General features: G+C 55.0%; 51 protein-coding genes (1 of these 51 running past the window's edge). 20 read left to right on the forward strand and 31 right to left on the reverse strand.

Annotated features, from left to right (window positions below; genetic code table 11):
* Positions 1-191: 191 nt before the first annotated feature.
* The 7 genes from DOU50_RS15665 to DOU50_RS15695 all read right to left on the reverse strand — a co-directional run bounded on the left by DOU50_RS15665 (position 192) and on the right by DOU50_RS15695 (position 9609).
* The gene (locus tag DOU50_RS15665) at positions 192-950 is read right to left on the reverse strand and encodes an amino acid ABC transporter ATP-binding protein (RefSeq protein WP_014171880.1); all 759 of its coding nucleotides are present in this window, start codon (positions 948-950) and stop codon (positions 192-194) included.
* A gap of 7 nt (positions 951-957) precedes the next feature.
* Complete coding sequence (locus tag DOU50_RS15670; RefSeq protein ID WP_032650459.1) at positions 958-2061, reverse strand: amino acid ABC transporter permease; 1104 nt, start codon at positions 2059-2061, stop codon at positions 958-960.
* A gap of 9 nt (positions 2062-2070) precedes the next feature.
* Positions 2071-3252, reverse strand: coding sequence for an amino acid ABC transporter permease (locus DOU50_RS15675; protein ID WP_090418923.1), 1182 nt, complete (start codon positions 3250-3252; stop codon positions 2071-2073).
* Between the two features lie 67 nt (positions 3253-3319).
* Positions 3320-4345: an amino acid ABC transporter substrate-binding protein gene (locus DOU50_RS15680; RefSeq protein WP_024906309.1), complete on the reverse strand. Its 1026-nt coding sequence runs from the start codon at positions 4343-4345 to the stop codon at positions 3320-3322.
* Between the two features lie 473 nt (positions 4346-4818).
* Complete coding sequence (locus DOU50_RS15685) at positions 4819-5040, reverse strand: lipoprotein (RefSeq protein WP_008502867.1); 222 nt, start codon at positions 5038-5040, stop codon at positions 4819-4821.
* 304 nt (positions 5041-5344) lie between these two features.
* Entirely contained in the window at positions 5345-8458 is a 3114-nt protein-coding gene (locus DOU50_RS15690; RefSeq protein ID WP_061716400.1) for an efflux RND transporter permease subunit, read from the reverse strand.
* Positions 8459-8469: 11 nt separating this feature from the next.
* Positions 8470-9609, reverse strand: a complete 1140-nt coding sequence (locus tag DOU50_RS15695) for an efflux RND transporter periplasmic adaptor subunit (RefSeq protein WP_032650451.1) — start codon at positions 9607-9609, stop codon at positions 8470-8472.
* A gap of 387 nt (positions 9610-9996) precedes the next feature.
* On the opposite strand from DOU50_RS15695, the gene envR reads away from it, so the two are divergent.
* Entirely contained in the window at positions 9997-10716 is a 720-nt protein-coding gene (gene envR / locus DOU50_RS15700) for an acrEF/envCD operon transcriptional regulator (RefSeq protein WP_148769718.1), read from the forward strand.
* Here the strand turns inward: envR and DOU50_RS15705 are convergent.
* From DOU50_RS15705 to DOU50_RS15775, 14 genes are all read right to left on the reverse strand, one after another.
* Positions 10632-12713 (reverse strand): putative bifunctional diguanylate cyclase/phosphodiesterase, encoded by a 2082-nt coding sequence (locus tag DOU50_RS15705; protein WP_148769719.1) that lies wholly within the window; start codon positions 12711-12713, stop codon positions 10632-10634. The two genes, envR and DOU50_RS15705, sit on opposite strands and share 85 nt — an antisense overlap.
* Before the next feature lie 139 nt (positions 12714-12852).
* Positions 12853-13017, reverse strand: coding sequence for a DUF2556 family protein (locus DOU50_RS15710; protein ID WP_024906314.1), 165 nt, complete (start codon positions 13015-13017; stop codon positions 12853-12855).
* Between the two features lie 178 nt (positions 13018-13195).
* Positions 13196-13492, reverse strand: a complete 297-nt coding sequence (gene fis / locus DOU50_RS15715) for a DNA-binding transcriptional regulator Fis (RefSeq protein ID WP_000462905.1) — start codon at positions 13490-13492, stop codon at positions 13196-13198.
* A gap of 23 nt (positions 13493-13515) precedes the next feature.
* On the reverse strand, positions 13516-14481 hold the full coding sequence (gene dusB / locus DOU50_RS15720) for a tRNA dihydrouridine synthase DusB (RefSeq protein ID WP_023309409.1): 966 nt from the start codon (positions 14479-14481) through the stop codon (positions 13516-13518).
* Positions 14482-14811: 330 nt separating this feature from the next.
* On the reverse strand, positions 14812-15552 hold the full coding sequence (locus DOU50_RS15725) for a carbonic anhydrase (RefSeq protein WP_148769732.1): 741 nt from the start codon (positions 15550-15552) through the stop codon (positions 14812-14814).
* Between the two features lie 128 nt (positions 15553-15680).
* Positions 15681-16562, reverse strand: coding sequence for a 50S ribosomal protein L11 methyltransferase (prmA, locus tag DOU50_RS15730; RefSeq protein WP_024906316.1), 882 nt, complete (start codon positions 16560-16562; stop codon positions 15681-15683).
* 11 nt (positions 16563-16573) lie between these two features.
* Positions 16574-18025: a sodium/pantothenate symporter gene (gene panF, locus DOU50_RS15735; RefSeq protein WP_032650448.1), complete on the reverse strand. Its 1452-nt coding sequence runs from the start codon at positions 18023-18025 to the stop codon at positions 16574-16576.
* Positions 18015-18257, reverse strand: coding sequence for a YhdT family protein (locus DOU50_RS15740; protein ID WP_148769720.1), 243 nt, complete (start codon positions 18255-18257; stop codon positions 18015-18017). Before DOU50_RS15740 ends, panF begins: the two co-directional genes overlap by 11 nt.
* Positions 18258-18365: 108 nt before the next feature.
* Positions 18366-19715: an acetyl-CoA carboxylase biotin carboxylase subunit gene (accC, locus tag DOU50_RS15745; protein WP_024906319.1), complete on the reverse strand. Its 1350-nt coding sequence runs from the start codon at positions 19713-19715 to the stop codon at positions 18366-18368.
* A gap of 10 nt (positions 19716-19725) precedes the next feature.
* The gene (gene accB / locus DOU50_RS15750) at positions 19726-20190 is read right to left on the reverse strand and encodes an acetyl-CoA carboxylase biotin carboxyl carrier protein (RefSeq protein ID WP_013098992.1); all 465 of its coding nucleotides are present in this window, start codon (positions 20188-20190) and stop codon (positions 19726-19728) included.
* A 21-nt stretch (positions 20191-20211) separates the two neighbouring features.
* Positions 20212-20664, reverse strand: coding sequence for a type II 3-dehydroquinate dehydratase (gene aroQ, locus DOU50_RS15755; RefSeq protein WP_024906320.1), 453 nt, complete (start codon positions 20662-20664; stop codon positions 20212-20214).
* 234 nt (positions 20665-20898) lie between these two features.
* Positions 20899-21498: a protein-methionine-sulfoxide reductase heme-binding subunit MsrQ gene (gene msrQ / locus DOU50_RS15765; RefSeq protein ID WP_148769721.1), complete on the reverse strand. Its 600-nt coding sequence runs from the start codon at positions 21496-21498 to the stop codon at positions 20899-20901.
* Positions 21499-22500, reverse strand: coding sequence for a protein-methionine-sulfoxide reductase catalytic subunit MsrP (gene msrP, locus DOU50_RS15770; protein WP_148769722.1), 1002 nt, complete (start codon positions 22498-22500; stop codon positions 21499-21501).
* Between the two features lie 77 nt (positions 22501-22577).
* Positions 22578-23552 carry an MDR family oxidoreductase gene (locus tag DOU50_RS15775; RefSeq protein ID WP_148769723.1) on the reverse strand — a complete coding sequence of 325 codons (975 nt, stop codon included), beginning with the start codon at positions 23550-23552 and terminating at the stop codon, positions 22578-22580.
* A 182-nt stretch (positions 23553-23734) separates the two neighbouring features.
* Between DOU50_RS15775 and csrD the strand changes: the two genes are divergently transcribed.
* From csrD to tldD, 8 genes are all read left to right on the forward strand, one after another.
* Complete coding sequence (csrD, locus tag DOU50_RS15780) at positions 23735-25675, forward strand: RNase E specificity factor CsrD (RefSeq protein WP_148769724.1); 1941 nt, start codon at positions 23735-23737, stop codon at positions 25673-25675.
* 282 nt (positions 25676-25957) lie between these two features.
* Positions 25958-27001, forward strand: coding sequence for a rod shape-determining protein MreB (gene mreB, locus DOU50_RS15785; protein ID WP_000913396.1), 1044 nt, complete (start codon positions 25958-25960; stop codon positions 26999-27001).
* Positions 27002-27063: 62 nt separating this feature from the next.
* The gene (gene mreC / locus DOU50_RS15790; RefSeq protein ID WP_023309400.1) at positions 27064-28080 is read left to right on the forward strand and encodes a rod shape-determining protein MreC; all 1017 of its coding nucleotides are present in this window, start codon (positions 27064-27066) and stop codon (positions 28078-28080) included.
* Entirely contained in the window at positions 28080-28568 is a 489-nt protein-coding gene (mreD, locus tag DOU50_RS15795) for a rod shape-determining protein MreD (protein ID WP_023309399.1), read from the forward strand. Before mreC ends, mreD begins: the two co-directional genes overlap by 1 nt.
* A 9-nt stretch (positions 28569-28577) precedes the next feature.
* The gene (locus tag DOU50_RS15800; RefSeq protein ID WP_032650440.1) at positions 28578-29171 is read left to right on the forward strand and encodes a Maf family protein; all 594 of its coding nucleotides are present in this window, start codon (positions 28578-28580) and stop codon (positions 29169-29171) included.
* Positions 29161-30630 (forward strand): ribonuclease G, encoded by a 1470-nt coding sequence (gene rng, locus DOU50_RS15805; RefSeq protein WP_032650437.1) that lies wholly within the window; start codon positions 29161-29163, stop codon positions 30628-30630. Before DOU50_RS15800 ends, rng begins: the two co-directional genes overlap by 11 nt.
* A gap of 41 nt (positions 30631-30671) precedes the next feature.
* Entirely contained in the window at positions 30672-34475 is a 3804-nt protein-coding gene (gene yhdP, locus DOU50_RS15810) for an AsmA2 domain-containing protein YhdP (RefSeq protein ID WP_148769725.1), read from the forward strand.
* 84 nt (positions 34476-34559) lie between these two features.
* Positions 34560-36005, forward strand: coding sequence for a metalloprotease TldD (gene tldD, locus DOU50_RS15815; protein ID WP_048989772.1), 1446 nt, complete (start codon positions 34560-34562; stop codon positions 36003-36005).
* A gap of 47 nt (positions 36006-36052) precedes the next feature.
* Here the strand turns inward: tldD and DOU50_RS15820 are convergent, their stop codons facing one another.
* Together DOU50_RS15820 and aaeR are read right to left on the reverse strand one after the other, a co-directional pair.
* Complete coding sequence (locus tag DOU50_RS15820) at positions 36053-36667, reverse strand: YagU family protein (RefSeq protein WP_024906328.1); 615 nt, start codon at positions 36665-36667, stop codon at positions 36053-36055.
* A gap of 219 nt (positions 36668-36886) precedes the next feature.
* Positions 36887-37813, reverse strand: a complete 927-nt coding sequence (gene aaeR / locus DOU50_RS15825) for an HTH-type transcriptional activator AaeR (RefSeq protein ID WP_023309395.1) — start codon at positions 37811-37813, stop codon at positions 36887-36889.
* A 179-nt stretch (positions 37814-37992) separates the two neighbouring features.
* Here aaeR and aaeX point away from each other — a divergent pair, with 179 nt between their 5' ends.
* The 5 genes from aaeX (at position 37993) to DOU50_RS15850 (ending at position 42972) form a co-directional block, all read left to right on the forward strand.
* On the forward strand, positions 37993-38196 hold the full coding sequence (aaeX, locus tag DOU50_RS15830; RefSeq protein ID WP_003860416.1) for a p-hydroxybenzoic acid efflux pump operon protein AaeX: 204 nt from the start codon (positions 37993-37995) through the stop codon (positions 38194-38196).
* Between the two features lie 7 nt (positions 38197-38203).
* Positions 38204-39136 carry a p-hydroxybenzoic acid efflux pump subunit AaeA gene (aaeA, locus tag DOU50_RS15835; protein ID WP_148769726.1) on the forward strand — a complete coding sequence of 311 codons (933 nt, stop codon included), beginning with the start codon at positions 38204-38206 and terminating at the stop codon, positions 39134-39136.
* A 5-nt stretch (positions 39137-39141) separates the two neighbouring features.
* Positions 39142-41109 carry a p-hydroxybenzoic acid efflux pump subunit AaeB gene (aaeB, locus tag DOU50_RS15840; protein ID WP_090418899.1) on the forward strand — a complete coding sequence of 656 codons (1968 nt, stop codon included), beginning with the start codon at positions 39142-39144 and terminating at the stop codon, positions 41107-41109.
* A gap of 90 nt (positions 41110-41199) precedes the next feature.
* Complete coding sequence (locus tag DOU50_RS15845; RefSeq protein WP_061716408.1) at positions 41200-42654, forward strand: NAD-dependent succinate-semialdehyde dehydrogenase; 1455 nt, start codon at positions 41200-41202, stop codon at positions 42652-42654.
* Between the two features lie 45 nt (positions 42655-42699).
* Entirely contained in the window at positions 42700-42972 is a 273-nt protein-coding gene (locus DOU50_RS15850; RefSeq protein ID WP_008502839.1) for a barstar family protein, read from the forward strand.
* Between the two features lie 64 nt (positions 42973-43036).
* Here DOU50_RS15850 and yhcN (DOU50_RS15855) read toward each other — a convergent pair whose 3' ends face one another.
* From yhcN (DOU50_RS15855) to argR, 3 genes are all read right to left on the reverse strand, one after another.
* Positions 43037-43303, reverse strand: coding sequence for a peroxide/acid stress response protein YhcN (yhcN, locus tag DOU50_RS15855; protein WP_024906332.1), 267 nt, complete (start codon positions 43301-43303; stop codon positions 43037-43039).
* 111 nt (positions 43304-43414) lie between these two features.
* Positions 43415-43678, reverse strand: a complete 264-nt coding sequence (gene yhcN, locus DOU50_RS15860; RefSeq protein WP_024906333.1) for a peroxide/acid stress response protein YhcN — start codon at positions 43676-43678, stop codon at positions 43415-43417.
* Positions 43679-44053: 375 nt separating this feature from the next.
* A complete protein-coding gene (gene argR / locus DOU50_RS15865; protein ID WP_023309388.1) occupies positions 44054-44524 on the reverse strand; it encodes a transcriptional regulator ArgR in 471 nt (156 codons plus the stop codon).
* Between the two features lie 397 nt (positions 44525-44921).
* Between argR and mdh the strand changes: the two genes are divergently transcribed.
* On the forward strand, positions 44922-45860 hold the full coding sequence (mdh, locus tag DOU50_RS15870) for a malate dehydrogenase (RefSeq protein WP_148769727.1): 939 nt from the start codon (positions 44922-44924) through the stop codon (positions 45858-45860).
* 57 nt (positions 45861-45917) lie between these two features.
* Here mdh and degS read toward each other — a convergent pair whose 3' ends face one another.
* The 3 genes from degS to zapG form a co-directional block, all read right to left on the reverse strand.
* Positions 45918-46985 (reverse strand): outer membrane-stress sensor serine endopeptidase DegS, encoded by a 1068-nt coding sequence (degS, locus tag DOU50_RS15875; protein ID WP_024906334.1) that lies wholly within the window; start codon positions 46983-46985, stop codon positions 45918-45920.
* Between the two features lie 91 nt (positions 46986-47076).
* The gene (degQ, locus tag DOU50_RS15880) at positions 47077-48444 is read right to left on the reverse strand and encodes a serine endoprotease DegQ (RefSeq protein ID WP_024906335.1); all 1368 of its coding nucleotides are present in this window, start codon (positions 48442-48444) and stop codon (positions 47077-47079) included.
* Positions 48445-48615: 171 nt separating this feature from the next.
* Entirely contained in the window at positions 48616-49014 is a 399-nt protein-coding gene (zapG, locus tag DOU50_RS15885; protein WP_008502832.1) for a Z-ring associated protein ZapG, read from the reverse strand.
* Between the two features lie 189 nt (positions 49015-49203).
* On the opposite strand from zapG, the gene zapE reads away from it, so the two are divergent.
* The 5 genes from zapE to sspB all read left to right on the forward strand — a co-directional run bounded on the left by zapE (position 49204) and on the right by sspB (position 52907).
* On the forward strand, positions 49204-50328 hold the full coding sequence (gene zapE / locus DOU50_RS15890) for a cell division protein ZapE (protein ID WP_024906336.1): 1125 nt from the start codon (positions 49204-49206) through the stop codon (positions 50326-50328).
* A gap of 292 nt (positions 50329-50620) precedes the next feature.
* The gene (gene rplM, locus DOU50_RS15895) at positions 50621-51049 is read left to right on the forward strand and encodes a 50S ribosomal protein L13 (RefSeq protein WP_006178824.1); all 429 of its coding nucleotides are present in this window, start codon (positions 50621-50623) and stop codon (positions 51047-51049) included.
* Positions 51050-51064: 15 nt separating this feature from the next.
* Complete coding sequence (rpsI, locus tag DOU50_RS15900; protein ID WP_003860436.1) at positions 51065-51457, forward strand: 30S ribosomal protein S9; 393 nt, start codon at positions 51065-51067, stop codon at positions 51455-51457.
* Between the two features lie 308 nt (positions 51458-51765).
* On the forward strand, positions 51766-52404 hold the full coding sequence (gene sspA / locus DOU50_RS15910; protein ID WP_023333624.1) for a stringent starvation protein SspA: 639 nt from the start codon (positions 51766-51768) through the stop codon (positions 52402-52404).
* A 5-nt stretch (positions 52405-52409) separates the two neighbouring features.
* Complete coding sequence (gene sspB, locus DOU50_RS15915; RefSeq protein WP_148769728.1) at positions 52410-52907, forward strand: ClpXP protease specificity-enhancing factor; 498 nt, start codon at positions 52410-52412, stop codon at positions 52905-52907.
* A gap of 29 nt (positions 52908-52936) precedes the next feature.
* Here the strand turns inward: sspB and gltD are convergent, their stop codons facing one another.
* Together gltD and gltB are read right to left on the reverse strand one after the other, a co-directional pair.
* A complete protein-coding gene (gene gltD, locus DOU50_RS15920; protein ID WP_023309377.1) occupies positions 52937-54355 on the reverse strand; it encodes a glutamate synthase subunit GltD in 1419 nt (472 codons plus the stop codon).
* Positions 54356-54364: 9 nt separating this feature from the next.
* Positions 54365-57671, reverse strand: the 3' portion of a protein-coding gene (gene gltB, locus DOU50_RS15925; RefSeq protein ID WP_148769729.1) for a glutamate synthase large subunit. It continues 1154 nt past the right edge of the window; the window shows 3307 of its 4461 coding nt (coding positions 1155-4461); its start codon lies beyond the right edge, outside the window; it ends in the stop codon at positions 54365-54367.

Below are 57671 nucleotides of genomic sequence, written 5' to 3' on the forward strand. Positions count from 1 at the left end.
ACCCCATGCCGAACTCAGAAGTGAAACGCCGTAGCGCCGATGGTAGTGTGGGGTCTCCCCATGTGAGAGTAGGGAACTGCCAGACATCAAATAAGTGAGAAGGCCATCCGAAAGGATGGCCTTTTTGCGTTTGTGCGCCGAAAAAACGGCAGGCCGGGTAAGGCGAAGCCGCCACCCGGCAGAGCAAACGACTAATGAATCACCTGCGACAGGAATGCTCGCGTACGTTCTGACTTCGGATGGGCAAAGAACTCATCCGGCGGCGCCTGCTCAACAATCTCCCCACGGTCCATAAAGATCACCCGGTCGGCCACGGTTCGCGCAAACCCCATCTCATGCGTCACGCACAGCATGGTCATGCCGGATTGTGCCAACCCAATCATGGTGTCCAGAACCTCTTTAACCATTTCAGGATCGAGGGCAGATGTCGGTTCATCAAACAGCATAATTTTCGGTTTCATACACAGAGAACGGGCGATAGCCACACGCTGCTGTTGGCCACCCGATATCTGGCCAGGGAACTTATTCGCATGTTCTGCGATACGTACGCGCTCCAGGTAGTGCATGGCTAATGCCTCCGCTTCCTTTTTCGGCATCTTTCGTACCCAAATCGGTGCAAGCGTACAGTTCTGCAGAACGGTCAGGTGCGGAAACAGATTAAAGTGCTGAAAGACCATTCCCACTTCCTGACGAACGCGTTCAATATTGCGGATATCTTCATTCAGCTCGATACCGTCAACCACGATGCGTCCTTGCTGATGCTCTTCAAGATGGTTAATGCAGCGAATAGTTGTGGATTTCCCGGATCCGGAAGGGCCGCACAGGACAATGCGCTCTCCCTGCTTGACCTTAAGATTAATGTCCTTCAGGACATGAAACTGTCCGTACCATTTATTCACGTTTTCCAGCGTAATCATCGCGTCGGCGGGTGTCATAGTTATTTGGCTCATAATTTCCTCAGTGCGGTGTACGCCCGGTGTTAAAGCGCTTTTCCAGATGCTGGCTGTAGCGCGACATGCTAAAACAAAAGATCCAGTAGATCAGAGCTGCAAAGACATATCCCTCGGTGGACATACCCAGCCAGACAGGGTCAACGGTTGCCTGCTGCACGCTGCTAAAGAGATCGAACAATCCAATGATGATCACCAGGCTGGTATCCTTGAAGAGGGCAATGATCGTGTTGACCAGCCCTGGAATGACCAGCTTGAGTGCTTGTGGAAGAATGACCAGTCCCTGCGTTTTCCAGTAACCGAGAGCCAGTGATTCCGCCGCTTCGTACTGGCCTTTAGGCAGCGCCTGCAGACCTCCGCGCACAACTTCAGCGACATAGGCGGACTGGAAGAGAATCACCCCCACCAGGGCACGGATCAGCTTGTCGATGGTGGTCCCTTCTGCCATAAACAGCGGCAGCATGACCGACGACATAAACAGAACGGTGATAAGCGGTACGCCGCGCCAGAACTCAATGAAGATAACGGAGAGCACGCGTACGATCGGCATTTTTGAACGCCGCCCCAGGGCCAGTAAAATCCCCCACGGCAGAGCACCGGCTATCCCCACTGAAGCGATAATCAACGTCAGCGTCAGACCGCCCCACTGGCGTGTTTCTACGCGTTCCAGCCCCAGAAAACCGCCATACAACAGTACCCAGACAATAATCGGATAAACCACTGCCCAGACGGCAATATAGCGTCCGCGATGAGGCAGCTTTTTCCAGAACATGGCTGCGACAGAGAGCAGGCCGATAACCAGCGCCAGATTAATCCGCCAGCGCTGTTCATGCGGATACAACCCATACATGAACTGACCGAATCGCTCGTGGATAAACACCCAGCAGGCACCGGCTTTTGTGCAGTCTGCTCGGGTTGAACCGACCCAGTTGGCCTGTAAAAACGCCCAGTTCAGCAGCGGAGGAATCAATTCCCACATGAGCCACAGGCAGACAATCGTCAGCAGGCTGTTACTCCAGCTGGAGAACAGATTCTTACGCGCCCAGAGAATGAAACGTCCACCTGTCGAGTTGGCAGGGCGCGAGGAGTGCGACAGTATCGCTTTTGTCATCATAGATCCTTAGCGCTCGACCAGTGCTATACGACGGTTATAAAGGTTCATCAGCAGTGAAATCACCAGGCTGATGATCAGATAGACAGACATCGTGATGGCGATGGTTTCAATGGCTTGTCCGGTCTGGTTAAGCACGGTTCCGGCGAAGAGTGACACCATATCCGGGTAACCAATGGCAGCGGCCAGCGACGAGTTTTTGACAATATTGAGATACTGGCTGGTCAGGGGCGGGATGATGACCCGTAAAGCCTGCGGAATGATGACCTGGCGAAGCGTCACGGTATGGGGTAATCCCAGCGAGCGTGCCGCCTCGTGCTGTCCGTAAGGTACGGCCTGGATCCCGGCACGGATAATCTCTGCGATAAACGCGGACGTATAAATCGACAGCGCCAATGTCAGCGCTGCCAGCTCGGGAATTAATACCATCCCACCCTGAAAGTTAAAGCCACGCAGATGGGGAATGTCCCAGTGCAGCGCAGCCCCAAACAGCCAGTGTGCCAATAGCGGGAGACTAACGATCAGAACCACAGCCGTTGGCCAGGTTCTACGAAGCTGACCGGTTTTGATCTGGTGCTTGCGATTAAAACGAAATACGCCAACTGAAAGAGCAAGCGCCATCACAATCGCGCCAATGAAAGCGTACAGCCCTTCACCCGTCTGAGGAGAAGGAATGGACAACCCACGGTTACTCAGGAAAAACAGCTCAAACGCGTCGACGGCCTGACGGGGGCCGGGTAGGTTACGCAATACGGCAAAATACCAGAAGAAGATCTGCAGGAGCGGGGGGATATTGCGAAACGTCTCGATATAAACAGTCGACAGTTTCCGCAGCAGCCAGTTTTCAGAAAGACGTGCCAGGCCAATAAAGAAGCCCAGTATCGACGCGAAGACGATACAAAGCGCCGATACCAACAGCGTATTCAGCAAACCGACCACGAACACGCGTCCATATGTGTCACCTTCCTGGTAATCAATAAGATGCTGGACAATGCCAAACCCCGCGCTGCGATCTAAAAACGCGAAACCGGAGGTAATGCCACGATTATTCAGGTTGGTAATGGTGTTATGGATGAGATACACGGCGATGAGAACAACCGCAACAATAGCAATAATCTGGAATAGCCAGGCGCGGACCGCGGGATGAGAAAAGGATAGCGATCCTTTTACGGCTGAGCGGCGATGGGACATAAAGAAACCTCAGTAACCATGACTCTGGAGAGGGCACTGCCTGAGCAGTGCCCGTTACAGCTATGACTTAACGTACCGGTGGCGCGTACTGAATACCGCCGTTGTTCCAGAGATTGTTCTGGCCGCGTTTGATCTTCAGCGGGCTTTCCGATCCCACGTTGCGCTCAAAGATCTCAGAGTAGTTGCCCACCTGTTTGATGATGTTGTAGGCCCACTTGTTATCCAGCTTCAGATCCTTGCCGAAATCACCTTCTGTACCGAGCAGGTGTGCCATATCCGGGTTGGATGGCTTAGCGGCTTTCTCATCAACGTTTTTCGAGTTGATGCCCATCTCTTCTGCGTTCAGCATGGCGAACAGCGTCCAGCGAACAATGGAGAACCAGTCTTCATCGCCACGACGTACGACCGGTCCGAGAGGTTCTTTGGAGATCACTTCAGGCAGAACAATCCATTCTGCCGGGTTGCTCAGCTTAATACGTAAGGCATACAGCTGTGACTGGTCAGAGGCCAGCGTGTCGCAACGGCCGGACTCCAGCGCTTTGGCCGACTCATCCGAGCGGTCGAATGTCACTGGCGTGTATTTCATGTTGTTTGCTTTGAAATAATCGGCGACGTTCAGCTCGGTATCGGTGCCCGCCTGAATACAAACGGTGGCGCCATCCAGCTCTTTGGCGCTTTTCAGGCCTGCTTTATTGTGGGTCAGGAAGCCGATGCCGTCATAATAGGTCACGCCCGTAAATGACATCCCCATGCCTGCATCACGTGAGGACGTCCAGGTGGTATTACGGGAGAGCATGTCGACCTCTCCGGACTGCAGCGCCGTAAAGCGTTCTTTCGCCGTCAGCGGGGTATATTTTACTTTGCTGTCATCACCGAAAACGGCGGCCGCAACGCCACGGCAGACGTCCACATCGATACCGGTAAATTTGCCGTTCGCATCGGCATAAGAGAAGCCAGGCAAACCGTCACTGATACCGCATTGAACAAAACCTTTCTTTTTAACGGCATCCAGTGTCGTTCCCGCATGGGCTTGACCGGCTACGGCAAACAACATGCCTGCAGCGGCCAGGCTGGCTATCATCGTCTTTTTCATAATGCATCCTGTGTGGCGAAATTTATCGTTATAGAGGCGTTTTTAAACGCTTAACCTGTCTGTGGCTTTGGCCAACGTTTATAAAGCAAACGTAATGCCAGTTTTGCGTTCGACAAAATAAGAGACGAGTGAACGCTTAATGCTGAGTGTAGACAGGCTTAAATAAAACGAGCGCCCTGAAATGGTGCGAAATTACAACCTGTGCCACAAATCGGAGCAAAAGTTATGCGTCGGGTCAGGAAAAAGGGGAGATAGTTTCCAGAGTGAATATTGGCATGGTATTCAATAATATTAATGTGTGAAAATCATCACGATAGAATAAGTAATTTGAATGAGTATGCGAAAAAGCTGTGACTGACTTCAGGCTTAGATTAATTACGTGAATAAATACGGGGCTATTTTTTTACTTATTTGAAAATACTGCACTCATTAAAAGCAAAAGCGCGGCCAGAGCCGCGCTTTCTCAACAGATGTTACTTCGTCAGGGCAACAATACCCAGCGTCAAACCCGCTACTGCGGCAGCACCGCCAGCGATAGCACCCGCAGTTTCCCAGTTATCCTGGGTGGTGCCTTTCATACAGGTATTGGTATGAACCAGTCGGCCCTGGTCATCGTAAACCGGTACACATGGAGAGTCGTGCGCGCAACCAGCCAGCAGCGCAGCGAGAAGTGCAACGGAAATGAATCTTTTCATGATGTTACCTCAGTATTATTTCTCATCCGCTATAAAGCCAGGAGGGCTATTAACGAACTGGAGGTTATTTTACCACCGGGATAAGTCCTCGTTACACGAGGAATAATCTCAAATTATGTAGTTTGTAAAAATCGTGGAGAAAAATCGGTTTCAGGAGGAATTAATGGAGACATTATGGAGCTGCAAGAGACTGTTTTTACTTAATGCAAATCATCATATTTTTAACACTGCCTTTATGTAAAGCGTAATTCATTGTTTATGTTAAAAATAAAAAAGGCACCAAAGGTGCCTTTTAGGGGGAATATTACTCTTTATGGTGGGTAAACCGTCGTCGAACAACCACAAAGAAGACGGGCACGAAGAAAATCGCCAGAAGCGTTGCGGAAAGCATTCCCCCCATAACGCCCGTACCGACGGCGTTTTGCGCGCCGCTCCCGGCCCCGGAGCTGATCACCAGCGGCATGACGCCAAGGATAAAGGCCAGAGACGTCATCAGGATCGGTCGAAGGCGCATCCTGGATGCTTCCAGCGTGGCTTCAATAATGCCTTTGCCTTCTTTCTCCATCAGGTCTTTAGCAAATTCGACGATCAGGATGGCGTTTTTCGCCGATAAACCAATCGTCGTCAGCAGGCCGACCTGGAAATAGACGTCATTGTTTAACCCGCGCAGCGACGCTGCGAGAAGCGCCCCAATGACCCCCAGCGGTACAACCAGCATAACGGAGAACGGAATGGACCAGCTTTCATACAGCGCTGCCAGACACAGGAACACCACGATCAGCGAAATGGCGTACAGTGCAGGCGCCTGGTTACCCGAGAGCCGCTCCTGATAGGACATTCCGGTCCAGTCATAGCCGATGCCGGAAGGCAGTTTTGCCGCGAGACTTTCCATCATAACCATGGCCTCACCGGTACTTTTACCCGGGGCTGATTCACCGAGGATCTCCATAGAGGGCATCCCGTTATAGCGCTCCAGGCGAGGTGAACCATAGACCCAATGAGCATTGCTAAAGGCAGAGAACGGGACCATTTCCCCATTCGCGCTGCGCACGTAGAGGTTGTTAATATCGCCTGGCAACATACGGAATTTGGCGTCGGCCTGTACGTAGACCTTTTTCACGCGCCCATGATCGATAAAGTCGTTCACATAGGTGCCACCTAATGCCGTCGAAATCGTCTGGTTGACGTCAGAAAGGCTGACGCCCAGCGCCTGGGCTTTCTCCTGATCGACATCCAGTTTGAACTGAGGCGTATCTTCAAGACCGTTAGGGCGCACGCGAACCAGCAGATCAGGGTGCTCTTTCACCATGCTGAGCAGTTTGTTACGCGCCTGAGTCAGTTGGGTATGCCCCAGGTTAGCCTGATCGATCAATTCAAAGTCGAAGCCCGTGGCGGTACCCAGCTCAATAATTGCAGGCAGGTTAAACGGGAAAACAAGGCCATCTTTAATCTGACTGAAGGCTTTCGTCGCGCGACCCACAATGGCTTCGACACCATTTTCCGACCCCGGGCGCTCCTCCCAGGGCTTCAGGCTGACGAATGCAATACCGGAGTTCTGACCCTGGCCGCTAAAGCTAAAGCCGTTTACGGTAAAGACGGATTCAACGTTCGCCTTCTCTTTGTTCAGGTAGTAGTCCTGAACCTGGTCGAGGACCTGCTGAGTACGCGTCTGGGTTGCACCTGCCGGGAGTTGAACCATCGTCATAAACACCCCCTGATCCTCTTCGGGCAGGAAGGAGGTGGGTAGGCGCAGGAAGAGTACCGCCATCCCACCGACAATAATGACGTACACCACCAGATAGCGCCCTGTCTTACGCAAAATACCGCTCACGCTGTTGCTGTAGTGCTCCACGCTTTTATCAAAGAGCGCGTTAAACCAGCCGAAGAAGCCCCCTTTTTTCTCATGATGGTCGCCGGATACGGGCTTAAGCAACGTTGCGCAGAGTGCGGGCGTCAGGATGAGCGCAACCAGTACGGACAACGCCATAGCGGAAACGATAGTCAGCGAGAACTGGCGATAGATCGCCCCCGTCGAGCCGCCAAAAAAGGCCATCGGAATAAAGACCGCCGAGAGCACCATGGCGATCCCGACCAGTGCGCCCTGGATCTGCTCCATCGACTTCTGCGTGGCCTCTTTCGGCGGCAGCTTATCCTCGACCATGACACGTTCGACGTTCTCAACGACCACGATAGCGTCATCGACCAGCAGACCTATCGCCAGCACCATGCCGAACATCGTCAGGGTATTGATGGAGAAACCAAACGCCGCCAGAACCGCAAAGGTGCCAAGCAGAACGACCGGCACCGCGATAGTCGGGATGAGCGTCGCCCGCAGGTTTTGCAGGAACAGGTACATGACCAGGAAAACGAGAACGATCGCTTCAAACAGGGTCTTCACCACTTCGTGAATGGAGATTTTCACAAAAGGCGTGGTGTCATAGGGATAGACAACTTTCAGCCCCTGTGGGAAGAACTGCTGCAGCTGCGCCAGCTTGCTTTTGATGGCTGCCGCAGTGTCCAGCGCATTTGCCCCGGTTGCCAGCTTAATCCCCAGACCGGTTGCCGCCTGCCCGTTGATTTTAGTGACCATGTTGTAGTTTTCGCCGCCCAGCTCAATACGAGCTACGTCCTTCAGATGAACCATCGAGCCGTCCTGGTTCACCTTGAGCGTCACGCGGCCAAACTCCTCCGGCGATTTCAGGCGGGTTTGCGCGATGATCGAGGCATTCAGCTGTTGCCCGGGAATGGACGGCGTTCCACCCAGCTGGCCTGCCGCTATCTGATCGTTCTGGGTTTTCAGCTGGTTGATAATATCCAGCGGCGTCAGCTGGTATTTATTCATCGCGTTGCTGTCGAGCCAGATGCGCATCGCATACTGAGCGCCAAACAGCTGAACGTCACCGACGCCAGACGTGCGGCTGATGGCATCTTTGACGTTTGAGGCGACATAGTCAGAGATGTCATCCTGCGTGAGATTTTTGTTGTCAGAAACAAAACCGGCGACCAGCAGGAAGCTGCTGCTGGATTTCTCCACGCCAATCCCTTGCTGCTGAACCTCTTGCGGCAGCAGCGGCATGGCGAGCTGCAGCTTGTTCTGTACCTGCACCTGAGCGATGTCCGGGTTGGTTCCTGACTCGAAGGTCAGGGTGATGGTGACGTTACCCGCTGAATCGCTGGTGGAGGACATATACATCAGGTTATCGATACCGTTCATGTTCTGTTCGATAACCTGGGTCACGGTATCCTGCACCGTTTGAGCGTCCGCTCCCGGGTAGGTCGCGGAAATCGCCACGGCGGGAGGGGCGATGGTCGGATACTGTGCGACCGGAAGTTTGAGAATGGCCAGCCCGCCTGCAATCATCAGGATGATGGCAAGTACCCAGGCGAAAACCGGTCTCTGAATAAAGAAGTTAGCCATGTCGTCGTCCCTTAACCGGCTGGAGTCGTGGTGGTATCCGGCGTGGCGACGACGGTTACCCCTGGTCTGACTTTCTGTAGCCCGCTGACAATCACGCGGTCACCGTTTTTCAGCCCTTCCGTCACCAGCCAGCGATCGCCAATTGCCTGCGGGGCGACGACGGTACGCGGCTCAACCTGGTTTTTATCGTTCACCACCAGGACGGTAGCATCACCTCGCGGTGTGCGGGTCACGCCTTGCTGGGGAACCAGAATCGCGTCCGGCTGGGTACCTTCATCTATGCGGGCGCGAACAAACATGCCGGGTAACAGCATATGCTGAGGGTTCGGGAAAATGGCGCGCAGGGTAATCGAGCCGGTACTTTCATCGACCGTGACGTCAGAGAACTGCAAGGTGCCTTTCAGTGGGTAGGGCTGCCCGTTCTCCATCAGTAGCTCAACGCTGCTGGCGGTATCGCCTTTTTGCAGGCTCGTCTGTTTCAGGCGCATAAAATCATTACTGGACTGGGTGACATCGACATAAATCGGATCGAGCTGCTGGACCGTTGCCAGCGCTGCGGCCTGTCCGTTCGTCACAAGTGCCCCTTCGGTCACGCTGGATTTCCCGATACGACCATCAACAGGAGAGGTCACTTTGGTGTAGGCAAGGTTGATACGTGCGCTTTCAACGCCGGCTTTCGCGGCAACCACGCTGGCATCTGCCTGCTGAGCCGTCGCCACGGCCTGGTCATACTCCTGCTTACTGACATATTGGGTGCCTACCAGCGGGAGATAGCGTTTTACCGTCAGGTGCGCAATATTGGCCGCCGCTTGAGCCTTCGCCAGTTCGCCTTTCGCGCTGTCATAGGCTGCCTGATAGGTCGCAGGATCAATCTGGTAAAGTGACTCACCCGCTTTTACATCGCTACCTTCCGCGAAGTTGCGGCGAAGGATAATACCGCTAACCTGAGGGCGAACCTCCGCAACGCGAAATGCATCTGTTCTGCCCGGGAGTTCAGTGGTGACAGCCAGAGGTGCGCTTTTCACAATGTGCACGCTGACCTGAGGCGCCTGCAGGTGTTGTTGTTGATTTTCCTGACCATCGCATCCAGTGAGCAGTACCGCGCAGACAATGAAACCGGATAAGGGCAAGCGTCTGAAATGATTCGTCATTACTGTTCCTTTAAATACCCATTAACCGATATATGCCGCGAACCGGTAGCTGGGGCAGAGGGATAAAAAATAAAATGTAGCTGCGTATAATAATGAGGGTATTTAATGTTTTTTAATTTATAAGTGCGAATGACCATGCTTCTGGAGAAAATCAGAATCAGACCTGGTCCATTCCGGGATATACTTCAGGCATGTTAATCAGGTAAATGGGGTTTATGTTGTTTGGTTATTCATCCCGTTAATTTAATTGGCTCGATGTATTTGTATTAATTATAAATTAAGAGGGGTGACTTTTTTTGTGCAAAATTAAAACGGATTTTAGTGAATACTTACATTTGCATGAACGCAATATTACCTTTAAACCTTGTGAGTAACGAGTAGTTGCCTATGGCGCGTAAAAAGAAAGAAGAGGCTCAACAAACCCGGCAGCAGCTGATTGAGGCGGCTATAGGACAGTTTGCGACGCGTGGCGTAGCCAGTACGACGCTGACGGATATCGCTGATGCTGCAAAGGTGACGCGCGGCGCGATCTACTGGCACTTCACCAGCAAATCAGAAATATTTAATGCCATCTGGGAACAGCAATTACCGCTTCGCGACATTATTCGTGACAGGCTTTCCCTTTCCGATAGCGACGACCCATTGTTAAAACTTCGTGAGCAATTTATTACTGCGCTGCAGTATATTGCCCGTGAACCCCGGCAATGTGCGCTTTTACAAATTCTGTATCATAAGTGTGAATTTAGCAGTGATATGATTTCAGAGCGTGAAATCAGAAACCGCATTGGATTCAATGATGACACGCTACGCACCACGCTGGAGACCTGTATTTCGCAGAATATCATTTCGCCAAAGGTGAATGTTGATCTCACCTTGATTGTATTCCACGGTTTTTTTAGCGGAATAATTAAAAACTGGTTAATGAATAACGACAGTTTTAATCTTTATCAGCAGGCTCCCGCTCTGGTTGATAGCATACTGGCGACACTCCCTGTCATTCGCGTGTCGCCTGATGAGGATGCTTACAGCTCAGCGCCAGGTAACATTTCCCCTCGGGCACAAAGTGCTTCTATGGTCTGCGCGCTGGTGGGTTTACCTAACAGATAACCCTGAAGGGTGTTACAGCCCAGCTCGGTTAAAAAGGCTTGCTGTGCTTCGGTTTCTACACCTTCTGCCACGACTTTCAGGTTAAGCGTTTTGGCAAGGGCGACAATCGCTGAGACAATAGTGGCATCCTCGCTTTCGCCGCTGAGCTCTTTCACAAACGCCCTGTCGATTTTCAATTCACAGGCCGGTAACCGCTTGAGATACAGCAGGCTCGAATATCCGGTGCCAAAATCATCAATGGAGGCCTTCACGCCCGCATCCGTTAGCTCTGTCAGCACCCGTACGCTCTCATCCGGGTTGCTCATCGCCGTGGTTTCCGTCACTTCGAGGATCAACATTTCCGGTGGCACATGGTGAAGAGCCAGGCAGTCGAGAACCGTTTTCACCAGCGAAGGTTGTTCAAACTGCAGTGTCGACAGGTTTACCGCCATTGACCAGCTTTGATGCCCCTGAAGATGCCATTCCCGCAGCTGGCGACAGGCTTCATTAATCACCCAGTTGCCAATGGGGATGATCAGCCCCGTTTTTTCCGCCAGCGGCAGAAAAAGCTCCGGCGTCAGTATCCCCTGCTTAGGATGCTGCCAGCGCAATAACGCCTCGAATCCGAGGACAGGACCCGCGGGGGCGTGAAATTTTGGCTGATACAGCAGGCGCAGCTCATTGCGATCGATCGCCATCCACAGATCGTTCATTAACTGGAGATGGGTCTGCGCCAGGGTGTTCATAGAGGGCTGGAAAAAGTGGTAACCGTTACGGCCCATATGCTTCGTGTGATACATCGCCGCGTCGGCATTAAACATCAGTTCACGCTCAGTTTTGCCGTCGTGAGGGTACAGTGCGATACCAATGCTGAGAGTCACCACCAGTTCATAGGGGCCGAGATTGAACGGGCTATCGATCGCGCGGACCAGCGAATTTGCCAGCGATGCCGCGTCGTCCGGACCTTCTCCCTCCGCCAGCAGAACAAACTCATCACCGCCGATACGTGCAAGGGTGAACTGGCCTTTCAGGAGAAGCAGCAGACGCTGCGTAACGGCGACCAGCAGCCTGTCACCGACATCATGCCCGTAGGCGTCATTGATGGCTTTAAAGCCGTCGAGATCCATGAACATCAGGGCAAAGTGATTCCCTTCACGATCGGCTTTGCTGATGGCCTGATCGAGTCTGTCTTCCAGCAGGATACGATTGGGCAGACGCGTCAGGGTATCGTGCAGCGCCAGTTGAGCGAGCTCCCGGTTAGCTTCTGCCAGCGACGAGGCCAGAAGGGCGGTACGTGCCTGAAGGCGGGCATCCAGCATCGACACCAGCAGGGTAATCCCAAGAATAGAGAGGGCGACAACGCTGACCAGCACCGCCAGCCAGCTCCCGTTAATCCCCTCATGATGAACCATTGTGGACATGGGAAACTGCGCCGCTTTCATCCCGGCATAGTGCATACCAGCAATGGCAATCCCCATCGTGATGGCGGCCCCCATGCGCATCAGCACGACCTGCGCGGCTTCGCGACGCAGGCGGAAGGTCAGCCATAGCGCCGCGAGAGAAGCGGCAAGCGCAATCGCGACCGAAATGGTCACCCAGCCCTTGTCCCAGATAATCCCCGGCATCACTTCCAGCGCCGCCATGCCGGTGTAATGCATAGCAACAATACCGCTCCCCATCACCAGCGCGCCGGGCAGCAGTCGGCGCAGGCGTAATTGCTCGCAGCTCACGAGCCATAGCGCAAACAGCGATGAACCCACGGCGATGACCATGGATAACACTGTCAGGGTGGCGTTGTAGCTCATGCTCATGGAGAGGTCCATCGCCAGCATGCCGATAAAATGCATCGCCCACACGCCAATGCCCATTGCAATACCGCCCCCAGCCAGCCAGACGCGGGCAGCGACGCCCTCACTCCCGGCGACGCGTGCAGCCATGTTCAGCGCGGTATACGCCGCAAGGATGGCAACAACAAAGGAGAGGACGACAAGGATATGGTTGTATTGGCTGACCAGCATGGACGGTTCTACTCGAGTGTGGGGTTACGCTAGAGCGGTTGAGAAGGGCGAGACATTATCACCGTCAGGTAATGGCTCAAAGGGATTTAAATCCCCGTTTTTAGTGGGTAATAATGGTGTGATTTGCGCAATCGGGCGGTTAGTCGAGCTCGGAGCAGTTCACAAGTTTCAGAGGATTGACGGAGTTCATATTGCGACACTTATCGGTTTCGGTACTCATCAGTTCAATCCACTGCATCAGGAGTGCATCGAAAATGAGAACGGAGATTGCAAAGACAATCAGCCACCAGTATTTACGAATCATTGTGTCATTCCGCGAGAAGAGCGCCTGTAGGGTGGGGAAAAATATACACGAAAAACCGTGGTTTAAAAGCGGGAGAAGCGAAGGTTTACACTGTGTTGACGGAGAGGTACAGGTAATAAAAAAGGCGCTTTCCCATGCCGAAGAGCGCCTTTTTAAACAAGCATTTAACTGATTAGTATCAGTTCATGCCGTATTTTTTCAGTTTCTTACGCAGAGTACCACGGTTGATACCCATCATCAGCGCAGCGCGGGTTTGGTTACCGCGGGTGTATTGCATCACCATGTCCAACAGTGGCTGTTCAACTTCAGCCAGTACCAGCTCATACAGGTCATTAACATCCTGACCGTTCAGTTGAGCAAAATAGTTCTTCAGTGCCTGTTTAACCGAGTCACGCAGGGGCTTTTGAGTTACCTGGTCCTGAGAGTTAACGGTAGAAACGGTCAGTACGTCAGAATTTACGCGTTGTTCGAACATAGTTCTGTCAGCTCTTTATTTCATTACGCAAGATTTTCGAAGTATGCCTCCAACGCCTCCAGCTGTACGCTGGCGTCCTCTATGGCGTTGAATGTGCGCCGAAACTGGTCATCTGGAGCGTGCTCCTGGAGATACCAGGAGACGTGTTTACGCGCAATTCGGTACCCTTTTGCCTGACCGTAGTGGTCATGCAGTTCCCGAACATGCGAACAAAGCAAGCGCTTAACCTCTGCCAGAGGCAGCGGGGCAAGCAGCTCCCCAGTGTCCAGATAATGCTGGATTTCCCGGAAGATCCAGGGTCTTCCCTGAGCGGCACGTCCTATCATCAGAGCATCAGCTCCCGTATAGTCGAGTACAGCTCTGGCTTTAAGCGGGTCAGTTATGTCGCCATTCGCGATAATCGGAATGGAAACTTTCTGCTTAACTGCCCGAATGCTGTCGTATTCAGCTTCACCGTTGAACAAACAGGCGCGAGTGCGTCCATGAATGGTCAGGGCCTGAATGCCACAGTCTTCGGCCAGTTGGGCAATCTCTACACAGTTACGGTGTTCCGGCGACCAACCCGTGCGAATCTTCAACGTAACAGGAACGTCCACTGCGCTGACAACCGCCGTCAGGATAGCTTTCACCTGGTCGGGGTATTGCAGAAGGGCTGAACCTGCAAGCTTGCGATTCACCTTTTTGGCCGGGCACCCCATATTGATATCAATAATCTGGGCACCACTTTCCACGTTAATCCGCGCGGCATCTGCCATCTCTTCAGGCACGCTTCCGGCAATTTGCACGGTGCGAATACCTGGTTCATCAACGTGCACCATCCGAAGGCGGGATTTATCGCTTTCCCAAACCTGCGGGTTAGACGACATCATCTCGGATACGGTTAAACCGGCTCCCATCTCATAGCACAGCGTCCTGAACGGCCGGTCTGTAATACCTGCCATAGGGGCTGCGATCAGGCGATTTCTAAGCTGGTGGTGTCCGATGCGCATGAGTTAAGAAATGACCATACTGTGACTGCAAGGCGGCGTATATTACGCATTTTTTGCACGAGATGAAAGGCCAAACTTTGAACAATCCACTGTTGTAGATCAAGGAATCGCCGCTCAATCTTTCCGTTCAAAATTATTCATTATTTAAATCATTATGTTATACGAGAATGGTTATTTTATAGGCGCTTACAATTTCCCGTAACTTCTCATCATTTCTGAATAAATGCTTCGATGAAGCGGGATAATCTGCTGTTTTTAGCAGCAGATTTCCCCACTTCTTTGCGATCTGCGTCGCATTTTAGAACATGATCGTCATGCGAAAAATGCGTCTTATTCGACCACAACGCGCCCGTGCAGCGACTGTACCGGACGGTTATTATCGTGATGCATGGTATGAGTAAATTTCTCAAGCTGTTCTGCTGAGAGGGTTAACGGCTGTTTGAGCACGATCCAGGTGACCCCTTCAGAACACGGTGGCGTGGTCAAGGAGCCGCTAAAGCGCCAGTAAGTTTTCACCTTTGGCAGCAGTTTGTTCAGGTTGAGCTCCTTCTCAATCGATACATTCTGTTCAGCCTGCTGAGGCATCACATTCCACAGCTTTTCCAGCTCGGGATTCGCAGCACCTTTATCAAACATGACGGCCACCACGGCCAGCTCACCCGCGCTGTTTTTATGTACCAGATGCATCTCCATCGCGTACTTTTTGCCGTGCACGGTGTTTTCGCTCGGCGCATGGAAGTGGAACTGCTGTAGCGTCCAGGTTTGCTTGTCCAGGGTTATCGTGTTGCGGGTATCTGCTTTTTCGCTGGCCTGAATGGTATGGCCATTGTTTGTCAGCCCGACAGGGCCATCAATGTAGTGTGTTTTAAGCGGAGGGAGATGGGCGTTAGCGGTCGAATCAATATTAATCGGAGACTGGTTCATCCCGCTTTGACAGGTCTTGTATGCCTCGTCCAGCTCGCCCCAGTGTTCCGGTGAACCTTCCCCTTCGTAGCTCCAGTGTGATGCGAATGCTGAAGCCGAAACCATGCTCAGCGCCAGCAGCGCTGCCTTGCCTGTAATGTGTTTCATCATATTCTTCCGGTGAATTTTTATAATACAAATCAACATGATTTGTATGGTTATTTTACCGAAGAATGGCAGAGGGAGAGAGAATAATCAGAGGGCGAAAGGCGTGGTCAGATGACCACGCCAAATGCTTATTTTTTACGGCCGGTGATGCGGCACCACTCTTCTTTCTCAACCACCGGGTCGAGTGTGAAAAGATCGGCGTAGGCTTCACACACGCTGTCGGCCTGGCTCGCCAGAATACCGGAAAGCCCCAGCAGACCGCCCTCAACGGGCAGCACGCTGATTAACGGGGCCAGCTCGCGCAGTGGGCCCGCCAGAATGTTTGCGACCACCACATCGGCTTTCATGGCGTCTGGCTGCGCATCCGGCAGATACAGCTCCAGACGATCGGACACGCCGTTACGCTCGGCATTATCGCGGCTGGCCTGAATCGCCTGCGGATCGATATCGATCCCGATGGCTTTAGCTGCGCCCAGTTTCAGGGCGGCAATCGCGAGGATCCCGGATCCACAGCCGAAGTCGATCACCGTCTTACCGTCCAGATCGAGACCATCCAGCCACTGCAGGCACAGGGATGTGGTTGGGTGAGTGCCGGTACCAAATGCAAGGCCCGGGTCGAGCATCACGTTGACCGCATTCTCGTCCGGGACGTCGCGCCAGCTTGGGCAGATCCACAGACGTTTGCCGAACTGCATCGGGTGGAAGTTATCCATCCACTCGCGTTCCCAGTCTTTATCTTCCAGCTGTTCGATTTTGTGCACAAATCCCGCGCCCAGCAGAGGATGGTTTTCCAGAATCGCGACCACCTCTTTCATATCGGTTTCGGCATCAAACAGGCCAATAACGTCGGTATCGCCCCACAGGCGGGTTTCGCCCGGCAGCGGCTCAAAGACCGGCGTGTCATGCGTGTCCTGGAAGGTGATAGAGACCGAGCCGGCCTCCATCAGCGCATCGCTCAGTTCCTCGGCGTTAGCGCCGGTTGTGTTCAGTTTTAGTTGGATCCACGGCATGGCAAAACTCTTTATTTATCAGTAGAAATCATAGCGGGTTGTGGGACAGGCTGACCGAAACGGTTCCCCACCACAAACGCCAGTAAACTTAGCAGTAACGAAGGCACAATCGGATGGAAGCCCAGGTACTGAATCTTAAACGTTGCGAGGACGGCATACAGCACACCGCCGACGATCATGCCGCTCAGCGCGCCCGCCGCGTTTGCGCGTTCCCAGTAGAGCCCTAACACCAGCGGCCACAGGAATACCGCTTCCAGCCCACCAAATGCCAGCAGGTTCAGCCAGATGATCATCTCCGGCGGACGCCATGCGGCGAGCATCATCAGAATACCGAGCACCAGCGTGGTCCAGGTTGAGATGCGTTTCAGCTTCTGCTCATTATGCATTTTAGCCGGACGCGCGCTAAGCCACAGATCTTTGATGATGGTGGCGGAAGCCTGAAGCAGGTGCGCGTTAACGTTCGACATGATGGCCGCCATCGGTGCAGCAAGGAATAAACCTGCGGCCCACGGCGGCAGAACCTGCACCATCAGCGTTGGGATCACCTGATCCGGCACGGTCAGGTGAGGTAATACAGCTCGACCCAGCGCGCCCGCCAGATGCATGCCCAGCATCAGAAGGGCGACAACGACGGTACCAATCACAATCCCGCGGTGAACGGCTTTGCTGTCTTTATAGGAGATACAGCGCACGGCGGTGTGCGGCAGACCGATAACCCCAAAGCAAACCAGCACCCAGAAGGAGGTCATAAACGCGGGCGTCAGGATATCGTCAGCACCATGAGGGCTGACCAGCTTAGGATCGATCTGTTCCAGCGTTTGCACCGCATTGTGTAACCCGCCGGCCGCGTAGATGACGCCAACCAGCAGCACAAGAGTACCTATCAGCATCACCATGCCCTGCATGGTGTCGTTCAGCACGCTGGCGCGGAAACCGCCAAACGCGGTGTACAGCGCAATCGTGATCCCGAAGATGAGCAGACCGGTCTCGTACTTAATACCCGCCGCCGTTTCCAGCAGGCGCGCGCCGCCAATAAACTGAACGGCAATGGCGCCGACGAAGGCGACAATCAGGCTGATACTGGCAATCCAGACCACCGCGCGGCTCTGATAACGCGCCTGCAGCATGTCGTTCAGCGTAATGGCGTTATAGCGGCGAGCGAGTATGGCAAATTTTTTGCCCAGAATACCCAGTGACAGCCAAATCGTGGGCACCTGAATCATGGCCAGCAATACCCAGCCCAGGCCGTATTTGTATGCGGCTCCCGGCCCGCCAATGAACGAACTGGCGCTCACGTAGGTGGCGGTCAGCGTCATCGCCAGCACAAACCCGCCCATGGAACGGCTGCCGAGGAAATATTCGCTCAGGAACGATCCGGTACTGCGTTTGCGCATGGCATAGAAAGATAGGCCAAATACCACGATCAAATAGACAACCAGTACGGTGATGATTTCAGTTTGCATCACTGTCCTCCAGCGGGAAATCGCGGAAGATAAAGCGCACCATCAGCCAGCTGAGCAAAATAAAAATCAACGGTACCAGCAGACACGCCATTTCAAACCAGTGCGGCAGGCCGGTTATGCCGGATGCTGAATTCGGTAAGTAAGCAGTTACTAACCATGCGACGAGATAGAGAAGGGTCAGCCACAGCGCCCAGCGCGCTTCTTTATGGGCCTGAACAAAACGTTTGTCCATTTTTTGTCCCTTGTGGATGAAGAAAGCGGGGATTGTACATGATGAGGCTTTCCAGGCCCCAGAAATAAAAAAGGCCGGATAATCCGGCCTTTTCGTGTGCGCGCAGTCTTACTTCTCGTTAAGACCGAGTTTCTTCTCGAGATAGTGGATGTTGGTTCCACCATTCTGGAAGTGCTCGTCGCTCATAATGCGCATCTGCAGATCAACGTTGGTTTTGATACCGTCGATGATCAGCTCCTGCAGGGCGTTCTTCATGCGGGCAATCGCCACGTCACGGTTTTCGCCGTAGCAGATGAGTTTACCGATCATTGAGTCATAGTACGGCGGTACGGTGTAACCTGCGTAGATATGAGATTCCCAACGCACGCCAAAGCCGCCCGGCGCGTGGAAACGCGTGATTTTACCCGGGCTTGGCAGGAAGGTGTTCGGGTCTTCGGCGTTGATACGACACTCGATCGCATGGCCTTTCACCACAACTTCTTCCTGCTTGATGGACAGCGGCTGACCGGCTGCGATACGCAGCTGTTCTTTGATCAGGTCAACGCCGGTGATCATTTCGGTAACCGGGTGTTCAACCTGAATACGGGTGTTCATTTCGATGAAATAGAACTCGCCGTTTTCGAACAGGAACTCAAAGGTACCCGCCCCGCGATAGCCGATATCGACACACGCTTTGGCGCAACGCTCGCCGATGTAGCGACGCAGTTCCGGGGTAATACCCGGTGCTGGCGCTTCTTCGACCACTTTCTGGTGACGACGCTGCATGGAGCAGTCACGTTCTGCCAGATAGATCGCGTTACCCTGACCGTCAGCCAGCACCTGAATTTCGATGTGGCGTGGGTTTTCCAGGTATTTTTCCATGTATACCATGTCATTGCTGAAAGCGGCTTTCGCTTCAGCTTTGGTCATGGAGATGGACTGCGCCAGGTCAGCATCGCTGCGCACAACGCGCATACCGCGACCGCCGCCGCCGCCGGACGCCTTGATGATAACCGGGTAGCCAATGCGTTTAGCATGAGCACGGTTAGCATCCATGTCGTCGGTCAGAGGGCCGTCAGAGCCTGGTACGGTTGGCACACCGGCTTTTTTCATCGCGGTGATTGCAGACACTTTGTCGCCCATCAGGCGGATGGTGTCGGCTTTCGGGCCGATGAAGATGAAGCCAGAGCGTTCAACCTGCTCAGCAAAGTTGGCGTTCTCAGAGAGGAAGCCGTAACCCGGATGAATTGCCACCGCGCCGGTGATTTCAGCGGCGCTGATGATAGCCGGGATGTTCAGATAGCTTTTTACGGACGGAGCCGGGCCAATACAGACCGTCTCATCCGCCAGCAATACGTGTTTTAAATCGCGATCCGCGCTTGAGTGCACAGCGACGGTCTTGATGCCCAGTTCTTTACAGGCACGAAGAATACGCAGTGCGATCTCGCCGCGGTTGGCGATAACAATTTTATCCAGCATGTACGCCTCGTTACTCGATGACGACCAGCGGCTCGTCAAATTCAACCGGCTGACCACTTTCGACCAGAATCGCTTTCACAGTACCTGATTTGTCTGCTTCGATCTGGTTCATCATTTTCATCGCTTCAACGATGCACAGGGTATCGCCTACGTTGACTTTCTGACCCACTTCGATGAACGCCTTCGCGTCCGGGCTCGGGGTGCGGTAGAAAGTACCAACCATTGGGGAACGTACGATGTGACCACTGATTTCTGCTGCAGCGGCAGGTGCGGCTTCAGTTGCTGCTGGCGCAACGGCTGCGGAGAGCGCAGGCTGCTGCACTGGCGCAGCATAAGCCTGCTGCATTACCGGGAAGCTAGCGGCTGGGGCTGCACGGCTGATGCGTACAGACTCTTCGCCTTCAGAAATTTCCAGTTCGGAGATGCCTGATTCTTCAACCAGCTCGATCAGTTTTTTAATCTTACGAATATCCATGAGTGGGTTCCGTACTCTTGTTTAGTGTGATTGTGACAAGCGTTTTACCGCTGTCTGTAAAGCGTATGAATAGCCGTCTGCGCCCAGTCCACAGATAACGCCAGCGGCGATATCTGACAGATACGAATGGTGGCGGAACGGCTCTCGGGCGTGCACGTTACTCAGGTGGATCTCGATAAACGGGATACTCACCGCGAGCAGTGCGTCGCGGATAGCAACACTGGTGTGCGTAAACGCGGCCGGATTGATCAGGATATAGTCCACATTGTCTTTAGCCTGATGAATACGGTCGATGATTGCGTACTCCGCATTCGACTGAAAATGGTCCAAATCCACATTCAGTGACGCTGCTTCCGTTCCCAGACGGTTAACAATTTCACTCAATGTCAGCGTGCCGTACTTCTCTGGCTCACGGGTGCCGAGCATGTTCAGGTTCGGTCCGTTCAAAACTAAGATATGGAACTTATCAGTCATTATGCCGCTATCTCCTGCGATTTTCGGGTAAAAAACAAAATATACCTTCGAAACGCAAATGTCACCTTTTCAGAGGCTTAAAACCGCTGTCAGGCGAACCAAGGTCGCACATTATAACGATTTCGTAGCATTTAGCAGCTAAATACTGGTCTTATCAGGGAAGATTATCAACCGCTATCCGAAAAAGATTTGCGGTTGACGGGGAATATGCGGGAAAACGCACAGTTTCGCGAACTATCGCAACCACTGGCGGAACTTCTTGTAACGCCATGCTAAAAGCGCCGCGGCGGCCAGTGCGTACAGGACCGGCTGCGGGGAGAGGATCTTCACCGACCACAGGTAATGAATGGGGGCGAGGATCGCGACAAGATAGACGAAGTTGTGTAGCAGCTGCCAGCGCCTGCCCAGTTTTCGCTGCGCATATTGCGTGGAGGTCAGCGCTAACGCCAGTAAAATCACCCAGCTCACAATACCCAGCGTCAGATAAGGGCGTGTCACCAGTTCGCGGCCAAGCAGTGCCAGATTGTTAATTCCCAGTTCCAGCAGGGCATAGCTGGTGAGGTGCAGCGTCGCCCAGGCAAAACACCATAGCCCTAACAGCCGACGGGTGCGTATCAATAGTGGCTGTTTAGCGTAGCGCGCCAGCGGCGAAACGAGCAAGGTGGCCAGCAAAAATTTCAGAGCCATCCGACCGGTAAAATGCTGGATATCCTTGGCCGGGTCTGCGCTAAAGAGCCCCTGGCTGGCGGCCCAGAACAGCCATATAAAAGGAAGTAACCCGGCCAGGTGCAGCAGTACTTTCAGCCAGGTAATCTGTTTTGCCGTTAAACGCACTCAGAAGTTCTCCCGTAAATTGAGGCCACGGTACAGCGAGGCCACTTCATCCGCATAGCCGTTAAACAGCAGCGTGGGCTGACGCTTCACGTCCAGCGCACCGCCGGAACCGATAAACCGCTCGGTTGCCTGCGACCAGCGCGGGTGATCCACATGCGGGTTCACGTTGGCGAAGAAGCCGTATTCGTTCGGAGCCGCCAGATTCCAGGTGGTGGGCGGACGCTCGCGGGTGAGCTTAATGCTGACGATGGACTTAATTCCTTTGAAACCGTATTTCCACGGTACGGTTAAACGAATGGGGGCGCCGTTCTGCGGCGGAAGCGCCTTGCCGTACACGCCAACGGTCAGCAGGGTAAGCGGGTGCATCGCCTCATCGAGACGTAGCCCTTCCACATACGGATACTCAAGCCCGCCGCCGATAAACCGGTCTTTTTGCCCTGGCATCTCGTCCGGCGCATAGCGCGTCTGGAAAGCGACATATTTTGCGTTGCTGGTGGGCTCAACCATCGCCAGCAGTTTATGCAGCGGGAAGCCGACCCACGGCACCACCATCGACCAGGCCTCCACGCAGCGCATGCGGTAGATACGCTCTTCGAGCGGGAAACGGGTGGTCAGATCGTGATGATCCAGCGTCAGAGGTTTCGCCACTTCGCCATCAATCTTCAGCGTCCACGGATCGGTTTTGAGGCTACCGGCGTTGGCGGCAGGATCGGCCTTATCAAGACCAAATTCGTAGAAGTTGTTGTAGCCGGTGACTTTATCTTCTGGCGTCAGCGTCAGTTTGTTTTGCCATTGGGCGGGTTTCGCAAAGGTGAGCGGGGCGCCGGAAGGGGCCTTCGGCCGATCGTTGCCTTTAAACCAGTCGAGCAGGTCGGCGTGTGCCGCCGGAGAGAGCGTCAGGGCTGTGGCGCTGATGCCAAGCATTTTCAGGATCTGGCGGCGCTGTAACATAAAGACAGACTCGGACGTTACGTCGGCTTCCGTCAGTTTTCGGTTTTTCATGGCATCCTCCGTCATGCGTTTTCCTAAGCATGACGGAGGAGAGGGATTCGCGCGAATATGTCACGAAAATTTGAAGATTAGGCGATTTTCACCAGCGCACGACCGTGGAACTGGTTGTCCATGATCTTACTGGCGTATTCCGGCGCCTGGCTGAGGGTTATCTCCGTTGCGCTCTGGGTATAGAAAGATTCCGGCAGATCGCGTACCAGACGTTCCCATGCCTGCGTACGGCGAGCCGCTGGGGTCATCACGGAATCCACACCCTGCAGGCGGACGTTACGCAAAATAAATGGCATCACGGTGGTGGGCAGGGCAAATCCGCCCGCCAGTCCACAGGCTGCCACGCAGCCGCCGTAGTTCATCTGCGCCAGGACTTTTGCCAGCACTTTATCACCGACGGTATCCACCGCGCCTGCCCAGACCTGTTTTTCCAGTGGACGAGTTTCGGCGAATTCGTCACGGCTGAGAATGCGGCTGGCGCCGAGCTGGCGCAGGTAATCGTGGGTGCTTTCACGACCGGAAACCGCCGCGACCTGATAGCCCAGCTTGTGCAGCAGCGTGACAGCCGTGCTGCCCACGCCGCCGCTGGCACCGGTGACGACAATTTCACCCGACTCAGGGCGGATGCCCGCCTCTTCCAGCGCCATCACACACAGCATGGCGGTAAAGCCTGCCGTACCGACGATCATCGCCTTGCGGCCATCCATGCCTTTCGGCATTGGCACCAGCCAGTCGCCCTTCACGCGCGCCTGCGTTGCCAGCCCGCCCCAGTGATTTTCACCTACGCCCCAGCCGGTGAGCAGCACCTGCTGGCCCGGGTGGAAGCGCGGATCCTCGCTGGTATGAACCCGGCCCGCGAAATCAATCCCCGGCACCATAGGGAAATTTCGGATGATTTTACCCTTACCGGTAATCGCCAGCGCATCTTTATAATTTAAACTGGACCAGTTGATGTCGACGGTTACTTCGCCTTCCGGCAGGCGACTCTCTTCAACCGCCTGCACTGAGGCAAGCGTTTTGCCGTCCTGCTGTTCTAAGATCAAAGCCTGCATACGGGGTCCTCTCGACTCAGATGATTGGAAAATAATTTCTGAAGACTATACTCGCTCAGGGAAACGCAATGCCGATTTAACGCAATAAATTGCCAGATACACTCGATTTGGTAGTATGCCGCATTTGGAATGCAAGTTAGCGCTTACTCGCTACCCCATCAACCCACGGAGTAATCTCAAGGATGCGATTAACGACGAAGTTCTCGGCTTTTATCACCTTGCTGACGGGGCTTACCATTTTTGTCACGCTTATGGGCTGCTCCCTGAGCTTTTACACCGCCATTCAGGACAAGCTGGTTAACCGGGTACAGTCTGTTGCATCGGTGATTGATGCGCGTCTGCTGACGACACCGCTACCGGCGCTCTCCCGTGAGCTCGATGAGTTGATGGTACCTGTTGATATTGTTCAGATCGACATTCTGCAGGGAAAGCATCGTGTTTTAAGCCACGAACGGCCGGGAAGCTATCGCCCCGCGGGCGTGGTGAGCCAGTATCGGGAAGTGACGGTGCATTCCCTGAAAAATCCGGGGATGACCATACACATGGTCTACCTCGATCCGATGGCGAGCTATTTTCGTTCAATGATGACCACCGCACCGCTCACCGTCGCCGTTGCGTTTATCGTCCTGCTGATTTTTCTCGCGGTCCGCTGGCTGCGCCGACAGCTCTCCGGCCAGGAGCTGCTGGAGATGCGCTCCGTGCGGATCCTTAACGGTGAACGCGGTCCGCAGGTGCGTGGCTCGGTCCATGAGTGGCCGTCACGCGCCAGCAGCGCGCTGGATACGCTGCTCTCGGAAATCCAGTTTGCCAGCGACCAGCGCAGCCGAATGGATACGCTGATTCGCTCTTATGCCGCCCAGGATAATAAAACTGGCCTTAACAACCGTCTTTTCTTTGATAATCAACTCGCGACGCTGCTCGACGATTCAGAAAAAGTGGGGACACACGGGGTGGTGATGATGATTCGCCTGCCCGATTTCGATCTCCTGCGCGATACCTGGGGACAGCGGGCTGCGGAAGAAAATCTCTTTACGCTGATCAACCTGCTCTCCACCTTTATTATGCGCTACCCGGGCGCGCTGCTGGCCCGCTATCACCGCAGCGACTTTGCCGTATTGTTGCCTCATCGTACGCTGAAGGAGTCGGAAAGCATCGCCAGCCAGCTGCTGAAGGCGGTGGATGCGCTGCCGCAGAGCAAAATGCTCGACAGGGACGATATGGTCCACATGGGGATCTGCGCCTGGCGTGGCGGACAATCCACACAACAGGTGATGGAACATGCGGAAGCGGCCACCCGCAACGCCGTGTTGCAGGGGGCGAACGGATGGGCGGTTTACGATGACTCGCTGCCGGAAAAAGGGCGTGGTAATGTGCGCTGGCGTACTTTGATTGAGCAAATGCTTAGCCGCGGTGGACCACGTATTTATCAAAAACCCGCGGTCATGAAAAACGGCAACGTTCATCACCGTGAACTGATGTGTCGTATTTTTGACGGTTCGGAAGAGGTTATCTCGGCGGAATATCTGCCGATGGTCCTGCAATTTGGCCTGTCCGAAGAGTATGACCGCCAGCAAATTACCCGATTGATTCCGTTTTTATCTTTTTGGCCTGAAGAGAGCCTGGCATTACAGGTTACCGTTGAGTCCTTAATACGCCCACGTTTTCAGCGCTGGCTGCGTGATACATTAATGCAATGCGAAAAATCGCAACGCAAACACATTATTTTTGAACTTGCTGAGGCTGATGTAGGTCAACACATCAGCCGGTTACGTCCGGTAGTACGTTTGATCAATGCGCTCGGTGCGCGTGTGGCGGTGACTCAGGCAGGTTTAACGCTGGTCAGTACCAACTGGATCAAGGAGCTGGATGTGGAGTTATTAAAGCTACATCCGGGGCTGGTAAGGAATATTGAGAAGCGTACGGAAAACCAGCTGCTGGTACAGAGTCTGGTAGAAGCATGCAAGGGAACGCGAACACAAGTATTTGCCACGGGCGTGCGCTCCAGAAGTGAATGGCAGATGTTAACAGAGCGCGGTGTGATGGGTGGTCAGGGGGATTTTTTTGCTGCCTCTCAACCGCTTGACACCAACGTGAAAAAATATTTGCAAAGATACTCTGTTTGACCTGCCGTTTACGCTGTTTTCACGTAGAATATCGCGCCTGTAGCTTTGAGTATGTCGAGCAAAAAGCCAGTGAACGACCTTTAACGGGTTACAAACGTCAGTGGGGAACGCTACTGTTTATTCAGCCCTGAGGGAGTCAGGGGATGATTTTGTAACATCAGGAAACGTACTGCACAAATTTTCACCGTTGCAGATGATTTTTGCGCCTTGTCGCTGCTGCGTGTGGTTGGTAAAGTAAGCGGATTTTGTTTTCCGCCCCAGCTTTCAGGATTATCCCTTAGTATGTTGAAAAAATTTCGTGGCATGTTTTCCAATGACCTGTCCATTGACCTGGGTACCGCGAATACCCTTATTTATGTAAAAGGACAAGGCATCGTATTGAATGAGCCTTCTGTTGTGGCCATTCGTCAGGATCGTGCAGGCTCGCCGAAAAGCGTGGCCGCAGTGGGTCATGACGCGAAGCAGATGCTGGGTCGTACCCCTGGCAACATCGCCGCCATTCGCCCAATGAAAGACGGCGTTATCGCCGACTTCTTCGTGACTGAAAAAATGCTTCAGCACTTCATCAAGCAGGTTCACAGCAACAGCTTCATGCGCCCAAGCCCGCGTGTTCTGGTGTGTGTGCCGGTTGGTGCAACCCAGGTAGAGCGTCGCGCAATTCGTGAATCTGCCCAGGGCGCAGGTGCGCGTGAAGTGTTCCTGATTGAAGAGCCAATGGCGGCGGCCATCGGTGCTGGCCTGCCTGTGTCTGAAGCGACCGGTTCCATGGTGGTGGATATCGGTGGTGGTACCACTGAAGTGGCCGTTATCTCTCTGAACGGCGTGGTGTACTCCTCTTCCGTACGTATCGGTGGTGACCGCTTCGACGAAGCCATCATTAATTATGTACGCCGTAACTACGGCTCTCTGATCGGTGAAGCGACCGCAGAGCGTATCAAACACGAAATCGGCTCTGCGTATCCGGGCGATGAAGTGCGTGAGATCGAAGTACGTGGCCGTAACCTGGCTGAAGGTGTGCCACGCGGTTTCACCCTGAACTCCAACGAAATTCTGGAAGCACTGCAGGAACCACTGACGGGTATCGTGAGCGCGGTAATGGTTGCGCTGGAACAGTGCCCACCAGAGCTGGCGTCCGATATCTCCGAGCGCGGTATGGTCCTGACCGGTGGTGGTGCGCTGCTGCGTAACCTCGACCGCCTGTTAATGGAAGAGACAGGTATTCCTGTCGTAGTTGCAGAAGATCCACTGACTTGCGTCGCCCGTGGTGGTGGCAAGGCGCTGGAAATGATCGACATGCACGGCGGCGATTTGTTCAGCGAAGAGTAGTCGAGTTTGAGAGGGTAGCAATTTGCTACCCTTTCTCTCTGACGCGAGAATACGCATAGCCTATGAAGCCAATTTTTAGCCGTGGCCCATCGCTACAGTTTCGCCTCATTCTGGCGGTTCTGGTTGCGCTTGGGGTCATTATTGCCGATAGCCGCCTCGGTACGTTCAGCCAGATCAGAACGTACATGGATACCGCCGTCAGTCCTTTCTACTTTGTTTCAAATGGTCCCCGTGAACTGCTCGACTCCGTTTCTCAAACGCTGTCTTCACGTGATCAACTCGAACTCGAAAACCGGGCATTACGTCAGGAACTGTTGCTGAAAAACAGCGAACTGCTGATGCTGGGGCAATACAAGCAGGAAAACGCGCGTCTGCGTGAGCTGCTCGGCTCGCCGCTGCGTCAGGATGAGCAGAAAATGGTCACGCAGGTGATCTCCACCGTGAACGACCCCTACAGCGATCAGGTTGTGATCGACAAAGGGAGCGTGAACGGGGTGTATGAAGGTCAGCCTGTTATCAGTGATAAAGGCGTCGTGGGCCAGGTGGTTGCCGTGGCCAAGCTAACCAGCCGCGTGCTGCTGATTTGCGATGCCACGCATGCGCTGCCGATCCAGGTGCTGCGCAACGACATCCGCGTGATTGCGGCCGGGAACGGCTGTACGGATGACCTGCAGCTGGAACACCTGCCGGCCAACACGGATATCCGCGTGGGTGACGTCCTGGTGACCTCCGGTCTGGGCGGACGCTTCCCTGAGGGCTATCCGGTTGCGGTGGTCTCTTCAGTGAAGCTGGATACGCAGCGTGCCTATACCGTGATTCAGGCGCGTCCAACCGCCGGTTTGCAGCGTCTGCGCTATCTGCTGCTGCTGTGGGGCGCCGATCGTAACGGTGCTAATCCGATGACGCCTGAAGAGGTGCATCGCGTGGCAAATGAGCGCCTGATGCAGATGATGCCGCAGGTTCTCCCGCCTGCGGATTCCATGGGGCCGCCTGCGCCAGTCCCGGCGCCGGCAACCGGGTTAACGCAGCCGCTGCCGGATGCGCCGCCACCGCCTAAACTCTCTTCGGGAGGGCAGTAGTGGCAAGCTATCGTAGCCAGGGACGCTGGGTCATCTGGCTCTCGTTTCTCATTGCACTGTTGCTGCAAGTGATGCCCTGGCCGGATGACATTCTCGTTTTCCGGCCAAACTGGGTATTGCTCATTTTGCTCTACTGGATCCTTGCCCTGCCGCATCGCGTAAATGTCGGCACAGGTTTCGTGATGGGTGCCATACTGGATCTCATTAGCGGCTCTACGCTTGGCGTGCGCGCCTTGTCCATGAGCATTATTGCGTACCTCGTCGCACTCAAATTCCAGCTCTTCCGTAACCTTGCGCTCTGGCAACAGGCCCTGGTGGTGATGCTATTGTCGCTCGCTGCGGATATCGTTGTTTTCTGGGCAGAGTTTTTAGTGATCAACGTCTCTTTCCGGCCGGAAGTGTTCTGGAGTAGTGTAGTAAACGGTGTGCTCTGGCCATGGTTATTCCTGCTGATGCGTAAGGTTCGCCAGCAGTTTGCTGTGCAATAAAAGGTTTCTATGACGTCTTTGTATCTCGCTTCCGGCTCCCCGCGCCGTCAGGAACTCCTGACGCAGCTAGGGGTCTCTTTTGAACGCATCGTAACCGGCATTGAAGAAAAACGTGCTGAGGGCGAAAGCGCGCAACAGTACGTGTCTCGCCTGGCGCGTGAGAAAGCGCAGGCGGGCGTGGCCAGTGTGCCATGCGATCTCCCCGTACTGGGAGCAGATACCATCGTTATTCTGAACGGTGAAGTGCTTGAGAAACCGCGCGACGCCGATCATGCGGCGCGCATGTTGCGCAAACTGTCCGGACATACGCATCAGGTGATGACGGCCGTCGCGCTGGCTGACAGCCAGCACGTGCTGGATTGCCTGGTGGTGACAGAAGTGACGTTCAGAGTGCTTACCGACGACGACATCGCCGCTTATATTGCCAGCGGTGAACCAATGGATAAGGCAGGTGCATACGGTATTCAGGGGCTGGGTGGCTGTTTTGTCAGGAAGATTCATGGCAGCTATCACGCCGTAGTCGGCTTACCGCTGGTGGAAACGTATGAGTTGCTGAGCAATTTTAACTCACTGCGTGAGGGAAGGGATAATTATGACGGCTGAATTGTTGGTAAACGTAACGCCATCGGAAACCCGTGTGGCCTATATTGATGGTGGCATTCTTCAGGAAATTCATATTGAGCGTGAAGCGCGGCGCGGAATAGTAGGCAATATCTACAAAGGTCGTGTCAGTCGTGTACTACCGGGTATGCAGGCGGCTTTTGTAGATATTGGACTGGATAAGGCGGCATTTTTACATGCCTCCGATATCATGCCGCACACCGAGTGCGTCGCTGGCGAAGAGCAAAAGCAGTTTGCCGTGCGCGACATTTCCGAACTGGTGCGTCAGGGACAGGATCTGATGGTGCAGGTGGTGAAAGATCCCCTCGGTACCAAAGGCGCCCGTCTGACCACCGACATCACCTTACCTTCCCGCTATCTGGTCTTTATGCCCGGCGCGTCGCACGTGGGCGTTTCGCAGCGTATTGAGAGCGAAAGCGAGCGCGAGCGTCTGAAGAAAGTGGTCAGCGCCTACTGCGATGAGCAGGGCGGGTTTATCATCCGTACCGCCGCAGAGGGGATCAGCGAGGAAGACCTGGCGTCGGATGCGGCATACCTGAAGCGCGTCTGGACCAAAGTGATGGAGCGTAAAAAACGCAACCAGACCCGCTACCAGCTCTACGGTGAACTGGCGCTTGCACAACGCGTTCTACGTGACTTTGCTGATGCGCAGCTCGACCGCATTCGCGTGGACTCGCGCCTGACCTATGAAGCGCTGCTGGAATTTACCGCCGAATATATCCCCGAGATGCCTGGCCTGCTGGAGCATTATTCAGGGCGTCAGCCGATCTTCGATCTCTATGATGTCGAAAACGAGATCCAGCGTGCGCTGGAGCGTAAGGTTGAACTGAAGTCAGGCGGCTATCTGATCATCGATCAGACCGAAGCGATGACCACCGTCGATATTAACACCGGCGCGTTTGTCGGCCATCGCAATCTCGATGACACCATCTTCAACACCAACATCGAAGCCACGCAGGCGATTGCGCGCCAGCTTCGTCTGCGCAATCTGGGCGGCATTATCATCATCGACTTCATCGATATGAGTAATGAAGACCATCGTCGCCGCGTGCTGCACTCGCTTGAGCAGGCGTTGAGTAAAGATCGCGTGAAAACCAGCATCAACGGCTTCTCACAGCTGGGGCTGGTGGAAATGACGCGTAAGCGTACCCGCGAGAGCGTGGAGCATGTGCTGTGTAATGAATGCCCGACCTGCCATGGACGCGGAACGGTAAAGACGGTTGAGACCGTCTGCTACGAAATTATGCGTGAAATTGTGCGTGTGCATCATGCCTACGACTCCGACCGTTTTCTGGTCTATGCTTCCCCTGCGGTGGCTGAAGCGCTGAAAGGCGAAGAGTCACACGCGCTGGCGGAAGTGGAAATCTTTGTCGGCAAACAGGTAAAAGTACAAATTGAACCGCTCTATAACCAGGAGCAGTTTGACGTCGTGATGATGTAAGCGCAGTACGCTGCGTGACGAATGCTGACAAGGAGAGATGCGTGAGGCGATTGCCGGGGATTTTATTGCTTACAGGGGCAACGCTGGTCGTGATTGTCGCGTTGCTCGTGAGCGGGCTACGCCTCGTATTGCCGCATCTGGACAGCTGGCGTCCGCAGCTGCTGGCGAAAATCGAATCCACCACCGGCGTGCCGGTGAACGTCAGTCAGGTCAGCGCTAACTGGCAAAATTTTGGCCCGACGCTCGATGTCCGGGATATCAACGCCCGCCTGAAAGATGGCGGTTATCTGAAAATCAAACGCGTGACCCTGGCGCTGGACGTCTGGCAAAGCCTGCTGCATCTGCGCTGGCAGTTTCGCGATCTCACCTTTTATCAGCTCCAGTTCCTGACCAATACGCCGCTGTCCGGTAGCGATAGCGGTCAGGGGCTTGAAGCCAACCGCTTCAGCGATCTTTTCCTCCGCCAGTTCGATCATTTCGATCTGCGCGACAGCGAAGTGAGCTTTATTACTCTTTCCGGCCAGCGCGCCGAGCTGGCGATCCCGCAGCTGACCTGGCTCAACGGTAAGGATCGGCACCGCGCCGAGGGGCAGGTCAATCTCTCAAGCCTGAACGGCCAGCACGGTGTGATGCAGGTGCGCATGGATCTGCGCGACGATGACGGCCTGTTAAATAACGGCAAAGTCTGGCTGCAGGCCGACGATGTGGACGTCAAGCCGTGGCTGGGCGACTGGCTCCAGCAAAATATGCAGCTGGAAACGGCCCGCTTCAGTCTTGAAGGCTGGCTGACCCTGACGAAAGGCGAATTTGCCAGCGGGGATATCTGGCTCAAGCAGGGGGGCGCGAGCTGGAAAGGCGAAAAACAACAGCATCAGCTTTCCGTCGATAACCTCACCGCACACGTAACGCAGGAGAAAGAGGGCTGGCAGTTTGCCATTCCGGATACGCGCATCACCATGGACGGCAAGCCGTGGCCGCGCGGTGCGCTGACGCTGGCCTGGATGCCGGAGCAGGACGTTGGTGGCGCGGCCAGTAAACGCAGCGACGAGCTGCGCATCCGTGCCAGCAACCTGGATTTGGCTGCCATTGAAGGGCTGCGCTCGATGGCGGCAAAGCTCTCTCCCGATCTCGGCGAGATCTGGCTGGCAACGCAGCCGAGCGGGAAAATAGACGCTCTGGCACTGGATATCCCGCTCCAGGCGACGGAAAAAACCCGCTTCCAGGCAACGTGGAAAGATCTTGCCTGGAAGCAGTGGAAGCTGCTGCCGGGTGCAGAGCACTTTAGCGGCAAGCTAGAAGGTAGCGTGGAAAACGGCAGGCTGACGGTTGATATGCACGACGCCAAAATGCCTTACGAGACGGTCTTCCGCGCGCCGCTGGAAATCAAACAGGGCAGCGCGGTGCTTAACTGGCTCCGTAACGACAAGGGTTTCCAGCTTGATGGCCGCCATATCGATGTGAAAGCCAAAGCGGTGCACGCGCGCGGCGATTTCCGCTATCTGCAGCCTGAAGGGGATGAGCCGTGGCTGGGTATTCTCGCCGGGATCAGCACCGATGATGGCTCTCAGGCCTGGCGCTACTTCCCGGAAAACCTGATGGGAAAAGCGCTGGTAGACTATCTCAGCGGGGCGATTCAGGGCGGTCAGGCGGATAATGCCACGCTGGTTTACGGCGGTAATCCCCATCTGTTCCCGTACAAACATAATGAAGGTCAGTTCCAGGTTCTGGTGCCGCTGCATGACGCCACCTTCGCGTTCCAGCCGGGCTGGCCCGCGCTGAAAAACCTGGATATCGAACTTAATTTCCTCAATGACGGCCTGTGGATGAAGTCCGACAGCGTGGCGCTGGGCGGCGTGACGGCCAGCAACCTGACGGCCAACATTCCGGACTACTCCAAAGAGAAGCTGCTGATTGATGCCGACATCAACGGTCCCGGCAAGGCGGTGGGACCGTACTTTGAGGAGACCCCTCTCAAAGAGTCGCTGGCCGCGACGCTTCAGCAGCTCCAGCTTGATGGTGATGTGAATGCTCGCTTACATCTTGATATCCCGCTGGACGGTGAGATGACCACCGCGAAAGGCGACGTCCGTCTGAAGAACAACAGTCTGTTCATCAAACCCCTTGAGAGCACCCTGAAAAATCTCAGCGGGCAGTTCAGCTTTGAGAACGGTAACCTGAAGAGCGAGCCGCTTACGGCCAGCTGGTTTAATCAGCCCGTTAATATTGACTTCACGACGACCGAGGGTGAAAAGGCCTATCAGGTAGCCGTCAATCTGGACGGTAACTGGCAACCATCACGTATGGACGTCCTGCCGAAGCCCATTGAGGCGTCAGTGGAGGGGACGGTTGCCTGGCAGGGTAAAGTGGCAATCGACCTGCCTTATCACGCGGGTGCCCAGTATAAGGTCGACATCACGGGCGATCTGAAAAACCTTCAGAGCCAGCTGCCTGCGCCGCTGGATAAACAGGCCGGACAGCCGCTGCCGGTAAAGCTGAACGTCGATGGCAACCTGAACAGCTTCGCGCTGACCGGCAGCGCGGGTGGGACAAACCACTTCAATAGCCGCTGGCTGCTTAACCGCAAGCTCACCCTCGACAAAGCCATCTGGACAACGGATAGCCGCTCCACGCCGCCGCTGCCGGAGCAGACGGGCATTGAGCTGAACCTCCCGCCGATGGACGGTGCTGAGTGGCTGGCGCTGTTCCAGAAAGGCGTTGGGCAAAACGTTGATGAAACCGCCCAGTTCCCGCAAACCATTACCGTACGTACGCCGTCGCTGATGCTGGGCGGGCAGCAGTGGAACAACCTGAGCATTGTCTCGCAGCCTGGCGCTAACGGCACGAAGGTGGAGGCCCAGGGCAGAGAGATCAACGGTACGCTGACCATGCGTAATCACGCGCCGTGGCAGGCGGCGATCCGCTACCTCTACTACAACCCGGCAAGCGCTGCGAGCGGGAAAGATAACCCGGCAGAGACGTCGCCGCTGAGTCATACCTCCCGCGTCGATTTTAGCGGCTGGCCCGATCTCCAGCTGCGCTGTGCGGAGTGCTGGCTGTGGGGGCAGAAATATGGCCGCATCGACGGTGATTTTGCCATCCAGGGAAACACGCTTACGCTCTCCGGCGGCCTGGTTGATACCGGATTTGGCCGCATGACGGCCGCAGGGGAATGGGTGAATAACCCGGGCGAGCAGCGGACGTCCCTGAAGGGTGACATTAAAGGCAACAAACTGGATGCGGCAGCCAGTTTCTTTGGTATCAGCACGCCGCTGCGCGGCTCGTCATTTGACGTCGATTACGATCTTCACTGGCGCGACGCACCGTGGAAGCCGGATGAGGCCTCGCTTAACGGCATTCTGAAAACCCACTTCGGCAAAGGTGAGATCGCCGACGTGAGCACGGGGCGCGCTGGGCAGATCCTGCGCCTGCTGAGTTTTGACGCGCTGCTGCGCAAGCTGCGCTTCGATTTCAGTGATACCTTCAACGAAGGTTTCTACTACGATTCCATCCGCAGTACGGCGTGGATCAAGGACGGCGTTTTGCACACGGACGACACGCTGGTGGATGGCCTTGAAGCGGATATCGCCATGAAAGGCTCCGTTAACCTCGTGCGTCGCGAACTGGATATGGAAGCCGTCGTGGCACCGGAAATTTCCGCGAGCGTGGGTGTGGCGGCAGCTTTTGTGGTGAACCCGATTGTTGGTGCGGCGGTGTTTGCCGCCAGTAAAGTGCTGGGGCCACTCTGGAGCAAGGTCTCCATTCTGCGCTACCGCATTACCGGTCCGGTAGATAAACCGCAGATTAACGAGGTGCTGCGCCAGCCGCGCAAAGATACACAGCAATGATTTGACGTGGGCAGGTAATTGCCTCACTCTCAATAAATACGATCTTTATACCGCCACGGGCGGCAACGAACGAGTAGCAATACGATGAGTCTGAACCTGGTAAGTGAACATTTGCTCGCAGCGAACGGCCTGAGCCATCAGGACCTGTTCTCCATTCTTGGTCAACTGACCGAACGCCGTCTCGACTACGGCGACCTTTATTTCCAGTCGAGCTATCACGAATCCTGGGTTTTAGAAGACAGCATCATCAAAGATGGCTCCTACAACATCGACCAGGGCGTTGGCGTCCGTGCCGTCAGCGGTGAGAAAACCGGTTTTGCCTATGCCGATCAGATTAGCCTCACCGCACTCGAGCAGAGCGCACAGGCCGCGCGTACCATTGTGCGTGATACCGGCGATGGTCGCGTGAAAACCCTGGGAGAAGTGCAGCACCCTGCGCTCTATACCAGCATCGATCCGCTGCAGAGCATGAGCCGTGAAGAGAAGCTGGATATCCTGCGTCGCGTGGACAAAGTTGCCCGCGCGGCGGACAAACGCGTGCAGGAAGTTTCAGCCAGCCTGAGCGGTGTTTATGAACTGATTCTGGTGGCGGCAACGGACGGCACCCTGGCGGCAGATGTTCGCCCGCTGGTGCGTCTCTCCATCAGCGTGCAGGTCGATGAGGACGGTAAACGTGAGCGCGGCTCAAGCGGCGGCGGCGGTCGTTTCGGCTATGACTGGTTCCTGGGCGACGTTGACGGTGAAGCGCGCGCTGACGCGTGGGCAAAAGAAGCTGTCCGCATGGCGCTGGTGAATCTGAATGCCGTCGCGGCGCCGGCGGGCTCATTCCCGGTGGTGCTGGGTGCCGGTTGGCCGGGCGTATTGTTGCATGAGGCGGTAGGCCACGGCCTGGAAGGCGACTTTAACCGTCGCGGGACGTCCGTGTTCAGCGGTCAGATCGGGCAACTTGTCTCCTCGGAGCTGTGCACCGTGGTGGATGACGGCACCATGCGCGATCGCCGTGGCTCGGTGGCTATCGACGATGAAGGTACGCCAGGCCAGTACAATGTGCTGATCGAAAACGGCGTGCTGAAAGGCTACATGCAGGACAAACTCAACGCGCGCCTGATGGGGGTTGCGCCGACGGGCAACGGACGCCGTGAATCTTACGCGCATCTGCCGATGCCGCGCATGACCAACACTTACATGCTGCCGGGCAAATCCACGCCGCAGGAGATTATCGAATCCGTTGATTACGGTATCTTTGCGCCAAACTTTGGCGGCGGCCAGGTGGACATTACCTCCGGTAAGTTTGTCTTCTCTACTTCAGAAGCGTACCTGATCGAGAAGGGCAAAGTGACCAAAGCGGTGAAAGGTGCAACGCTGATTGGCTCCGGTATTGAAGCCATGCAGCAGATCTCGATGGTTGGTAACGATCTGAAGCTGGATAATGGCGTGGGCGTCTGCGGTAAAGAGGGCCAGAGCCTGCCGGTTGGCGTGGGCCAGCCAACGCTGAAAGTGGACAACCTGACGGTGGGCGGCACAGCCTGACCTGACTCCTTCATAAAAAAGGCGCTACATCAGTAGCGCCTTTTTTTTTAGCGTAAGTGACCCAGCGGTATCTCCGGATCCGGCTCGTGCGTGATGCGGTTACGTAAATCACGACGAATGATTTCTATCGACCAGAACCAGACCAGATGGCCCACGATCTCTGACACGTGTTCATACCACGGCAGCTCAAATAGCGGTGGCGTCAGCCCCATCAGCGGGAAGGAGATCATATGCACAAAGAGCTGAGCTAACGCACCCGCCAGCAAACCCTGCCAGAGTTTAATTTTCGGGAAGACTTCAGCAACGACACAATACCCGACAGCGAAGACGATTGAGAAAATAATATGCGTCACGCCGACCCAGTTAAATATATGTCCGGCAAATGTATAAACCGCTGCGTTAGGATCAACAACACCCAGCCAGTCACGTAAAAATACATAGGGAGGGTTTAAAAAATTACGTGAACAGTCAATCTGGCTTGCGGCTCTTATTAATTGCTCAGGCCCGCATGCGCCGGTAAATAGATCGGTGGGACTGCGTGGCGGAAGCGGCACTTCGGCTCCCCATTTGACAAACGCGGAGACAATCCCTGCAATTAAACCGACGAATGCGGCGAGCCCATAGCGCCTGCGTGAAGGCGGTGTTTGTTCAAATAGATTCATTTCTTTTCCTTGTTTAATGTCATCCTGCGGAATACATTTTATTATTCATATCAGCAACAAATTAATAACAGTCTGAACAGCAGACTGTTTATAAAGTAAAGGGCGGGCGGCGGCAGTGTCAATTAGCTATTCCTGATAGTGGCGAAGGAATATTCCAGAATGCAGAGGGGTTTTATCCTGGAAATATTCATCGCTCATATACTTTCAGGGATAAATCGATTATTCCTTCCTTCTTCCCCGCATCCCCTGAAACAGCTCCGCCACGTCCACAAAATACTCGGTCAGATAGTTAATACACACCTGTACCTTGAGCGGGAGTTTGTCTTTTTCGGTATACAGGGCGTACACCGGGCGCGGATCGGACTGGTAGCGTGGGAAGAGGATCTCCAGCACGCCGCTGTTGATCTCGTTGATCACCCACATCAGCGGCACGTAGGCGATCCCGGCGCCGGCCACCAGCCAGCGCGAAATGGTCATCGGATCGTTGGTGACAAAACGCCCTTCCGGCAGCAGTCGGGTGGAGATCCCTTCCGGGGCAATCAGCTCAAATTCATTGTCGGGCCGCACGCTGTACTCCAGCCACGAGTGGTTGGTGAGGTCGGCGGGTTTTTCCGGCACACCGTACTGCGCCAGATAGCTCTTCGATGCACAGACCACCATCGGCATGCTGCCCAGCCGACGCGAGAACAGGCTGGAATCCTGCAGCGCGCCGACGCGGATCACCACGTCCAGCCCGTCGGCAATCAGATCCGGCGCCGGGATACCCGTCACCAGATTGACGGTAAGCCCGGGGTACTCTTTCAGCATATCCGCGGTCATGGCAGCGAGAACATTTTGTGCCATAGTTGAAGAACACCCGATGCGCAGCGTGCCGATGGGGGTGTTATTGAAGGCATAAAGCTGTTCGTGAACATCCTGCACTTCAAGCAGCATGCGGCGACAGCCCTGATAGTAAATTTTACCCGCTTCCGTCAGACCAATGCTGCGGGTGCTGCGGTTGAGCAGCTTGACCTGAAGCTCATCTTCCAGTTTGGACACCGTCTGGCTGATGGATGAGACGCTCATCTGAAGCTGGCGGGCAGCGGCGGTAAACGAGCCCAGTTCAACCACTTTGGCGAAGACCGACATGCGTTTTAAACGTTCCATTGTTCACTCTGGCTTAAAAGTGATTTAGATCACATATTATAGATAACAGCATAACAGTTACGTTAATATATTATTTATTACATAACGGCTGCGCCATTCTCGCCCGGCGTTTCTTGCTCTCCTGCGATGGCGTGCGCTAAAAAATTCTGAAGCCTGCACTCTCTCTAATCAAGGTCAACATGAGTCTGTTTCCCGTTATCGTGGTGTTCGGTCTGTCGTTCCCACCGATATTTTTCGAGCTTCTTTTATCACTGGCGATCTTCTGGCTGGTGCGCAAGGTGCTGGTCCCTACCGGGATCTACGATTTCGTCTGGCACCCTGCATTGTTCAATACCGCGCTGTATTGCTGCCTGTTCTATCTGATATCGCGCATGTTTGTCTGAGGTTGATGTGAAAACGCTAACAAGAAAAATCTCCCGCACTGCCATTACTACGGCGCTGGTTATCCTCGCCTTCATCGCTATTTTCCGCGCCTGGGTCTATTACACCGAATCACCGTGGACGCGTGATGCACGCTTCAGCGCCGATGTGGTGGCGATCGCCCCTGACGTGGCCGGTCTTATCACGGCGGTCAACGTCCACGACAACCAGTTGGTGAAAAAAGATCAGGTTCTGTTCACCATCGACCAGCCTCGTTACCAGAAAGCGCTGGAAGAGGCGGAAGCGGACGTGGCCTATTACCAGGCGCTGGCTACGGAGAAACGCCGCGAGGCTGGCCGCCGTAACCAGCTAGGCATTCAGGCAATGTCCCGTGAAGAGATTGACCAGTCCAACAACGTGCTGCAAACCGTGCTGCACCAGCTGGCGAAAGCACAAGCAACGCGCGATCTGGCGAAGCTCGATCTGGAGCGTACCGTGATCCGCGCACCGTCTGATGGCTGGGTGACCAACCTGAACGTCTACGCCGGGGAATTCATTACCCGCGGCTCAACCGCCGTGGCGCTGGTTAAACAGAACTCCTTCTACGTGCTCGCCTATATGGAAGAGACCAAGCTGGAGGGCGTACGTCCAGGGTATCGCGCGGAGATCACGCCGCTGGGCAGCAATCGCGTCTTTAAAGGCACCGTCGACAGCGTTGCCGCAGGGGTGACTAACTCCAGCAGCTCTAACGATGCTAAAGGGATGGCGACGGTAGATTCCAACCTAGAGTGGGTGCGTCTGGCCCAGCGCGTGCCGGTGCGCATCCACCTGGATGAGCAGCAGGGAAATCTGTGGCCTGCGGGTACCACGGCGACGGTGGTGATTACCGGTGAAAAAGACCGGGATGCCAGCCAGGATTCATTCTTCCGTAAAATTGCCCACCGCCTGCGCGAGTTTGGTTAATCGACATGGGTATCTTTTCCATCGCCAGCCAGCACATTCGCTTCGCCGTGAAGCTGGCGTGCGCCATCGTGCTGGCGCTGTTTGTCGGCTTCCACTTCCAGCTTGAAACCCCTCGCTGGGCGGTGCTGACGGCTGCGATTGTCGCGGCGGGTCCGGCCTTCGCCGCGGGCGGGGAGCCCTATTCTGGCGCGATCCGCTATCGCGGGATGCTGCGTATCATCGGGACGTTTATCGGCTGCTTCGCGGCGCTGACCATTATTATTCTGATGATCCGCACCCCGCTGCTGATGCTGATGGTCTGCTGTATCTGGGCAGGTTTCTGCACCTGGATCTCGTCTCTGGTGAAAGTGGAGAACTCCTACGCCTGGGGGCTAGCGGGCTATACCGCGCTGATCATTGTCATCACCATTCAGTCTGAACCGCTGCTTGCCCCACAGTTTGCGGTTGAGCGCTGCAGCGAGATTGTGATTGGTATTGTCAGTGCAATCGTCGCTGACCTGCTGTTCTCCCCGCGCTCCATCAAGCAGGAAGTCGACCTTGAGCTTGACGCGCTGATGGTTGCCCAGTACCAGCTGATGCAGCTCTGCATTAAGCATGGCGACAGCGAAGAGGTGGATAGAGCCTGGAGCGGGCTGGTACGTCGTACGCAGGCGCTGGAAGGGATGCGCAGCAACCTTAATATGGAGTCCTCGCGCTGGGCTCGCGCGAATCGTCGCCTGAAAGCCCTCAACACCGTCTCTCTGACGCTGATTACCCAGGCATGTGAAACCTATTTGATTCAGAACACCCGGCCGGAAGCGGTCACCGATACGTTCCGCGAACTGTTTGCCGAGCCGGTGGAAACCGTGCAGGACGTGCACAAGCAGCTTAAGCGCATGCGTCGGGTGATTGCCTGGACAGGGGAGCGCGACACGCCGGTGACGATCTACACCTGGGTCGGCGCCGCGACGCGCTATCTGCTGCTGAAGCGCGGCGTGATCGGGAATACCAAAATCAGCGCGGCGGAAGAAGAGGTGCTGCAGGGGGAAGTGGTGATCAAAGCGGAATCCGCCGAGCGCCATCACGCCATGGTCAACTTCTGGCGTACGACGCTTGCCTGCATGCTCGGCACGCTGTTCTGGCTGTGGACGGGCTGGACGTCCGGCAGCGGCGCGATGGTGATGATTGCCGTCGTGACCGCACTGGCGATGCGTCTGCCTAACCCGCGAATGGTTGCCATTGATTTCCTCTACGGCACCATTGCCGCCCTGCCGATAGGCGCGCTCTATTTTCTGGTCATCATCCCGTCTACCCAGCAGAGCATGCTGCTGCTCTGTATTAGCCTGGCGGTAATGGCGTTCTTTATCGGCATTGAAGTACAAAAGCGGCGCCTGGGATCGCTGGGGGCGCTGGCGAGCACGATTAACATCATCGTGCTCGATAACCCGATGACCTTCCATTTCAGCCAGTTCCTCGACAGCGCGTTAGGTCAGCTGGTGGGCTGTTTCCTGGCCATGATGGTGATACTTCTGGTTCGGGATAACTCGCAGGCAAGAACGGGCCGCGTGCTGCTGAACCAGTTCGTGTCGGCTGCCGTGTCGTCGATGACAACCAATACCGCGCGCCGTAAAGAGAACCACCTGCCCGCGCTCTACCAGCAGCTGTTTTTACTGCTGAACAAGTTCCCGGGCGATATCGCGAAGTTCCGCCTGGCGTTAACCATGATCATCGCGCACCAGCGTCTGCGTAACGCGCCGGTGCCGATCAACGACGATCTGTCGGCCTGGCACCGCCAGCTGCGTCGTACCGCCGATCACGTGCTTTCCGCCAGCAGCGATGACAAACGGCGTCGTTACTTTACGCAGCTGCTTGAAGAGCTCGATATCTACCAGGAGAAGCTAAAGCACTGGGAAGCACCGCCTCAGGTGACCGAGCCGGTAGGACGGCTGGTGTTTATGCTGCATCGCTACCAGAATGCCCTCACGGATAACTGACTGAAGTAAAAAAACCGACGCCAAAAGCGTCGGTTTTTTTGTGGCTATACTTATTCCAGCACGTTCTTACATTTCAGGAAGGGAGGACACATGACGACCCAGGCGCTTCAGGATCACATCCTTTTTCAGACCGGTTATCTGGTCAACGGAATCTGGAAAACGCTGGACACGACGTTCGATGTACTTAACCCCGCGACCGGGGAAGTCATCGCTAAAGTCGCGAAGGCGGGTAAAGCACAAACCGAAGACGCTATCGCAGCGGCCACCAAAGCCTTCCCGGCCTGGCGTGCCAAAACCGCAAAAGAGCGTTCGGCGATTCTCTACCGCTGGTACGAACTGATTATTGAGAATAAAAGCTGGCTCGGGCGGTTAATGACCACCGAACAGGGCAAACCCCTGAAAGAGGCTGAGGGAGAAGTCGAGTACGCCGCCAGCTTTATCCAGTGGTTTGCCGAAGAAGCCAAACGCGCCAACGGTGAAATTATTCCGCCGATCAAACCCGGCTCACGCATTCTGGCGACCCGTGAACCCATTGGTGTGGTCGCGGCGATTACGCCGTGGAACTTCCCGATGGCCATGCTCACCCGCAAGTTAGGCCCGGCGCTGGCAGCAGGATGTACCGGGGTGATCAAACCGGCCAATAACACACCGCTCAGTGCCTTTGCGCTGCTTACCCTGGCAAAACAGGCCGGCGTACCCGACGGCGTGCTCAACGCCGTGGCCGGGAATACGCATGAAATCAGCGATGCGATTATGGCAAGCCGGGACGTGCGTAAAATCTCCTTTACGGGTTCAACCTCCGTCGGCAAAACGCTGGTGCGTAACGCCGCAGAAACCATGAAGAAAGTCTCGATGGAGCTGGGGGGAAATGCTCCTTATATCGTTTTTGAGGATGCGGATATCGACGCAGCGGTTAAGGGGGCGATCGCCAACAAGTTCCGCAATGCCGGGCAGGTCTGCGTCAGCGTGAACCGTTTTTATATTCAGGAAACCGTCTACGACAAATTTGTTAATAAACTTGCCGATGCGGTGAATGGGCTGAAGGTGGGCAATGGTCTTGACGAAGGGGTGGTCGTCGGGCCGCTGATTGAACCTTCTGCGGTCAACAAGGTGCGTGAGCATGTCGACGATGCCGTTGCCCGGGGCGCAACCGTATTGGCTGGGGGTAAGCCCCATCCGCTTGGTGGGAATTTCTGGATGCCAACCGTACTGGGCGACTGCCATGAAGGCATGAAGCTGGCAGAAGAAGAGACGTTTGGCCCGGTGGCAGCGTGCTTCCGTTTCACCTCGGAAGATGAAGTTATCCAGCGCGCCAACAACACGCCCTATGGGCTGGCGGCTTACTTCTATACCCAGAATCTCTCACGGGTCTTCCGCGTTTCACAGGCAATCGAGAGCGGGATGATTGGCATTAACGAGTGTGCCGTCTCCACGGAACTCGGGCCCTTTGGCGGCGTAAAAGAGTCAGGTCTTGGACGAGAGGGCTCCGTGCTGGGGCTGGAAGAGTATCTGGAAGTTAAAACCCTGCATATTGGGGGATTATAATAGACAGGGCGGCATCTGCCGCTCGCCTGGACTGGGTGGCTGGCAATGAAAACCTATACGTTTGATTTTGACGAGATCGACAGTCAGGAAGACTTCTACCGTGAATTTATCCGGGTGTTTGATCTTGAACGGGAAAGCGTGACGAATCTGGATACGCTGTGGGACGTGGTGACCGGCAGCCTGCTGCCGCTACCGCTGGAAATTGAGTTCATCCATTTGCCCGATAAGCTTCGCAGACGTTTTGGCGCGCTGATATTGCTTTTCGATGAAGCGGAAGAAGAGCTTGAAGGGCAGCTGCGCTTTAACGCGCGGCATTGAATCAAAAAAAAAGCCCCTGACCATGAGGCCAGGGGCAAGTCGTATGATGAGATACGACGAGGGTTTATTTATACAGCTCTGCCGTTGCATGCCAGTGGTCACCCTGATTCAGTTCGGTGACGCGATAGCTGCTGGCGCCTGCTTTTTCAGCTTTGGCGGCAAGTTCGTGACGAATATCCATCGGGGAACCGGTGACTGACGTCACGGATACGCTGCCCATTGGCTGCAGATTTTGTGCCTGGTCGGCATTCACCTGCTGTACGGCTGCACTTGCGCCGAAAGAGAGAACGGATGCCAGACCGAGGGTTGCGATGATCAATTTGGTTTTCATAGTCTTTACTCCTGAATAGGGTTTTTTACTCAACGGCGAGAAGGGTTGAACCGCTATTTTTATGCCTGGTGCCGTTGAGGGGAGATTTACGTTTTCAGTTATTACTAAAACTTATTTGTACAGCTCAGCGGTGGCGTGCCAGTGGTCACCAGAACGCGCTTCGATGATGCGATAGGATGACGCACCCTGTTCTTCCGCTTTTTTGTTCAGCATCTCACGCATGTCCATTGGCGATGTGCCGACCGCGCCGACAGAAACCGTACCGATGGCCTGGCGGGATTGCGCCTGGTCAGCATTGATAGAGTCGGCAGCGAAAGCACCGAATGACAGGACAGACAGGACGCTCAGCGCCGCTACAGTTGATTTGATTTTCATGATTCTTACCTCGTCGAATTTTTTAGTGGGGTCTTGTTTCGTGACCCTCATCACAAAATCAAGTATACACTAATAACGGTAAAAATTAATACCAGACTAATGGTTTCTATTGTTATTACGTGTTAACCAGACTATTTTTTATAACCAAATTGCATAATATTGGGTGTTTTTTGCTCGATTGTGGTGGTTATATCTAATTAAATCATATGGATAGTAGCTTTTGATTTTTTGTGCGATTTTTTGATTTAGCATTCACCAGATGAATGTTAATGGGTGGTAAAAAGCACTATTTGTCAAAGTGAAGGGCAGTAGAAAAGAGGGGGAAACGCAGCGTAAGCAGAACGATCCCCGTAGCGACGCTACGGGGAGAGGGGATTAGAGTTCCTGTTCGAACAGAACCAGAATCGCTTCGTGGAGATCTTTCACGGAGAAACCGCTGGCTGGTGTGGTAAAGATGGTGTCATCGCCGGCGATAGTCCCGAGGATCCCCTCCGTTTTACCCAGCGAGTCCAGCATGCGGGCAATCAGCTGTGCGGCGCCAGGGCTTGTGTGGATCACCACTACGGCGTCGTTATGATCGATATCCAGAACCAGATTTTTGAGCGGGCTGGAGGTGGTCGGCACGCCAAGTTCTGCCGGCAGGCAATAGACCATCTCCATCTTGGCGTTACGGGTACGCACCGCGCCAAATTTCGTTAACATGCGGGAGACTTTCGACTGATTGATGTTATCGAAGCCTTGTTCCTGCAGCGCCTGAACAATTTCTCCCTGAGAACTGAATTTCTCTTCTTTGAGTAGCGCCTTAAACGCCTTTACTAATTCTTCTTGCTTAGACGAGCTTCGCATAAGTCACCCGGAATATGACGATAGAAACAACATTATTATGCATGTGGATGAATTTTTATGCAAATTATCTACCCAGCGCCAGGCTGAAATAATGTTATGAAAGGGAGTGATTTTATCAGATTTCGTTATCAGAAAACATGCCTGGGTCACGCCGCGCAAATAAGCTTAAAAGTAAATTAAATGTTATCAAAATGATGTTGTTTTGGTGGCGGGGCAGGGTGTATTGTAACCACCTCTTAATGCGTTGCCATTTGTCGTCAGATAGCCTTCTGATGAGAGATAAAGTCGCGTGACCTCAAATTCTTTAGCTACGAAAATTGTAATTATTTACTTGCTGAATTATGGTCGCCGCAACGGATTTACAGATACTTAAGTTAACCATAATAAGGAGTTTAGGATGAAAGTCGCAGTCCTCGGCGCTGCTGGTGGTATCGGCCAGGCGCTTGCCCTACTACTGAAAACCCAACTGCCTTCAGGCTCAGAACTCTCCCTGTACGATATTGCTCCGGTAACCCCAGGTGTGGCGGTTGACCTGAGCCACATCCCGACCGCTGTAAAAATCAAAGGCTTCTCCGGTGAAGATGCACGTCCTGCACTGCAGGGTGCTGACGTGGTGCTGATTTCTGCAGGCGTGGCGCGTAAGCCAGGCATGGATCGTTCAGACCTGTTCAACGTCAACGCGGGCATCGTGAAAAACCTGGTGCAGCAGATTGCAGAAATCTGCCCGAAAGCATGCATCGGTATCATCACTAACCCGGTGAACACTACCGTGGCTATCGCGGCAGAAGTGCTGAAGAACGCGGGTGTTTACGACAAAAACAAACTGTTCGGCGTGACCACGCTGGATATCATCCGTTCCAACACCTTTGTTGCTGAGCTGAAAGGCAAACAGCCAACAGAAGTGGAAGTGCCGGTCATTGGCGGTCACTCTGGCGTCACCATCCTGCCTCTGCTGTCGCAGATCCCAGGCGTGAGCTTCACCGAGCAGGAAGTGGCTGACCTGACTAAACGCATCCAGAACGCGGGCACCGAAGTGGTGGAAGCGAAGGCGGGTGGCGGTTCTGCAACCCTGTCTATGGGCCAGGCAGCTGCGCGTTTTGGCCTGTCACTGGTTCGCGCTCTGCAGGGCGAGAAAGGCGTTGTTGAATGCGCTTACGTTGAAGGCGATGGCGAACACGCTCGCTTCTTCTCTCAACCGCTGCTGCTGGGTAAAAACGGTATCGAAGAGCGTAAATCCATTGGTACGCTGAGCGCGTTTGAACAACACGCGATGGAAGGTATGCTGGATACGCTGAAGAAAGATATCACCCTGGGTGAAGAGTTCGTTAACAAGTAAAACGAACCGTCTTCTGGCAAAAAAAACGGAGCTTATCGCTCCGTTTTTTTATGCTTGTCAGTTAGTGGCCGGATATTCCTGAATCGTCACATGCAGCGTCAGTTTCTTATCGTTGCGCATGACTTCAACAGGGATGATAGAGCCCGGACGAATCTCTGCCACCTGGTCCATCGTCTCCAGCGCAGAGACCGCTGGCGTGCCGTTGACCGACACAATGACGTCATTTACCTGAATACCCGCATTAGCGGCCGGGCCACCAGGCGACACTTCATTCACCACAATCCCCTGAATCTGATCGATACCACCGCCCTGGGTATGCATCGGTGCAATTTCGCGCCCGCCGATACCGATATAGCCGCGGATCACGCGTCCGTCGCGGATCAGCTTATCCATGATCTTGGTCGCCAGCTGGAACGGAATGGCAAAGCCGATCCCTTCCGGCGTCTCGCCGTCGTTACTCTTATCGAACGAGAGGGTGTTGATGCCCATCAGTTCACCCAGCGAGTTGACCAGCGCCCCGCCGGAGTTACCGTGGTTGATGGAGGCATCGGTTTGCAGGAAGTTCTGCCGCCCGGAGGGGTTGAGGCCAATACGACCGGTCGCACTAATAATCCCCTGGGTGATGGTCTGACCCAGGTTGTAAGGGTTACCAATCGCCAGGACGACGTCACCAATATGCGGGGTACGTTTACGGTTGATCGGGATGACCGGCAAACCGCCCGTGGCGTTAATTTTCAGCACGGCCAGATCGGTCAGGCTGTCAGAACCAACGAGTAACGCCTCAAATACGCGGCCATCCTGCAGGGCGACGATGATCTGGTCGGCATCGTTAATCACGTGCTTGTTGGTAATAATGTAGCCGCGCTCGTCCATGATTACGCCGGAGCCGAGAGTACGGATCTCCAGCTGGTTGTGGGCTGAGGTGTTCAGACCACGGTTATAGACGTTAACCACGGCAGGTGCGGCACGGCGGACGGCCTGGTTATAGGTGGCTGGCGTTTCATCCGTGCTATCGAACTGGGGAGCCGACAGTTTATTGAACTGACGTATAGACGGCAGCGCCAGCAGCAGCAGGCCAGCGACAATCAAACCGATGACAATAGAACGTAAGAGCTTTAAAAGCATGATGCGCGTGTCGTTAAAAAAGGAACGATTTGCAGCATAACATGAGTTATCCGGACATCACACGCAGCGGTGATGTCCGGGTCACAAATGCTTAGCGCAACAGTATATAGATGGACTCATTGCCACGCATGACCTGCAGGGCAATAACCGCCGGTTTACTTTCCAGCAACTTGCGCAGTTCGGCAATGGACTGCACGCGATTGCGGTTTACGCTAATGATCACGTCATCCTGATGCAATCCGGCCTGTGCGGCAGGGCTGCTCTTCTCGACGGTGTCGATGCGAATGCCTTTCGTACCGTCTTTCAGCTGCCCATCGCTCAACGTAGCCCCTTGCAGGGCCGGGGCGATAAGCTCCGCACTGGCAGAGGAAGAGGTGCTCTTATCCAGCGTGACTTCAACGTCCAGCGGCTTACCGTCACGTATCAGGCCCAGCTTCACTTTGGCACCGGGTTCGGTGGTGGCAATCCGCGAGCGCAGTTCGGCAAAGCTGCTCAGCGGCTTGTCGTTCAGGCTGACGATCACATCACCCGATTTCACGCCCGCTTTTGCCGAGCCGGAGTTTGGCAGCACTTCACTGACAAACGCCCCGCGCTGTACGTTGATGTTGAACGCTTTTGCAATATCCGCGCTCATCTCCATACCTTTAATACCCAGCAGCCCGCGTTTGACTTCGCCAAACTGAATGAGCTGTTGAGAGAGGGTTTTGGCCATATTGCTGGGGATAGCAAAACCGATCCCGATGCTGCCGCCGCCCGGGGCCAGAATCGCCGTGTTAATCCCTATCAGCTCGCCGTTAAGGTTGAGCAATGCCCCGCCGGAGTTCCCACGGTTGATGGAGGCATCGGTCTGGATAAAGTTTTCCAGCCCTTCCAGATTGAGGCCGCTGCGTCCCAGCGCGGAGACGATCCCGGAAGTCGCGGTCTGCCCTAAGCCAAAGGGGTTGCCCACGGCGACGGCAAAATCGCCGACGCGCAGTTTGTCGGAGTCCGCGATAGCAATCTGGGTCAGGTTGCTCGGGTTTTGCACCTGCAACAGCGCGATGTCGCTCTGGTCATCTCCGCCGATCAGTTTAGCATCGAATTCGCGGCCATCGTTCAGCTGGACGCTGATTTTATCGGCCTGGCTGATGACATGATTGTTGGTCAGAATATAGCCTTTTGCCGCATCAATAATGACGCCAGAGCCCAGGCCTTCAAAAGGCTGCGCCTGCTGGTCGGGAGACTCATCGCCAAAATATTTTTTCAGTTCTTCAGGGACGCGTTGGCTTTGTACTGCGGTACCCTCAACCTGAACGCTGACGACCGCAGGCAACACTTTTTCCAGCATGGGTGCGAGGCTTGGAATGGCCGCCTGGCCAGGCACCTGGGTGGGGATGGCGGCGAATACAGGGACGGACGCCGAGAGAGATAACCCGACACTTAACGCGATAGCGCTCAACAGCTGGTTTTTTTTCTTCATCGATGTTGACTCTCGTAACCTGGAATAAAGGAAAAACGGCCCCAAAAACACGTTGATGTTATTGAATTTTAAACCGCTGAACAATGAGGTGTTTAACTAAATGATAGCTGGGGTCATCAAGAAAGGACGGGCGCAATCGCTGCGCCCGTAAAATAAATTCAGGTTGTGCGATTAATCGCGTTTTACACCGCCGCGCAGCAGGCCGGACGCGCCATCGGAATAGTCGCGAGGCATCTGAACGGGCGCCTGATCGTTACCGGCTTCAGAGTCAGCCAGACGGTTGCGGAACGGGTTGGTTTCCGCGGTCATTTCCGGCAGCAGGCTGCTGGAGCTTTTGGCCATATGTTGATACAGCTGACGATAGTCGGTCGCCATGTTGTCCAGCAGCTCGGCGCTACGGGCAAAATGGCTGACCAGCTCTTCACGATACTCTTCCAGCTCGGCTTTGTTCTTTTCCAGTTCGTACTGCAGTGACTGCTGCTGACGCAATTTGCGATTACCGAAACGCATGGCCACAGCACCGATAACGATGCCGACGACTAAACCGATTAGCGCATATTCCCAGGTCATGAACTTCTCCCGTTGTCTTGTTGTTCCGTAGGGTGTTGGCTCGGCTCCTGCCTGTGCCTGATAATGCCACTATAACCGCTATTTCCGTAGAAGTGGAATCCTGACGTATCATCGCGTAGTGTAGAACGGCCTTTTTTTCATCAGTCGCGTCTGCTGGTGAGCGTTAATTGAAGGAATAACAATAAGATTATGCAAAACCTGTCCCCTGCATCGCGATATCAACTGGCCCTAAACGAGGGCACTCATCAGCCGGATGACGTTCAACGTGAGGCGGTAAACCGTCTGGAGACGATTTATCAGGAGCTCACGGCAAAACCCGCTGAAGTCGAACAGAACGGTGGCCTAAAGGCGGCGTTTGGGCGGTTGCTCGGTAAAAAAACGCCGCAGGCTCATGTGCCGGTGCGCGGTTTATATATGTGGGGCGGGGTCGGTCGCGGAAAAACCTGGCTGATGGACCTGTTCTATCTGAGCCTGCCGGGCGCACGTAAACAGCGCCTGCACTTCCATCGTTTTATGCTGCGGGTGCATGAAGAGCTGACCGCACTGCAGGGTAAAAGCGATCCGCTGGAGATTGTGGCCGACAGGTTCAAGGCGGAAACCGACGTGCTCTGCTTCGATGAGTTTTTTGTGTCTGACATCACCGATGCCATGCTGTTAGGTGGCCTGATGAAAGCGCTATTTGCCCGCGGAATCACGCTGGTGGCCACGTCGAATATCCCGCCGGATGAGCTCTATCGTAACGGCCTGCAGCGGGCACGCTTTCTGCCCGCCATCGACGCCCTCAAGCAGCACTGCGACATCATGAACGTCGATGCCGGTGTCGATTATCGTCTGCGAACCCTGACACAGGCGCACCTGTGGCTTTCGCCGTTAAATGCAGAGACCACCCGCGAGATGGATAAGCTTTGGCTGGCGCTGGCGGGGGCAAAACGCGATCACGCCCCGGAACTCGAGATTAACCATCGCCCGCTGCCCACCCTTGGCGTCGAAAACCAAACGCTGGCGGTCTCCTTTACGACGCTCTGCGTGGATGCCCGCAGCCAGCACGACTACATTGCGCTTTCGCGTCTGTTCCACACCGTCATGGTGCTGGATGTACCGGTGATGACGCGGCTGATGGAGAGCGAAGCACGGCGCTTCATTGCGCTGGTGGACGAGTTTTATGAGCGCCACGTCAAGCTGGTGGTCAGCGCCGAGGTACCTTTATATGAGATTTACCAGGGCGAGCGGCTGAAGTTTGAATTCCAGCGCTGCCTGTCGCGCCTGCAGGAGATGCAGAGCGAGGAATACCTGAAGCTGGAGCATATGCCGTAACAAACGTCACCCTCTCCCTGTGGGAGAGGGGCCGGGGGTGAGGGCACCAGACCGCACAATACTTAACCCCGAAAAACCCATTCCAAATCACATTTAAGGGTCGATCTTTGACCTCAACTTCTCTATAATCTTGCGACCCCACGTTACGAGAAGGTTTTTTTCCCGAAACTTTCTATGTGTCGGCATTAGCTATTCGAAGGGGTAGGTTTGCCGGACTTTGTCGTGTGAACCTCAACTGACTAAACGTTTGGGTGTTCACCAACGTGTAACTTATTATTTGGGTAAGCTTTTAATGAAAACTTTTACAGCTAAACCAGAAACCGTACAGCGCGACTGGTATGTTGTTGACGCGACCGGTAAAACTCTGGGCCGTCTGGCTACTGAACTGGCTCGTCGCCTGCGCGGTAAGCACAAAGCGGAATACACTCCGCACGTTGATACCGGTGATTACATCATCGTTCTGAACGCTGATAAAGTTGCTGTAACCGGCAACAAGCGTACTGACAAAGTGTACTATCACCACACCGGCCACATCGGTGGTATCAAAGAAGCGACCTTTGAAGAGATGATTGCTCGCCGTCCTGAGCGTGTGATTGAAATCGCGGTTAAAGGCATGCTGCCAAAAGGCCCGCTGGGTCGTGCTATGTTCCGTAAACTGAAAGTTTACGCAGGCAACGAGCACAACCACGCGGCACAGCAACCGCAAGTTCTTGACATCTAATCGGGATTATAGGCAATGGCTGAAAATCAATACTACGGCACTGGTCGCCGCAAAAGTTCCGCAGCTCGCGTTTTCATCAAACCGGGCAGTGGTAAAATCGTAATCAACCAGCGTTCTCTGGAACAATACTTCGGTCGCGAAACTGCCCGCATGGTAGTTCGCCAGCCGCTGGAACTGGTTGACATGGTAGAAAAACTGGATCTGTACATCACCGTTAAAGGTGGTGGTATCTCCGGTCAGGCAGGTGCGATCCGTCACGGTATCACCCGCGCTCTGATGGAGTACGACGAATCCCTGCGTTCTGAACTGCGTAAAGCTGGCTTCGTTACTCGTGACGCGCGTCAGGTTGAACGTAAGAAAGTGGGTCTGCGTAAAGCACGTCGTCGTCCACAGTTCTCCAAACGTTAATCCATTCTGCTTACGCAGAACGATTGGCGAAAAACCCGCTTCGGCGGGTTTTTTTATGGATAATGCGCAGGTTATCCACAATCTCCATGCATATATCTTCTCTTTTTCCACATTTCCAGAATCCCCTCACCACAAAGCCATCAAAATCTGGTAAACTATCATCCAATTTTCTGCCCAAATATCGGTGAATACTCGATTTTTGTTCGTTTCTTGAACAATGTGTTTTCTCTGGGATGGGCGATACAACATCTGGCTGGCCCCTGTTGGGCTGGTAGCAGTAAAAATTCTGAATATACCTGGAGGTTTTCATGGCTGTCGCTGCCAACAAACGTTCGGTAATGACGCTGTTTTCTGGTCCTACTGACATTTATAGCCATCAGGTTCGTATCGTGCTGGCCGAGAAGGGTGTCAGTTTTGAGATCGAGCATGTGGAAAAGGATAACCCGCCTCAGGATCTGATCGATCTCAACCCGAGCCAAAGCGTACCGACGCTGGTGGATCGCGAGCTGACCCTGTGGGAATCCCGTATCATTATGGAATATCTGGATGAGCGTTTCCCGCATCCGCCACTGATGCCTGTTTACCCTGTCGCGCGTGGTGAAAGCCGCCTGTACATGCAGCGTATTGAAAAAGACTGGTACTCGCTGATGAACGTTATCGTCAGCGGTTCCGCTTCTGAAGCTGACGCTGCGCGTAAGCAGCTGCGTGAAGAGCTGCTGGCTATCGCCCCGGTGTTTGGTCAGAAGCCGTTCTTCCTGAGCGATGAGTTCAGCCTGGTGGATTGCTACCTGGCACCGCTGCTGTGGCGTCTGCCAACCCTGGGCGTAGAGTTCAGCGGTCCTGGCGCGAAAGAGCTGAAAGGCTATATGACTCGCGTATTTGAACGCGACTCTTTCCTGGCATCTTTAACTGAACCGGAACGTGAAATGCGTCTCGGCCGAGGCTAATGACTGTGGAAATGTCACAACTGACCCCACGCCGTCCGTATCTGCTGCGCGCCTTCTATGAATGGCTGCTGGATAACCAGCTCACGCCGCACCTGGTTGTGGATGTGACGTTGCCGGGCGTGCTGGTTCCAATGGAATACGCGCGTGACGGACAGATCGTACTGAACATTGCGCCGCGTGCGGTGGGTAACCTGGAGCTGGCAAACGATGAAGTGCGCTTCAACGCGCGTTTCGGCGGCGTTCCGCGTCAGGTTTCCGTACCTCTGGCAGCTGTGCTGGCTATCTACGCGCGTGAAAACGGTGCGGGTACCATGTTCGAGCCGGAAGCGGCGTATGATGAAGATGTTGCCAGCCTGAATGATGACAACGCATCCGATAAGCGCGAAAGCGACACGGTGATGTCACTGATTGATGGCGATAAACCCGATCATCACGACGACAATGACCCTGATGACGATCCGCCTCCGCGCGGTGGTCGTCCGGCTCTTCGCGTCGTGAAATAAAAAAACAGGCCCAATCGGGCCTGTTTTTTTTACACTTCCAGGTAGTTCAGTATACCGTCAGCCGCCTTGCGGCCTTCGGCAATCGCCGTCACCACCAGGTCAGAACCGCGAACGATATCGCCACCGGCGAAGATTTTCGGGTTGCTGGTCTGGAATGCGTTATCGCTGCCTTCTGGCGCAATCACGCGGCCCTGCGAATCCAGCTCAACGCTGTGCTTCGCCAGCCACTCCATGCTGTGAGGACGGAAACCGAACGCCATCACCACGGCATCGGCCGGGATCACGTGTTCAGAACCGGCGACGATTTCCGCACGACGACGGCCTTTCGCATCCGGTGCCCCCATCTCCGTGCGCGCCATCTTCACGCCGCTCACTTTACCGTTGGCATTCACTTCAATACCCAGAGGCTGGATGTTGAACTGGAACTCCACGCCCTCTTCACGCGCGTTTTTCACTTCGCGCTTAGAGCCCGGCATGTTCTCTTCGTCACGACGGTAGGCGCAGATCACGTGTGCCGCATTCTGACGAATGGAGGTACGCACGCAGTCCATCGCGGTATCACCGCCGCCCAGCACCACCACGCGTTTGCCTTCCATGCTGACGAAAGGCTCATCGGCGGTTTCGCCGTAGCCCATGATCTGCTTGGTGTTGGCAATCAGGAACGGCAGCGCGTCGTACACGCCCGGCGCGTCTTCGTTCTCCAGACCGCCGCGCATGGACTGATAGGTGCCCACGCCCAGGAACACGGCGTCGTAATCCTTCAGCAGGTCGTCGAGCTGCACGTCGCGGCCCACTTCCACGTTAAGTTTGAACTCAATGCCCATGCCGGTGAAGATTTCACGGCGACGGGTCATGACCTCTTTTTCCAGCTTGAAGGCCGGGATACCGAAGGTCAGCAGGCCGCCGATCTCCGGATGACGGTCAAAGACCACCGCCTTCACGCCGTTGCGGGTCAGCACGTCCGCACAGGCCAGGCCCGCCGGGCCCGCGCCGATGATCGCCACGCGCTTGTCGGTTTGCTTCACGCCGGTCATATCCGGACGCCAGCCCATCTCGAACGCTTTATCGTTGATATAGCGCTCGATGTTGCCGATGGTCACCGCGCCGAACTCGTCGTTCAGCGTACAGGAACCTTCGCACAGACGGTCCTGAGGACACACGCGGCCGCACACTTCCGGCAGGGTGTTGGTCTGGTGAGACAGCTCGGCGGCTTCAAAAATACGTCCTTCGTTGGCCAGCTTCAGCCAGTTCGGGATGTAGTTATGTACCGGGCATTTCCATTCGCAGTAAGGGTTACCGCAGGACAGGCAGCGGTCTGCCTGCGCTTTGGCCTGGCCCTCTGAAAACGGCTCGTAGATTTCAACAAATTCAATTTTGCGGATCTTCAGCGGTTTCTTTGGCGGATCAACACGCTGCAGGTCGATAAACTGGTATACGTTCTGGCTCATCTGAATTCCTTACTGCGCCTGCACGCGCAGCTCTGCTGCGCTACGACTACGGTGACCCAACAGGGCTTTAACATCGCTGGACTTCGGCTTAACCAGCGCGAATTTCGCAGAGAACGCTGGCCAGTTCGCCAGGATCTCTTCGCCGCGCGAAGAACCGGTATGCTGCACGTGTTCGGTAATCAAACCGCGCAGATGTTCTTCGTGGATAGCCAGCGTGTCAACGTCCAGCACTTCCACCAGCTCCGGGTTCACGCGTTTGCGGAACTCACCGTCTTCATCCAGGACGTAGGCAAAACCACCCGTCATGCCTGCGCCGAAGTTCACGCCGGTTTTACCCAGAACGCAAACAATCCCGCCCGTCATGTATTCACAACCGTTATCGCCAATGCCTTCCACCACGGTGATAGCACCGGAGTTACGCACCGCAAAACGCTCGCCCGCACGACCTGCTGCGAACAGACGACCGCCGGTCGCGCCGTACAGGCAGGTGTTACCGATAATGCTGGCTTCATGGCTGCGGAAGGCTGAGCCGACAGGAGGACGCACCGCCAGCAGACCACCCGCCATGCCTTTGCCGACGTAGTCGTTGGCATCGCCGGTCAGGTAAAGCTCAACGCCGCCTGCGTTCCACACGCCGAAGCTCTGACCCGCGGTACCGCTGAAGTGCGCGGTAATCGGATCCGCCGCCAGCCCCTGGTCACCGTGCGTTTGCGCGATATAACCGGAAAGGGAGGCGCCCACGGAGCGGTCGGTGTTGCGGATATCAAACCAGAACGTTTTGCTCTGCTTGTCGTCCACGTACGGCTTCGCCTGCTGCAGCAGCTGTGCGTTCAGCACGCCGTTATCGAACGGCGGGTTGTTCTCGGTGCAGTAGACCGCTTTGCCAGGGTGCGGCTGCGCGGTTTCCAGCAGCTTAGACAGCTCCAGCTTCTGCTGCTTCGCGGTGAAGCCTTCCAGCTCTTTCAGCAGGTCGGTTCGGCCAATCAGGTCTACCAGACGCTTCACGCCCAGCTGCGCCATCAGCTCGCGGGTTTCGCGGGCGATGAACTCAAAGTAGTTGGTCACTTTGAACGGCAGGCCGTGATAGTGGTTCTTACGCAGCTTCTCGTCCTGGGTTGCAACGCCGGTTGCGCAGTTGTTCAGGTGGCAAATACGCAGGTATTTACAGCCCAGCGCGACCATTGGACCGGTACCGAAACCGAAGCTTTCCGCACCGAGGATCGCCGCCTTGATGATGTCGAGGCCGGTTTTCAGACCGCCATCCACCTGCAGACGGATCTTATGACGCAGACCGTTAGCCACCAGCGCCTGCTGGGTTTCCACCAGGCCAAGCTCCCACGGACAGCCCGCATATTTCACGGAGGAGAGCGGGCTTGCACCGGTACCGCCGTCGTAGCCGGCGATGGTGATGAGGTCCGCATAGGCTTTCGCCACGCCGGTGGCGATGGTGCCGACCCCCGGTTCGGAAACCAGCTTCACGGAGATCATCGCCTTCGGGTTGACCTGCTTCAGGTCGAAAATCAGCTGCGCTAAGTCCTCGATAGAGTAGATATCGTGGTGCGGCGGCGGGGAGATCAGTGTCACGCCCGGTACCGAGTAGCGCAGTTTGGCGATGTACGGGGTAACTTTATCACCCGGCAGCTGGCCGCCTTCGCCCGGTTTCGCACCCTGAGCGACTTTAATCTGAATCACGTCGGCGTTGACCAGGTACGCTGGCGTTACGCCAAAGCGACCGGATGCCACCTGCTTGATGCGGGACACCTTGTTGGTACCGTAACGGGCCGGATCTTCACCGCCTTCGCCGGAGTTAGAGTTGCCGCCGATGCTGTTCATGGCTTCCGCCAGCGCTTCGTGGGCTTCCGGGCTCAGCGCGCCGATGGACATCGCCGCGGTGTCGAAGCGTTTGAACAGCTCGGATGCCGGCTCAACCTCGTCAATGCTGACCGCTTCATCACCCGGGTTCAGGGCAATGAGGTCGCGCAGCGTTGCCGCCGGACGGTTGTTCACCAGCTCAGCGTACTGCTGATAATCACGGTATTCGCCGCTCTGAACCGCCTGCTGCAGCGTACGCACCACGTCCGGGTTGTAGGCGTGGTATTCGCCGCCGTGAACGTATTTCAGCAGACCGCCCTGATCCAGCGGCTTACGTGCCAGCCAGGCGCGTTTGGACAGGTTCACCAGATCCTGCTGGAAGTCAGCAAAGCCTGCGCCGCCGATGCGGCTGACCACGCCCTGGAAGCAGAGGTTGGCGACCTCGTCATGCAGGCCGACTGCTTCAAACAGCTTCGAACAGCGGTAGGAGGCAATGGTCGAGATGCCCATTTTGGACATGATCTTGTACAGACCTTTGTTGATGCCGTTACGGTAGTTCAGCATCACCGCGCGGTAATCTTTATCGATCGCGCGGGTATCCACCAGACGGGCCAGCGTTTCGTAGGCCAGGTACGGGTAGATCGCCGTCGCACCGAAGCCTAACAGCACGGCAAAGTGGTGCGGGTCGCGGGCGCTGGCGGTTTCCACAATGATGTTGGCGTCGCAGCGCAGGCTCTTATCGACCAGACGCGTCTGGATAGCGCCAACCGCCATCGGGGCAGGTACCGGCAGACGGTTTTTCGCGATGTTGCGGTCAGACAGCACCAGCAGAACGGTACCGTTACGCACCATCTGCTCGGCTTTGTCGCACAGCGCATTCACCGTCTCTTCGAGGCTCGCTTCGTTCACGTCGAAGGTAATGTCGAGCGTGTCGGCGCGGTAGTGCTCCTCTTTCATGGTGGTGAGCTGTTTGAAATCGGAGTACAGCAGGATCGGCGATTTAAAGGTCAGACGGTGTGCCTGGCCTTCGGCCTCGCAGAAGACGTTCATCTCGCGACCGATGCTGGTGGCCAGCGACATCACGTGTGCTTCACGCAGCGGATCGATCGGCGGGTTGGTGACCTGCGCGAACTGCTGACGGAAGTAATCGTAAATGATGCGCGGCTGGCTGGAGAGCACGGCAAACGGGGTATCGTCACCCATCGAGCCGACCGCCTCCTGGCCGTTCTCACCGAGCACGCGGATGACGGAGTCCAGCTCTTCCGCGCTGTAGTTAAACTGCTTCTGATAGCTTGCGAGGGTATCGTCGTCCAGTTCGCGGCTGCCCACTTCTTCGTCCGACAGGTCTTCAAACGGCACCAGACGACGCACGTTTTTCTCCATCCACTCTTTGTACGGATGGCGGCTCTTCAGATCGTTGTCGGTTTCGGCGGAGTGCAGGATGCGCCCACCGCGGGTGTCGATTACCATCAGCTCGCCCGGACCGACGCGGCCTTTCTCGACC

The organism is Enterobacter sp. C6 (assembly GCF_008122455.1).
GTDB classification, from domain to species: Bacteria; Pseudomonadota; Gammaproteobacteria; order Enterobacterales; family Enterobacteriaceae; genus Enterobacter; species Enterobacter pseudoroggenkampii.

What these genes read in the sequence shown, in the direction of transcription:
- DOU50_RS15685 (WP_008502867.1), bottom strand. Translation starts at nt 5,040, where the DNA reads ATGAAAAGATTCATTTCCGTTGCACTTCTCGCTGCGCTGCTGGCTGGT.
- mreB (WP_000913396.1), top strand. Translation starts at nt 25,958, where the DNA reads ATGTTGAAAAAATTTCGTGGCATGTTTTCCAATGACCTGTCCATTGAC.
- zapG (WP_008502832.1), bottom strand. Translation starts at nt 49,014, where the DNA reads ATGACCTGGGAATATGCGCTAATCGGTTTAGTCGTCGGCATCGTTATC.
- DOU50_RS15695 (WP_032650451.1), bottom strand. Translation starts at nt 9,609, where the DNA reads ATGACGAATCATTTCAGACGCTTGCCCTTATCCGGTTTCATTGTCTGC.
- degQ (WP_024906335.1), bottom strand. Translation starts at nt 48,444, where the DNA reads ATGAAGAAAAAAAACCAGCTGTTGAGCGCTATCGCGTTAAGTGTCGGG.
- DOU50_RS15690 (WP_061716400.1), bottom strand. Translation starts at nt 8,458, where the DNA reads ATGGCTAACTTCTTTATTCAGAGACCGGTTTTCGCCTGGGTACTTGCC.
- DOU50_RS15850 (WP_008502839.1), top strand. Translation starts at nt 42,700, where the DNA reads ATGAAAACCTATACGTTTGATTTTGACGAGATCGACAGTCAGGAAGAC.
- accB (WP_013098992.1), bottom strand. Translation starts at nt 20,190, where the DNA reads ATGGATATTCGTAAGATTAAAAAACTGATCGAGCTGGTTGAAGAATCA.
- DOU50_RS15725 (WP_148769732.1), bottom strand. Translation starts at nt 15,552, where the DNA reads ATGAAACACATTACAGGCAAGGCAGCGCTGCTGGCGCTGAGCATGGTT.
- csrD (WP_148769724.1), top strand. Translation starts at nt 23,735, where the DNA reads ATGCGATTAACGACGAAGTTCTCGGCTTTTATCACCTTGCTGACGGGG.
- DOU50_RS15820 (WP_024906328.1), bottom strand. Translation starts at nt 36,667, where the DNA reads ATGAATCTATTTGAACAAACACCGCCTTCACGCAGGCGCTATGGGCTC.
- yhcN (WP_024906333.1), bottom strand. Translation starts at nt 43,678, where the DNA reads ATGAAAATCAAATCAACTGTAGCGGCGCTGAGCGTCCTGTCTGTCCTG.
- degS (WP_024906334.1), bottom strand. Translation starts at nt 46,985, where the DNA reads ATGCTTTTAAAGCTCTTACGTTCTATTGTCATCGGTTTGATTGTCGCT.
- DOU50_RS15740 (WP_148769720.1), bottom strand. Translation starts at nt 18,257, where the DNA reads ATGGACAAACGTTTTGTTCAGGCCCATAAAGAAGCGCGCTGGGCGCTG.
- dusB (WP_023309409.1), bottom strand. Translation starts at nt 14,481, where the DNA reads ATGCGCATCGGACACCACCAGCTTAGAAATCGCCTGATCGCAGCCCCT.
- accC (WP_024906319.1), bottom strand. Translation starts at nt 19,715, where the DNA reads ATGCTGGATAAAATTGTTATCGCCAACCGCGGCGAGATCGCACTGCGT.
- mdh (WP_148769727.1), top strand. Translation starts at nt 44,922, where the DNA reads ATGAAAGTCGCAGTCCTCGGCGCTGCTGGTGGTATCGGCCAGGCGCTT.
- rpsI (WP_003860436.1), top strand. Translation starts at nt 51,065, where the DNA reads ATGGCTGAAAATCAATACTACGGCACTGGTCGCCGCAAAAGTTCCGCA.
- DOU50_RS15675 (WP_090418923.1), bottom strand. Translation starts at nt 3,252, where the DNA reads ATGTCCCATCGCCGCTCAGCCGTAAAAGGATCGCTATCCTTTTCTCAT.
- aroQ (WP_024906320.1), bottom strand. Translation starts at nt 20,664, where the DNA reads ATGACTGATAAGTTCCATATCTTAGTTTTGAACGGACCGAACCTGAAC.
- aaeX (WP_003860416.1), top strand. Translation starts at nt 37,993, where the DNA reads ATGAGTCTGTTTCCCGTTATCGTGGTGTTCGGTCTGTCGTTCCCACCG.
- DOU50_RS15680 (WP_024906309.1), bottom strand. Translation starts at nt 4,345, where the DNA reads ATGAAAAAGACGATGATAGCCAGCCTGGCCGCTGCAGGCATGTTGTTT.
- prmA (WP_024906316.1), bottom strand. Translation starts at nt 16,562, where the DNA reads ATGCCGTGGATCCAACTAAAACTGAACACAACCGGCGCTAACGCCGAG.
- mreC (WP_023309400.1), top strand. Translation starts at nt 27,064, where the DNA reads ATGAAGCCAATTTTTAGCCGTGGCCCATCGCTACAGTTTCGCCTCATT.
- DOU50_RS15705 (WP_148769719.1), bottom strand. Translation starts at nt 12,713, where the DNA reads ATGCTGGTCAGCCAATACAACCATATCCTTGTCGTCCTCTCCTTTGTT.
- sspA (WP_023333624.1), top strand. Translation starts at nt 51,766, where the DNA reads ATGGCTGTCGCTGCCAACAAACGTTCGGTAATGACGCTGTTTTCTGGT.
- rplM (WP_006178824.1), top strand. Translation starts at nt 50,621, where the DNA reads ATGAAAACTTTTACAGCTAAACCAGAAACCGTACAGCGCGACTGGTAT.
- DOU50_RS15665 (WP_014171880.1), bottom strand. Translation starts at nt 950, where the DNA reads ATGAGCCAAATAACTATGACACCCGCCGACGCGATGATTACGCTGGAA.
- envR (WP_148769718.1), top strand. Translation starts at nt 9,997, where the DNA reads ATGGCGCGTAAAAAGAAAGAAGAGGCTCAACAAACCCGGCAGCAGCTG.
- aaeR (WP_023309395.1), bottom strand. Translation starts at nt 37,813, where the DNA reads ATGGAACGTTTAAAACGCATGTCGGTCTTCGCCAAAGTGGTTGAACTG.
- gltD (WP_023309377.1), bottom strand. Translation starts at nt 54,355, where the DNA reads ATGAGCCAGAACGTATACCAGTTTATCGACCTGCAGCGTGTTGATCCG.
- DOU50_RS15775 (WP_148769723.1), bottom strand. Translation starts at nt 23,552, where the DNA reads ATGCAGGCTTTGATCTTAGAACAGCAGGACGGCAAAACGCTTGCCTCA.
- yhcN (WP_024906332.1), bottom strand. Translation starts at nt 43,303, where the DNA reads ATGAAAACCAAATTGATCATCGCAACCCTCGGTCTGGCATCCGTTCTC.
- tldD (WP_048989772.1), top strand. Translation starts at nt 34,560, where the DNA reads ATGAGTCTGAACCTGGTAAGTGAACATTTGCTCGCAGCGAACGGCCTG.
- msrP (WP_148769722.1), bottom strand. Translation starts at nt 22,500, where the DNA reads ATGAAAAACCGAAAACTGACGGAAGCCGACGTAACGTCCGAGTCTGTC.
- argR (WP_023309388.1), bottom strand. Translation starts at nt 44,524, where the DNA reads ATGCGAAGCTCGTCTAAGCAAGAAGAATTAGTAAAGGCGTTTAAGGCG.
- rng (WP_032650437.1), top strand. Translation starts at nt 29,161, where the DNA reads ATGACGGCTGAATTGTTGGTAAACGTAACGCCATCGGAAACCCGTGTG.
- DOU50_RS15845 (WP_061716408.1), top strand. Translation starts at nt 41,200, where the DNA reads ATGACGACCCAGGCGCTTCAGGATCACATCCTTTTTCAGACCGGTTAT.
- DOU50_RS15670 (WP_032650459.1), bottom strand. Translation starts at nt 2,061, where the DNA reads ATGACAAAAGCGATACTGTCGCACTCCTCGCGCCCTGCCAACTCGACA.
- DOU50_RS15800 (WP_032650440.1), top strand. Translation starts at nt 28,578, where the DNA reads ATGACGTCTTTGTATCTCGCTTCCGGCTCCCCGCGCCGTCAGGAACTC.
- zapE (WP_024906336.1), top strand. Translation starts at nt 49,204, where the DNA reads ATGCAAAACCTGTCCCCTGCATCGCGATATCAACTGGCCCTAAACGAG.
- panF (WP_032650448.1), bottom strand. Translation starts at nt 18,025, where the DNA reads ATGCAAACTGAAATCATCACCGTACTGGTTGTCTATTTGATCGTGGTA.
- DOU50_RS15710 (WP_024906314.1), bottom strand. Translation starts at nt 13,017, where the DNA reads ATGATTCGTAAATACTGGTGGCTGATTGTCTTTGCAATCTCCGTTCTC.
- aaeB (WP_090418899.1), top strand. Translation starts at nt 39,142, where the DNA reads ATGGGTATCTTTTCCATCGCCAGCCAGCACATTCGCTTCGCCGTGAAG.
- fis (WP_000462905.1), bottom strand. Translation starts at nt 13,492, where the DNA reads ATGTTCGAACAACGCGTAAATTCTGACGTACTGACCGTTTCTACCGTT.